The 57,671-nt window shown below is 70.7% G+C and carries 47 protein-coding genes and 1 tRNA gene (2 of these 48 only partly in view); 24 read left to right on the top strand and 24 right to left on the bottom strand.

The features are described from left to right. From PBV52_RS19270 to PBV52_RS19255, 4 genes are all read right to left on the bottom strand, one after another. Positions 1–155, bottom strand: partial view of an S-methyl-5'-thioadenosine phosphorylase gene (locus PBV52_RS19270; protein WP_274239727.1) — the 5' end (the start) only. Its footprint begins 688 nt before the window's first position; the window shows 155 of its 843 coding nt (coding positions 1–155); it begins with the start codon at positions 153–155; its stop codon lies beyond the left edge, outside the window. A 77-nt stretch (positions 156–232) separates the two neighbouring features. Continuing rightward, positions 233–565: an FmdB family zinc ribbon protein gene (locus tag PBV52_RS19265; RefSeq protein ID WP_274239725.1), complete on the bottom strand. Its 333-nt coding sequence runs from the start codon at positions 563–565 to the stop codon at positions 233–235. Positions 566–632: 67 nt separating this feature from the next. After that, positions 633–1,925, bottom strand: a complete 1,293-nt coding sequence (locus PBV52_RS19260) for an MFS transporter (protein ID WP_274239724.1) — start codon at positions 1,923–1,925, stop codon at positions 633–635. A 237-nt stretch (positions 1,926–2,162) separates the two neighbouring features. Beyond that, entirely contained in the window at positions 2,163–3,713 is a 1,551-nt protein-coding gene (locus tag PBV52_RS19255) for a potassium/proton antiporter (RefSeq protein ID WP_274239723.1), read from the bottom strand. Positions 3,714–3,941: 228 nt separating this feature from the next. On the opposite strand from PBV52_RS19255, the gene PBV52_RS19250 reads away from it, so the two are divergent. Beyond that, on the top strand, positions 3,942–6,707 hold the full coding sequence (locus PBV52_RS19250) for a penicillin acylase family protein (protein ID WP_274239722.1): 2,766 nt from the start codon (positions 3,942–3,944) through the stop codon (positions 6,705–6,707). 73 nt (positions 6,708–6,780) lie between these two features. Here PBV52_RS19250 and PBV52_RS19245 read toward each other — a convergent pair whose 3' ends face one another. Beyond that, complete coding sequence (locus tag PBV52_RS19245; RefSeq protein WP_274239721.1) at positions 6,781–7,362, bottom strand: 5-formyltetrahydrofolate cyclo-ligase; 582 nt, start codon at positions 7,360–7,362, stop codon at positions 6,781–6,783. Positions 7,363–7,495: 133 nt separating this feature from the next. On the opposite strand from PBV52_RS19245, the gene galU reads away from it, so the two are divergent. From galU to PBV52_RS19205, 8 genes are all read left to right on the top strand, one after another. Next, complete coding sequence (galU, locus tag PBV52_RS19240; protein ID WP_274239720.1) at positions 7,496–8,398, top strand: UTP--glucose-1-phosphate uridylyltransferase GalU; 903 nt, start codon at positions 7,496–7,498, stop codon at positions 8,396–8,398. Positions 8,399–8,402: 4 nt separating this feature from the next. Next, the gene (gene glp, locus PBV52_RS19235; RefSeq protein ID WP_274239719.1) at positions 8,403–9,725 is read left to right on the top strand and encodes a gephyrin-like molybdotransferase Glp; all 1,323 of its coding nucleotides are present in this window, start codon (positions 8,403–8,405) and stop codon (positions 9,723–9,725) included. Between the two features lie 86 nt (positions 9,726–9,811). After that, positions 9,812–10,306 carry a cyclic pyranopterin monophosphate synthase MoaC gene (gene moaC, locus PBV52_RS19230; RefSeq protein WP_274239717.1) on the top strand — a complete coding sequence of 165 codons (495 nt, stop codon included), beginning with the start codon at positions 9,812–9,814 and terminating at the stop codon, positions 10,304–10,306. Then, positions 10,303–10,803 carry a molybdenum cofactor biosynthesis protein B gene (locus PBV52_RS19225; RefSeq protein WP_274239716.1) on the top strand — a complete coding sequence of 167 codons (501 nt, stop codon included), beginning with the start codon at positions 10,303–10,305 and terminating at the stop codon, positions 10,801–10,803. The genes moaC and PBV52_RS19225 overlap by 4 nt, the downstream gene beginning before the upstream one ends. 20 nt (positions 10,804–10,823) lie before the next feature. Further along, the gene (locus PBV52_RS19220; protein WP_274239715.1) at positions 10,824–11,459 is read left to right on the top strand and encodes a GNAT family N-acetyltransferase; all 636 of its coding nucleotides are present in this window, start codon (positions 10,824–10,826) and stop codon (positions 11,457–11,459) included. A gap of 196 nt (positions 11,460–11,655) precedes the next feature. Next, on the top strand, positions 11,656–12,978 hold the full coding sequence (glpR, locus tag PBV52_RS19215; RefSeq protein WP_274239714.1) for a gephyrin-like molybdotransferase receptor GlpR: 1,323 nt from the start codon (positions 11,656–11,658) through the stop codon (positions 12,976–12,978). Between the two features lie 69 nt (positions 12,979–13,047). Beyond that, positions 13,048–13,121 (top strand) — tRNA-Ala (locus PBV52_RS19210). A gap of 129 nt (positions 13,122–13,250) precedes the next feature. Beyond that, entirely contained in the window at positions 13,251–14,486 is a 1,236-nt protein-coding gene (locus tag PBV52_RS19205) for an MFS transporter (protein WP_274239713.1), read from the top strand. Positions 14,487–14,497: 11 nt separating this feature from the next. Here PBV52_RS19205 and PBV52_RS19200 read toward each other — a convergent pair whose 3' ends face one another. Beyond that, complete coding sequence (locus PBV52_RS19200; RefSeq protein WP_274239712.1) at positions 14,498–14,974, bottom strand: GNAT family N-acetyltransferase; 477 nt, start codon at positions 14,972–14,974, stop codon at positions 14,498–14,500. A 77-nt stretch (positions 14,975–15,051) separates the two neighbouring features. Here PBV52_RS19200 and PBV52_RS19195 point away from each other — a divergent pair, with 77 nt between their 5' ends. Continuing rightward, positions 15,052–15,855, top strand: coding sequence for an exodeoxyribonuclease III (locus tag PBV52_RS19195; RefSeq protein ID WP_274239711.1), 804 nt, complete (start codon positions 15,052–15,054; stop codon positions 15,853–15,855). Here PBV52_RS19195 and PBV52_RS19190 read toward each other — a convergent pair. After that, entirely contained in the window at positions 15,852–16,481 is a 630-nt protein-coding gene (locus PBV52_RS19190) for a MerR family transcriptional regulator (RefSeq protein WP_373922016.1), read from the bottom strand. The genes PBV52_RS19195 and PBV52_RS19190 overlap by 4 nt on opposite strands. 188 nt (positions 16,482–16,669) lie before the next feature. Here PBV52_RS19190 and PBV52_RS19185 point away from each other — a divergent pair, with 188 nt between their 5' ends. The 4 genes from PBV52_RS19185 (at position 16,670) to PBV52_RS19170 (ending at position 20,309) form a co-directional block, all read left to right on the top strand. After that, positions 16,670–18,187 (top strand): NAD(P)/FAD-dependent oxidoreductase, encoded by a 1,518-nt coding sequence (locus PBV52_RS19185; protein WP_274239709.1) that lies wholly within the window; start codon positions 16,670–16,672, stop codon positions 18,185–18,187. Next, positions 18,184–19,146: an alpha/beta fold hydrolase gene (locus tag PBV52_RS19180; RefSeq protein ID WP_274239708.1), complete on the top strand. Its 963-nt coding sequence runs from the start codon at positions 18,184–18,186 to the stop codon at positions 19,144–19,146. Before PBV52_RS19185 ends, PBV52_RS19180 begins: the two co-directional genes overlap by 4 nt. Then, positions 19,143–20,027 carry an SDR family oxidoreductase gene (locus tag PBV52_RS19175; protein WP_274239707.1) on the top strand — a complete coding sequence of 295 codons (885 nt, stop codon included), beginning with the start codon at positions 19,143–19,145 and terminating at the stop codon, positions 20,025–20,027. The genes PBV52_RS19180 and PBV52_RS19175 overlap by 4 nt, the downstream gene beginning before the upstream one ends. A 90-nt stretch (positions 20,028–20,117) precedes the next feature. Further along, positions 20,118–20,309, top strand: a complete 192-nt coding sequence (locus PBV52_RS19170; RefSeq protein WP_274239706.1) for a hypothetical protein — start codon at positions 20,118–20,120, stop codon at positions 20,307–20,309. 130 nt (positions 20,310–20,439) lie between these two features. Here the strand turns inward: PBV52_RS19170 and PBV52_RS19165 are convergent, their stop codons facing one another. After that, positions 20,440–23,715, bottom strand: a complete 3,276-nt coding sequence (locus tag PBV52_RS19165) for a S41 family peptidase (protein ID WP_274239705.1) — start codon at positions 23,713–23,715, stop codon at positions 20,440–20,442. Positions 23,716–23,870: 155 nt separating this feature from the next. Between PBV52_RS19165 and PBV52_RS19160 the strand changes: the two genes are divergently transcribed. Together PBV52_RS19160 and PBV52_RS19155 are read left to right on the top strand one after the other, a co-directional pair. Next, the gene (locus PBV52_RS19160; protein ID WP_274239704.1) at positions 23,871–24,470 is read left to right on the top strand and encodes a TetR/AcrR family transcriptional regulator; all 600 of its coding nucleotides are present in this window, start codon (positions 23,871–23,873) and stop codon (positions 24,468–24,470) included. Between the two features lie 138 nt (positions 24,471–24,608). Further along, on the top strand, positions 24,609–26,861 hold the full coding sequence (locus tag PBV52_RS19155; protein WP_274239703.1) for an MMPL family transporter: 2,253 nt from the start codon (positions 24,609–24,611) through the stop codon (positions 26,859–26,861). A gap of 101 nt (positions 26,862–26,962) precedes the next feature. On the opposite strand, the gene PBV52_RS19150 is transcribed toward PBV52_RS19155, so the two are convergent. Beyond that, positions 26,963–30,499: a DNRLRE domain-containing protein gene (locus tag PBV52_RS19150; RefSeq protein ID WP_274239702.1), complete on the bottom strand. Its 3,537-nt coding sequence runs from the start codon at positions 30,497–30,499 to the stop codon at positions 26,963–26,965. 525 nt (positions 30,500–31,024) lie between these two features. Here PBV52_RS19150 and PBV52_RS19145 point away from each other — a divergent pair. Beyond that, complete coding sequence (locus tag PBV52_RS19145; protein WP_274239700.1) at positions 31,025–38,311, top strand: ricin-type beta-trefoil lectin domain protein; 7,287 nt, start codon at positions 31,025–31,027, stop codon at positions 38,309–38,311. Between the two features lie 38 nt (positions 38,312–38,349). Further along, positions 38,350–38,988, top strand: a complete 639-nt coding sequence (locus PBV52_RS19140) for a hypothetical protein (RefSeq protein WP_274239699.1) — start codon at positions 38,350–38,352, stop codon at positions 38,986–38,988. 39 nt (positions 38,989–39,027) lie between these two features. Here PBV52_RS19140 and PBV52_RS19135 read toward each other — a convergent pair whose 3' ends face one another. Further along, positions 39,028–39,825 (bottom strand): class I SAM-dependent methyltransferase, encoded by a 798-nt coding sequence (locus PBV52_RS19135; protein ID WP_274239697.1) that lies wholly within the window; start codon positions 39,823–39,825, stop codon positions 39,028–39,030. Positions 39,826–39,947: 122 nt separating this feature from the next. Between PBV52_RS19135 and PBV52_RS19130 the strand changes: the two genes are divergently transcribed. Beyond that, positions 39,948–40,442 carry a YbaK/EbsC family protein gene (locus PBV52_RS19130; RefSeq protein WP_274239696.1) on the top strand — a complete coding sequence of 165 codons (495 nt, stop codon included), beginning with the start codon at positions 39,948–39,950 and terminating at the stop codon, positions 40,440–40,442. After that, positions 40,439–41,284, top strand: a complete 846-nt coding sequence (locus PBV52_RS19125) for a DMT family transporter (RefSeq protein ID WP_274239694.1) — start codon at positions 40,439–40,441, stop codon at positions 41,282–41,284. Before PBV52_RS19130 ends, PBV52_RS19125 begins: the two co-directional genes overlap by 4 nt. A 60-nt stretch (positions 41,285–41,344) precedes the next feature. Here PBV52_RS19125 and PBV52_RS19120 read toward each other — a convergent pair whose 3' ends face one another. The 3 genes from PBV52_RS19120 to PBV52_RS19110 form a co-directional block, all read right to left on the bottom strand. Next, the gene (locus tag PBV52_RS19120) at positions 41,345–41,626 is read right to left on the bottom strand and encodes a hypothetical protein (RefSeq protein ID WP_274239693.1); all 282 of its coding nucleotides are present in this window, start codon (positions 41,624–41,626) and stop codon (positions 41,345–41,347) included. Between the two features lie 168 nt (positions 41,627–41,794). Further along, positions 41,795–42,508, bottom strand: a complete 714-nt coding sequence (locus tag PBV52_RS19115; RefSeq protein ID WP_274239692.1) for a class I SAM-dependent methyltransferase — start codon at positions 42,506–42,508, stop codon at positions 41,795–41,797. Between the two features lie 25 nt (positions 42,509–42,533). Next, complete coding sequence (locus tag PBV52_RS19110; RefSeq protein WP_274239690.1) at positions 42,534–44,030, bottom strand: metallophosphoesterase family protein; 1,497 nt, start codon at positions 44,028–44,030, stop codon at positions 42,534–42,536. Between the two features lie 217 nt (positions 44,031–44,247). Between PBV52_RS19110 and PBV52_RS19105 the strand changes: the two genes are divergently transcribed. Next, positions 44,248–44,697, top strand: a complete 450-nt coding sequence (locus PBV52_RS19105) for a hypothetical protein (RefSeq protein ID WP_274239689.1) — start codon at positions 44,248–44,250, stop codon at positions 44,695–44,697. A 2-nt stretch (positions 44,698–44,699) separates the two neighbouring features. Here PBV52_RS19105 and PBV52_RS19100 read toward each other — a convergent pair whose 3' ends face one another. Next, the gene (locus PBV52_RS19100; protein WP_274239688.1) at positions 44,700–45,164 is read right to left on the bottom strand and encodes an HIT family protein; all 465 of its coding nucleotides are present in this window, start codon (positions 45,162–45,164) and stop codon (positions 44,700–44,702) included. A 31-nt stretch (positions 45,165–45,195) separates the two neighbouring features. On the opposite strand from PBV52_RS19100, the gene PBV52_RS19095 reads away from it, so the two are divergent. Further along, complete coding sequence (locus PBV52_RS19095; RefSeq protein ID WP_274239686.1) at positions 45,196–46,665, top strand: toll/interleukin-1 receptor domain-containing protein; 1,470 nt, start codon at positions 45,196–45,198, stop codon at positions 46,663–46,665. A gap of 89 nt (positions 46,666–46,754) precedes the next feature. Next, positions 46,755–47,030, top strand: coding sequence for a DUF1876 domain-containing protein (locus PBV52_RS19090; protein ID WP_274239685.1), 276 nt, complete (start codon positions 46,755–46,757; stop codon positions 47,028–47,030). A gap of 8 nt (positions 47,031–47,038) precedes the next feature. Here PBV52_RS19090 and PBV52_RS19085 read toward each other — a convergent pair whose 3' ends face one another. The 6 genes from PBV52_RS19085 to PBV52_RS19060 form a co-directional block, all read right to left on the bottom strand. Further along, positions 47,039–48,196 carry a serine hydrolase domain-containing protein gene (locus tag PBV52_RS19085; RefSeq protein WP_274239683.1) on the bottom strand — a complete coding sequence of 386 codons (1,158 nt, stop codon included), beginning with the start codon at positions 48,194–48,196 and terminating at the stop codon, positions 47,039–47,041. A gap of 36 nt (positions 48,197–48,232) precedes the next feature. Next, positions 48,233–48,682 (bottom strand): organic hydroperoxide resistance protein, encoded by a 450-nt coding sequence (locus PBV52_RS19080; protein ID WP_274239681.1) that lies wholly within the window; start codon positions 48,680–48,682, stop codon positions 48,233–48,235. Between the two features lie 130 nt (positions 48,683–48,812). Beyond that, positions 48,813–49,274 carry a MarR family winged helix-turn-helix transcriptional regulator gene (locus PBV52_RS19075; protein ID WP_274239680.1) on the bottom strand — a complete coding sequence of 154 codons (462 nt, stop codon included), beginning with the start codon at positions 49,272–49,274 and terminating at the stop codon, positions 48,813–48,815. Next, positions 49,271–50,032, bottom strand: a complete 762-nt coding sequence (locus PBV52_RS19070) for an energy-coupling factor ABC transporter ATP-binding protein (RefSeq protein WP_274239678.1) — start codon at positions 50,030–50,032, stop codon at positions 49,271–49,273. The genes PBV52_RS19075 and PBV52_RS19070 overlap by 4 nt, the downstream gene beginning before the upstream one ends. Continuing rightward, positions 50,020–50,781 carry a cobalt ECF transporter T component CbiQ gene (cbiQ, locus tag PBV52_RS19065; protein WP_274239676.1) on the bottom strand — a complete coding sequence of 254 codons (762 nt, stop codon included), beginning with the start codon at positions 50,779–50,781 and terminating at the stop codon, positions 50,020–50,022. Before cbiQ ends, PBV52_RS19070 begins: the two co-directional genes overlap by 13 nt. Position 50,782: 1 nt before the next feature. Next, complete coding sequence (locus tag PBV52_RS19060; RefSeq protein WP_274239675.1) at positions 50,783–51,841, bottom strand: energy-coupling factor ABC transporter permease; 1,059 nt, start codon at positions 51,839–51,841, stop codon at positions 50,783–50,785. A gap of 182 nt (positions 51,842–52,023) precedes the next feature. Here PBV52_RS19060 and PBV52_RS19055 point away from each other — a divergent pair, with 182 nt between their 5' ends. Continuing rightward, the gene (locus PBV52_RS19055; protein ID WP_274239674.1) at positions 52,024–52,383 is read left to right on the top strand and encodes an SsgA family sporulation/cell division regulator; all 360 of its coding nucleotides are present in this window, start codon (positions 52,024–52,026) and stop codon (positions 52,381–52,383) included. 31 nt (positions 52,384–52,414) lie between these two features. Here the strand turns inward: PBV52_RS19055 and PBV52_RS19050 are convergent, their stop codons facing one another. The 4 genes from PBV52_RS19050 to PBV52_RS19035 form a co-directional block, all read right to left on the bottom strand. Next, entirely contained in the window at positions 52,415–54,097 is a 1,683-nt protein-coding gene (locus tag PBV52_RS19050) for a penicillin-binding transpeptidase domain-containing protein (RefSeq protein WP_274239673.1), read from the bottom strand. A gap of 104 nt (positions 54,098–54,201) precedes the next feature. After that, entirely contained in the window at positions 54,202–55,848 is a 1,647-nt protein-coding gene (locus PBV52_RS19045; RefSeq protein ID WP_274239672.1) for a penicillin-binding transpeptidase domain-containing protein, read from the bottom strand. Between the two features lie 185 nt (positions 55,849–56,033). Further along, positions 56,034–56,252 carry a hypothetical protein gene (locus PBV52_RS19040; RefSeq protein WP_274239670.1) on the bottom strand — a complete coding sequence of 73 codons (219 nt, stop codon included), beginning with the start codon at positions 56,250–56,252 and terminating at the stop codon, positions 56,034–56,036. Between the two features lie 38 nt (positions 56,253–56,290). Next, positions 56,291–57,671: the 3' portion of a dolichyl-phosphate-mannose--protein mannosyltransferase gene (locus PBV52_RS19035; protein WP_274239669.1), read on the bottom strand. It continues 362 nt past the right edge of the window; only the last 1,381 of its 1,743 coding nucleotides appear in the window; its start codon lies off the right edge, out of view; it ends in the stop codon at positions 56,291–56,293.

Here is a 57,671-nt window from a genome sequence, read left to right as displayed (position 1 = left end):
AAGGCGACCCGTCGGCCGGCGATCTCGCCGAGGAAGAGGGAGTCACTGGGCGGCCCGTACGGGGTGTCCACCTGTATCTCGGTCACGTCGTCGAGGAACGAGTAGAAGCCGGAGCCGCCGATCACGCCGAGTTCTGCGTTCGCCTTGTTCGCCATGCTCGCACCCTAACCGCCTCCTCGAACGCCGAGGACCCCGTCGCCGCAAGACGACGGGGTCCCGTAAGAAGCAGGTGTTACGCGGCGGAGCTGCTGGAGGAGCTGCCGGCGCTCGACGACTTCGAGTCCGAGGACGACGAAGAGGACGTCGAGGAGGACGAAGAAGAAGAGGACGAGTCCGACGAGGAGGACGTCGACGGCTTCGACGACGCCGGCGAGCTGCTCGACGAGGAGCCGCGGCTGTCGTTGCGGTAGAAGCCGGAGCCCTTGAAGACGATGCCGACCGCGGAGAACACCTTCTTGAGGCGGCCCTGGCAGCTGGGGCACTCGGTCAGGGCGTCGTCGGTGAACTTCTGCACCGCCTCGAGGCCCTCGCCGCACTCGGTGCACTGGTACTGGTAGGTCGGCACTGTCTTCCTCCTGGCACTCTCACTCGATGAGTGCTAACGACGGTCCATAGTGACGTATTCCCGCCGCTCAGTCCACTGCTACCGGGACTCGGTGACCGACGCCACGTGCGACGGTACGGCCGCGGGGCCGCGCCGCCAGCCGCGAGCGCAGCGCCACCAGGGTCGCCAGGGCGAGCAGTGTCCCGCCCATCGGCACCAGGAACCCGGCGCCGCCCCAGAAGCGGTCCTCCAGCTGTCCGGCGACCGTGACGGCGGCGGCCTGGCCGAGCGCCACCGCGCCCGTGAGCCAGGTGAACGCCTCGGTGCGGGCACCGGCCGGAACCAGGTCCTCGACCAGCGTGTACCCGGTGATCAGCGCGGGCGCGATGCACATGCCGACCAGCAGACCGAGGCCGGCCAGGACGAGCACCGAGTGAGCGGCCCACAGGCCGGACGCGGCCAGCGCGAGGGCGGCGTATCCGACGAGCAGCCGGCGCTGCGGGGCCACCTTCCACGCGATGGCGCCGCAGGCGATACCGGAGAGCATGTTGCCCGCGGCGAAGGTGCCGTACAGGACGCCGTTCAGGCCGGGCTCGCCGATCGACTCGCTGAAGGCGGCCAGGGAGACCTGCATGCCGCCGAAGACGGAACCGATGCCGAGGAAGGTCACGATCAGCACGCGCACACCGGGGACGCGCAGCGCGGAAGCGTGCTCCACGCGTGCGTGCCCGTCGACGGTGACCGAGGGCTGGGTGCTCTTCTGGGCGGCGAACAGCAGACCGCCGAGCAGCGTGAGTGCGGCCTCCGTGACCAGGCCCGCGGCCGGGTCGACGGCGGTGCACAGGGCGGTGGCCAGCAGCGGGCCGACGACGAAGGTCAGCTCGTCCGTGACCGACTCGAAGGCCGCCGCGGTCGTCATCAGGGGCGAGCCCTGGAGCTTGACGCCCCAGCGGGCCCGCACCATGGGCCCGACCTGCGGCACCGAGGCACCGGTCGGCACGGCGGCCACGAACAGCGCCCACAAGGGGGCGTGGTTCAGGGCGAGCGCCGTCAGGGTCAGGCCCGACAGCGTGTGCACCAGCACGCCGGGGATCAGCACGGTGCGCTGCCCGTAGCGGTCGGCGAGACGGCCGCTGTAGGGCGCGAACACCGCCATGGAGACGCCGGTGACGGCCGCGGCGGCGCCCGCCGCACCGTAGGAGCCGGTGGTGTGCTGCACGAGCAGCACGATGGAGATGGTCAGCATGGCGAACGGCTGGCGCGCCGCGAAGCCGGGCAGCAGGAACGTCCAGGCGCCGCGGGTGCGCAGCAGCTGTCCGTATCCCGGGCGGGAGGAGGCCGACGAGTCCTTCGACGGCTCGATGGTGACCGTGGATGCCACGGCCCGTGCCTTTCTGCCGCCTGGTAGCGCGGCCCCGTCGGGTGGGGGGCGGCGCCGAGAGCTGTCCTGTCGCGCGGAACTGCGGTAGATGCCGGTGCCCACTGAGGAAGGGCGTCCCGGCCGCCATACGGTCGCGCCAGCTCTGCGTCAGGCAGAGGTGGTTTGATCTGGGTGACGCCTGCATAGTACAGGGAACAGCGGCTGTCGCACCTGTGAAAATGAGCACTGCCCGGTGCTTCACCTGCGATTGGGGCGCCCGGTCTCGGTCGTCCCGTTCGTCCCCAGCCACCCGGCCAGCTTGCCCCCGGCCCCCACGGCGCGCAGTCGGCGCTCCGCGGCGTCCCGTACCGGATCCGTGGCGACCACGAGCAGCTCGTCCCCGAGCCGGAGCACCGTCGTCGGCAGCGGAACGAACGATTTTCCGTCGCGGACGACGAGGGTGACGGCGGCCCCGGCGGGCAGCCGCAGCTCGTTGACCTCGACGCCGTGCATCTTCGAGCCGTCGGGGATCGCGACGGACAGCAGGTGTCCGCGCAGCCGCTCCAGCGGCGCCGACTCGATGCCGAGGTCGGCGGCCTCGGGGCCCTGGCCGAGGTGCAGCATGCGGGCGAGCCAGGGCAGCGTCGGCCCCTGGATCAGGGTGTAGACGACGACCAGGACGAAGACGATGTTGAAGATGCGGCGGCTGTCCTCGACGCCGCCCACCATGGGGATCGTCGCCAGGATGATGGGTACGGCGCCGCGCAGCCCGGCCCAGGACATCAGCGCCTGCTCCCGCCAGGGCACCCGGAACGGCGTCAGGCACGCGACGACGCTCAGCGGGCGCGCCACCATCGTCAGCACCAGCCCGATGAGCAGTGCGGGCAGGATGTCGTCGCCCAGCTCGTGCGGGGTGACCAGCAGGCCGAGCAGGACGAACATGCCGATCTGGGCGATCCAGCCGAGCCCGTCGGCGAACCCGCGCGTGGCGGGCCAGTGCGGCAGCCGCGCGTTGCCCATCACCATCGAGGCCAGGTACACGGCCAGGAAGCCGCTGCCGTGCGCCGAGGCGCCCGCCGCGTACGCGGTGACCGCGATGGCCATGACGGCGATCGGGTAGAGGCCGGAGGCGGGCAGCGCCACGTGCCGCAGGCCCCAGGCGCCGAGCCAGCCGACCGCGATGCCGATGGCGGCGCCGATGGCCAGCTCCAGCATTATCTCGCCCAGCAGCGCGTACCAGTGCTCGATCGGACCGGACTGGGAGAAGGCGACGACCAGGATCACCACGGGGGCGTCGTTGAAGCCGGACTCGGCCTCCAAAGTGCCCGTCACGCGCGAGGGGAGGGGGATCTTCCGCAGGACGGAGAAGACCGCGGCCGCGTCGGTCGAGGAGACGACCGCCCCGATGATCAGCGACTGCCGCCATTCCAGCCCGACCAGGTAGTGCGCGGCCGTCGCCGTGACCCCGACGCTCACCGAGACCCCGGCCAGCGCCAGCGCGGAGGCGGCCGGAAGGGCCGGCTTGATCTCCTTCCACTTCGTGCCGAGACCACCTTCGGCCAGGATCACGACCAGCGCCGCGTACCCGATGACCTGGGTCAGTTCGGCGTCGTCGAAGCGGATGCCGCCGATGCCGTCCTGGCCCATGAGCACGCCGATGCCCAGGTACACGAGCAGGCTGGGGAGCCCGCTGCGCGAGGAGATCCGGACCGCTGCGACGGCGACGAGCAGGACGAGCGAGCAGACGAGCAGGAGCTGGTTGAGGTCGTGGACAGTCAGCGGCCGTTCCCTTCCCTGGCCCGCGCGCACACGCGCGTGGGCTCACGTACATAGGACACGAAGTGGCGGTTCTCCGCACCCAAGTACTTCGTTACCTTACCTAACTCTTGACGATTTCTTGACACTCGGCGGTGCATGATCGAACGTCCGTCCGTGCTGGTTCCCTACTCCGCGTCAAGTTGGACTGGGCCCTGCGCCTATGGTTGCTCCAGCACTCCAGGACCGCCTGCCGCTCGCGTTAGGACAGCAAGGACAGCGATGCCCCCCAACACCACCGCCTCCACGGGTCAGCAGCCCGGCAAGTCCGGCAGGAAGAAGGGGCGCAGAGCCCGTCTGATGCTCCTAGTGCTGGTGCTGGCCCTCATCGGAGGCGTCACCGGCGGGGCGTACTGGTCCATCAGCACCGTCCGGGCATCCTTCCCGCAGACCACGGGCTCCCTCACGCTCGCAGGCCTGTCCGGGCCCGTCGACGTGAAGCGCGACGACTACGGCATCCCGCAGATCTACGCCTCCTCCGACGAGGACCTGTTCATGGCGCAGGGCTACGTCCAGGCGCAGGACCGGTTCTACGAGATGGACGTGCGCCGCCACATGACGTCCGGGCGCCTGTCGGAGATGTTCGGCAAGAGCCAGGTCGACAACGACGAGTTCCTGCGCACCCTCGGCTGGGACCGGATCGCGCAGCAGGAGTACGACAAGACGCTGTCGGCCTCCACCAAGAAGTACCTCCAGGCCTACGCCAAGGGTGTCAACGCCTACCTGGACGGCAAGGACAACAAGGACATCTCGCTGGAGTACGCGGCCCTCGGGTTCACCAACGACTACAAGCCGCAGAAATGGACCCCGGTCGACTCGATCTCCTGGCTGAAGGCGATGGCCTGGGACCTGCGCGGCAACATGCAGGACGAGATCGACCGCGCCCTGATGACCAGCCGCCTCGGCCCCAAGGAGATCGCGGACCTGTACCCGGACTACCCGTACGGCCGGAACAAGACGATCGTCCAGACGGGCCGGTACGACGAGGTCACCAAGACGTTCCAGCAGAACGGCGGCACGTCCTCCGCGGGTTCGTCGACCGGCGGCTCCACGAGCGGCACGTCCTCCGCCTCGGGCACCGCCGGCCTGCAGAGCCAGCTGTCGGGCCTGCAGAACGTCCTGGACGACCTCCCGACGGCCGTCGGCGTGAACGGCAACGGCATCGGCTCCAACTCCTGGGTGGTCCGCGGGAAGTACACCATCACCGGCAAGCCGCTGCTGGCGAACGACCCGCACCTGTCGGCGTCGCTGCCGTCCGTCTGGTACCAGATGGGCCTGCACTGCCGCTCGGTCTCCAGCGCGTGCCGGTACGACGTCACCGGCTACACCTTCGCGGGCATGCCCGGCGTGGTCATCGGCCACAACCAGAACATCGCCTGGGGCATGACCAACTCCGGCGTCGACGTCACCGACCTCTACCTGGAGAAGCTCTCCGGCGACGGCTACCTGTACGACGGCAAGACGGTGCCCTTCATCGCGCGCGAGGAGACCATCAAGGTCGCCGGCGGCTCGCCCAAGAAGATCGTCGTCCGGGAGACCAAGGACGGGATGCCGCTGCTGTCCGACCGCAGCAGCGAACTCGTGAAGGTCGGCAGGAAGGCAGCCGTCGACACCGCCGCCCCCGACCGCGGCGACGGCTACGGCATAGCGCTGCGCTGGACCGCGCTGGACCCGGGCACCTCCATGGACGCCGTCTTCGCCATGGGCAGGGCGGCGAACTGGAGCGACTTCCGAGCCGCGGCCACCCTGTTCGACGTGCCCTCGCAGAACCTGATCTACGCCGACACCAAGGACAACATCGGCTACACGCTGCCCGGAAAGATCCCCACGCGCGCGCAGGGCTACGACGGCTCCGTCCCGGCGCCGGGCTGGGACGCCAAGTCCCGCTGGACCGGCTACATCGACCAGGACGAGCTGCCGTACGAGTACAACCCGGCGCGCGGCTACATCGTCACCGCCAACCAGGCCGTGGTCGACCAGGCCAAGTACCCCTACACGCTCACCACGGACTGGGGTTACGGCGCCCGCAGCCAGCGCATCACCGACCTGATCCAGTCGAAGATCGACGACGGCGGCAAGATCTCCACCGACGACATGCGTCAGATGCAGCTGGACAACAGCAGCGAGATCGCCAAGCTGCTGGTGCCCAAGCTGCTGAAGATCGACATCGACGACAAGGACGTCCGCCAGGCGCAGGAGCTCCTGGAGGGCTGGGACTACACCCAGGACGCCGACTCGGCGGCGGCCGCCTACTTCAACTCGGTCTGGCGCAACATCCTCAAGCTCGCCTTCGGCAACAAGCTGCCCAAGGAGCTGCGGGTCGAGGGCCAGTGCCTGTGGGTCGATCCCGTGAACACCACCGGCCCCGCGGACGAGACGCAGAAGGTGCGCGAGTGCGGTGAGCGCGAGGCCGACCAGGCGCAGCCGGACGGCGGCGACCGCTGGTTCGAGGTCGTGCGCACCCTCATGGAGGACCCGAAGAGCGACTGGTGGACCACACCCAAGTCGCTCACCCGGCCGCGCGCGGTGCACAACCGTGACGACCTGTTCAAGCGCGCCATGATCGACGCCCGCTGGGAGCTGACCGCCAAGCTCGGCAAGGACATCGACACCTGGAGCTGGGGCCGGCTGCACCGCCTGTTCCTGAAGAACCAGACCCTCGGCACCGACGGCCCCGGCTTCCTGCAGTACGTCCTCAACCGCGGCCCCTGGAAGCTCAGCGGCGGCGAGGCCACGGTCAACGCCTCGGGCTGGAACGCCGCCGGCGGCTACGGCGTCGTCTGGGTGCCGTCGATGCGGATGGTGGTCAACCTCGGCGACCTCGACAAGTCGAAGTGGATCAACCTCACCGGTGCCTCCGGGCACGCCTACAGCGCCCACTACACCGACCAGACGGACAAGTGGGCCGACGGCGAACTGCTCGACTGGTCCTTCTCGGACGGCGCGGTCGACGAGAGCACGAGCGACACCCTGGTGCTCAAGCCGTGACCCACTGACGGTCGAACGACCGAAGGGGCCCTCCACGCGCGCGCGGAGGGCCCCTTCGCATGCCGAGCGCGGCTCAGGGCTCCCGGAAACGGCGCGTGCCCGACGGCGTCACCACCGCGTGCACCGGCCGGTCGTGCGGCTCTTCCGGGACGCGTGCGACGACCTCGGAGTCGTACAGCAGCACCACGAGCGAGGGATGGGCGCCCGCGCCTTCCAGCCGGGCGAGGACACGGTCGTACGACCCTCCGCCGCGCCCCAGGCGCATCCCGCGCGCGTCGACCGCGAGGCCCGGCAGCAGTACGACGTCGGCCTCGGTCACGGCGTCCGGGCCGAGGCGCTCGCCGGTGGGCTCGAAGAGGGCCATCTTTCCGCCGTGTTGGACGCGGGCGAGGGAGTCCTCTCCGGTGTACGCGCCCCAGTCGAGGTCGTTGTCGGGCAGGAGGGCGGGCAGCAGGACGCGCACGCCCCGCGCGCGCAGTGCGTCCAGCAGCGCGAGCGTGCCGGGTTCACTGCCCACGGAGACGTACGCCGCCACCGTGCGCGCATGCGCCAGCTCGGGCAGCTCCAGTGCCCGCCCGGCCAGCGCGGTCGCCGATACCTGCACGTCAACCGCTGTCAACCTGCTTCTCACCGCGAGGAACTCTCGCCGCAACATTCGCTTGTCAGTCTCGGCCGGACGCCCGATGTGACTCACTGGTCGTTCCCGAACCCTTCCTAATGCGCTCATATGAGAGCCAAATAACCGGAGCCTCAGATTCCCTGCAAAGGCACCGGATATGGTGTCGGGCATGACTCAGTCGCACCCTCGGATCAGCAAGGCTGTCATCCCCGCAGCGGGCCTCGGTACCCGCTTCCTGCCGGCCACCAAAGCCACTCCCAAGGAGATGCTGCCGGTCGTCGACAAGCCGGCGATCCAGTACGTGGTCGAAGAGGCCGTCTCCGCGGGCCTCGACGACGTCCTCATGATCACGGGCCGCAACAAGCGCCCCCTGGAGGACCACTTCGACCGCAACTACGAGCTGGAATCCGCCCTGCAGAAGAAGGGCGACGCCGGCCGGCTCGCGAAGGTGCAGGAGTCCAGCGACCTCGCGACCATGCACTACGTCCGCCAGGGCGACCCCAGGGGCCTCGGCCACGCCGTCCTGTGCGCCGCCCCGCACGTCGGCCACGAGCCCTTCGCCGTCCTGCTCGGCGACGACCTGATCGACCCGCGCGACCCGCTGCTCAAGCGGATGGTCGAGGTGCAGGAGCAGCGCGGCGGCAGCGTCATCGCGCTCATGGAGGTCGCGCCCGAGCAGATCCATCTCTACGGTTGTGCGGCCGTGGACCCCACCGAGGACAGCGACGTGGTCAAGGTGCACGACCTCGTCGAGAAGCCCGCCGCGGCCGACGCCCCGTCGAACTACGCGATCATCGGCCGTTACGTCCTCGACCCGCACATCTTCGACATACTGCGCAAGACGGAGCCGGGCCGCGGCGGCGAGATCCAGCTCACCGACGCCCTCCAGCAGCTCTCGCAGGACGAGAAGGTCGGCGGCCCGGTGCACGGCGTCGTCTTCAAGGGCCGCCGCTATGACACCGGTGACCGGGGCGACTATCTGCGTGCCATTGTCAGACTCGCATGCGAACGTGAAGACCTGGGCCCGGACTTCCGGACCTGGCTTCGCAGTTACGTAGCCGAGGAGATGTAGCACTTTGAGCACCGCCGCGACCCGCCCCGCCGGCCAGGACCACCTCTGGTCGGTGGACGAGCACCTGGAGGACATCCTCGCGACCGTCCGCCCCCTCGAACCCATCGAGCTGCAACTCCTCGACGCCCAGGGCTGCGTCCTGGTCGAGGACGTCACGGTGCCGGTGTCCCTGCCGCCGTTCGACAACAGCTCCATGGACGGGTACGCGGTGCGGGTCGCGGATGTCGCGGGCGCGAGCGAGGAGTTCCCCGCCGTCCTGGAGGTCGTCGGGGACGTCGCGGCGGGCCAGGCCGAGCTGCTCCAGGTGGGCCCCGGCCAGGCCGCCCGCATCATGACCGGCGCCCCACTGCCGCCCGGCGCCGAAACCGTCGTGCCGGTGGAGTGGACCGACGGCGGCCTCGGCGAGGGCCCGGTGACCGGGATGCAGGCCCGCAGCCTCGCCCCCGAGGGCGCCCACGGCCAGGTGCACGTCTACCGGCCGGCCGAGGCACGCGCGCACGTACGCGCGAAGGGCAGCGACGTGAAGTCCGGCGACCGTGCCCTCGAAGCCGGCACCGTCCTCGGCCCGCCGCAGATCGCCCTGCTCGCCGCGATCGGCCGCGGCACGGTCCGCGTACGCCCCCGCCCGCGCGTGGTCGTCATGTCCACCGGCAGCGAACTCGTCCAGCCCGACGAGGACCTGGGCAGCGGCCAGATCTACGACTCCAACAGCTTCGCCCTCACCGCCGCGGCCCGTGACGCCGGCGCCATCGCCTACCGCGTGGGCGCCGTCGCCGACGACGCCGAGACCCTGCGCTCCACCATCGAGGACCAGCTCGTCCGCGCCGACCTCGTGGTCACCACCGGCGGCGTGAGCGTCGGGGCCTACGACGTCGTCAAGGAGGCGCTGTCCCACGTCGGCGACGAGGACGAGGCCGGCAGCGGCGTCGAGTTCCGCAAGCTCGCCATGCAGCCCGGCAAGCCCCAGGGCTTCGGCTCCATCGGCCCCGACCACACCCCGCTGCTCGCGCTCCCGGGCAACCCCGTGTCGTCGTACGTCTCCTTCGAACTGTTCGTGCGCCCCGCGATCCGCACCCTGATGGGCCTGGAGGACGTCCACCGGCCGCGGACGACCGCGACCCTGTCGGCGGATGAGGCCCTGAGCTCGCCCAAGGGGCGCCGACAGTTCCTGCGCGGGACGTACGCCGATGGCGCGGTGCGGCCGGTCGGCGGCGCCGGATCCCATCTGATCGCGGCCCTCGCGCACGCGGACGCGCTGATCGTGGTCCCCGAGGACGTGGTGAGCGTCGAGCCCGGCAGCGAGGTCGAGGTGGTCCTGCTCGGCTGAGAGGCCCTGGCCCGCGGTACCGTGTCGCGCACAGCAGGCCCGTGCGCCGCACCGCGGCGGGCCCGGACCGGGAGCGCCACACAAGCATGAGCATGCAGGACCGACCCACGCAGGACCGACTCACGCATATCGACGACGCGGGCGCGGCCCGCATGGTCGACGTCTCCGGCAAGGACGTGACCGCGCGCACCGCCCGCGCCAGCGGCCGGGTCCTCGTCTCACCCCGCGTGATCGAGCTGCTGCGCGGTGAAGGCGTCCCCAAGGGCGACGCCCTGGCCACCGCGCGCATCGCGGGCATCATGGGCGCCAAACGCACCCCGGACCTGATCCCGCTGTGCCACCCGTTGTCGGTGTCCGGTGTGAAACTGGATCTGTCGGTCGCGGACGACGCCGTGCAGATCGTTGCCACCGTGAAGACCACGGACCGCACGGGCGTCGAGATGGAGGCCCTCACCGCCGTCTCCGTCGCCGCGCTCACCGTGATCGACATGGTCAAGGCGGTCGACAAGGGAGCGGTCATCACGGACGTACGGGTCGAGGAGAAGACGGGCGGCAAGTCGGGCGACTGGAGCCGGGCATGACGTATCGCGCTCTTGTCGTCACCGCCTCCAACCGGGCTGCCGCCGGGATCTACGAGGACAAAGGCGGCCCGCTGATCGCCGAGGGCCTCAAGGGCTTCGGCTTCGACGTCGAGGGGCCGCAGGTCGTGCCCGACGGTGACCCGGTCGGCGCCGCCCTGCGCGCCGGTGTCGACGCCGGTTACGACGTCATCGTGACCACGGGCGGCACCGGCATCTCGCCCACCGACCGCACACCGGAGGCGACCCGCGAGGTGATCGACTACGAGGTGCCGGGCATCGCGGAGGCCATCCGGGCGTTCGGCCGAGCGAAGGTCCCGACCGCGGCGCTGTCACGGGGCCTGGCCGGAGTCGCGCGGCGGACGCTGATCGTCAATCTGCCCGGTTCCAGCGGCGGGGTGAAGGACGGCCTGGCCGTCCTGGAGCCCCTCCTGATCCACGCCGTCGACCAGATCCGCGGCGGCGACCACCCCAGACCCAGCAGTGGGGGTGCGAGCTGAACAGCCCATCCTGGCCCGTCGTGCTGGGGGACGGCGATGTCGTCCTCCGGCCGATAAAGATGCGCGACCAACGGGCCTGGCGCGAGGTCAACCGGCGCAACCGGGACTGGCTGCGCCCCTGGGAGGCGACCATTCCGCCGCCCACGCCCAGTGGGCCGATCGCCCACCGGCCGACCTACCGTCAGATGGTCCGGCATCTGCGCTCCGAGGCGAACTCGGGCCGGATACTGCCGTTCGTCATCGAGTACCAGGGGCGGCTGGTCGGGCAGTTGACGGTCGCCGGTATCACCTGGGGCTCGATGTGTTCGGGGCACGTCGGTTACTGGGTGGACGAGGCGGTGGCGGGCCGCGGGGTGATGCCGACCGCCGTGGCGCTCGTCGTGGACCACTGTTTCCGCACCGTCGGGCTGCACCGCATCGAGGTCTGTATTCGCCCCGAGAACCGCCCGAGCCGCCGGGTCGTGGAGAAACTCGGATTCCGCGAGGAGGGGCTGCGTCCGCGATATCTCCACATCGACGGAGCCTGGCGGGACCATCTCGTCTTCGCGCTCACGGCGGAGGAGGTGCCGGAAGGGTTGCTGAGCCGCTGGCACCGGGCACGCTCGCAGCAGACGCCGCACACCAACCCGCAGAACACCCAGGGGAATCCCGCGTAGCCGGGAAGGAGCCCCGGAAATTGAATAAGTGTTCGAAATTGATCGCCGGATGACCGGCTCGGGGCATTAAATTCCCGCCCTCGGTGGGCTGCTGATCGCATCGGTCACAAAAAAAGTTCGAAATATCAGCCAGATCGTGCGACACACCGGCTCAATTGGCAGATGGCCTCACGCAAACCCCTCTACCGTGTGAGGCGTGAGCAGCAGCGGCCTCATCTACGCAGTCATTGTCGGGGCCTGGGCCGCCTACTTGGTGCCGATGTGGCTCCGTAGGCAGGACGAGCTGAACGAGGCCCGTCCGACGGAACGCTTCAGCACAGCCATCCGGTTGCTGTCCGGACGGGCGGGGATGGAGCGCCGGTACGCCAAGGACCTGCGCGCGCGCTCCACCGACGAGGGGGAGCCCAGCGCCGATGACCCGGGCGACGTCACCGAGTCGGTGGACGTCCGGGCCTTCGCCATGCCTCCGACCCGTCCGCAGACCCAGGCGGCGGTTCAGGCCCCGGCACCGGAGCGCCCGGAGCCGGCGCGTGAATCCCCCCGCGTACCAGCGCCCAAGCAGGCACCGGAACGCGCCAACGCATCCGTGCCCGAACCGGGCTCCGGTCCGGCGGACAAGGCGCGCAAGCGCGTGCCCGCGGCCCGGCGTCCCCCTTCGGACGAGGCGGCCGCGGCACGGGCGCGGCGCTTGAAGGTGCTGGCGCGCCGTAGACGCACCACCGTCGTCCTCTTCCTCGCCTTCACGCTCGGCGCGATCGTCGCCGCGGTCGGCGGGCTCGCGTTCCTGTGGGCGCCCGGCGTTCCCGCCGTGATGCTCAGCGGGTACATCGCGTATCTGCGCTCCCAGGAGCGCCGCCGGTTCGCCTACCAGATGGACCGGCGCAGCGCCGAGGTCGCCGCGCAGCGGCTGCGCGAGCATGCGCGCCAGTCCCGCCGGCGCGGCACCGCCGACACCGGTGCCGGGATCGACGAGCCCGACGAGAGGCCCGAACCAGGTACGGACACCGGGATGTCCGCGCTCGCCGCGGACCGGCGCGCCCTCGTCGAGCAGACCGATCACGCCGAGTGGGTCGACCAGCAGCGCGAGCGGCAGCGGCGGCCCGGGCACGGGGACAGCTGGGAGCCGGTGCCGGTGCCGTTGCCGACGTATGTGACCGCGCCGGTCGCTCCGCGGGCCACCTCCGACGTGGATCTCGGCGCGCCGGACGCGTGGAGCTCGGCACGGTCGAGCTCCGTCGGGCGGGACCGGGACGCGGGGGCCGAGGCAGGCTCTGCTTCCGCCGGTGCGAGGCGGGACGGTGCGAGGCGGGACGGTGCGGCTCGCGAGGGTGCGCCTCGGGACGGTTCCGCGCGGGGCGCTGAGTCGGACGAGGCGGCTCGCGACGAGGACAAGGCCGAGGGGGGCGGTCGTAGCGACGCCCGCCGCGCCGCTTCCGCCCGCCGGGCGCGCGAGCGGGGCCGTACGCCGTTGTTCGACCAGTACGAGGACGGCGACCGCCCGCGCGCGGCGAACGAGTAGCCACCGGTCCGGGCGGGGAACGGATTTCCAAGCAGGCCGATCGGGGTGCTAAAGTTTCACTCGTTGCAAGGGCCTGTGGCGCAGTCCGGTAGCGCACCTCGTTCGCATCGAGGGGGCCAGGGGTTCAAATCCCCTCAGGTCCACCGCAACAACTTTCCAAGGGAACTTGGGAGTTGAAAGATCCCGTCCGATCGGTTGATCGGGCGGGATCTTTGTTGTTTCCTGGTCTGTTCCCAAGGTTGATTCCAAGAGCCAGCGTCTTGAGGGGGAGCGTGGAGAAGGCCGCCGCAGCGTTACCGGCCTCGCGTACGGCGCCGTTGCGGAGCGTGGCCTTCCGGCGGTTCCTGTGGGCCAATCTCGTCTCCGCCACCGGGTCCGCCATGGCGCCCCTCGCGCTCGCCTACTCCGTGATCGGGGAGGGCGGCGGAGCCGGGGACCTCGGGCTGGTGCTGGCCACGAACACCGTGCCGACCGTCGTGTTCCTTCTCGTGGGCGGAGTGCTCGCGGACCGGTTGTCCCGGAGCCGGATGCTCTTCCTCGGCAATCTGCTGGCGGCCGCCGCCCAGGGGGCGCTCGCTGTGATCGTCGCCACGGGGCACGCGTCGACGAGCTCCATCGCGGTCTGCGGCTTCGTATCCGGCACGGCGATGGCCTTCACGGTGCCCGCCGCTCAGGGCGCCGTGGGCCAGATCGTCCCCGTGGAGCAGTTGCAGCAGGCCAACGCCCTGCTCAGGCTGCCGGGCAACGCCGTCAAGGTGCTCGGACCGGCCGTCGGCGGAGTCGTCGTCGCGGTCAGCGGCCCGGCCTGGGCACTGGCCTGGGACGCGCTCACCTTCGCCGTCGCCGCCGTACTGCTGCTCGGGCTGCGCCTGGACGCGCCGGTCACCGTAACCGGCGCCCTGAGCGATCTGCGGCAGGGATGGACCGGCTTCTGGTCGCGGACCTGGCTGTGGACCTACACGGCGTCCGGGACCGTCGTCGTGGCCGCATGGCTGGCGGGGTTCCAGCTGCTCGGGCCCGTCGTGGCGGCACAGCGGTACGCGGGGGCGCGCGACTGGGGTCTGGTGCAGGGCGCGTTCGCGGCGGGGCTGCTGGCCGGGACGGTGGTGTGTCTGCGCTGGCGGCCGTACCGGTTGCTCGCGGTGGCCGTCGCGGGCGGCATGCCGCTCGCCGCGCCGCTGTTCGTCATGGGCTGGGGACTGCCGTTGCCCTGGGTGCTGTTGGCCGCGCTGCTCGCGGGGGTCGGGCTGGACGTGGCGATCGTCGCGTGGTCGACCGCCTTCCAACAGCACGTGCCGCAGGGCGAGTTGGGGCGCTTGAGTGCGTTCAACAGTGTCGGTGAACGGCTGGCGATTCCCCTCGGCTACCTTCTGACCGCCCTCGCTGTCGGCACCTGGGACAACCGGACGGTGCTGGTGGCGTGCGCCGGTCTGGTCGTCGCCGCCGCCGTCCTCAACCTCTGTGTGCGGGACGTGTACCGCATCAACCGCCGCTCAGCGGGCGGTTGACCCTCCCGAGCTCACAGCGCCTTGGCGAAACACAGGCTCAGCTCATGGAAGCGGTAGTAGCCGAACTTCTCGCACGGCTCGTACCCGCTGGACGTGTACAGCGCCACCGCCTCGGGCTGCTTGGAGCCGGTCTCCAGCACCATGCGCGTGCGGCCGGCCGCACGCGCGTCCTCCTCCAGCGCGGCCAGGATGCGTCTCGCCAGGCCCCGCCCGCGCATCCGCTCGACGACGTACATCCGCTTGAGCTCGGCGTCTCCGTCCGCGTTGCCCTCGCCGTTCTCGTCCTGGGCGCGCCAGCCGCCGGAGGCGACGGGGGTGCCGAGCTCGTCGTAGGCGATCAGGTAGAGGCCGTTCGGCGGCTCGAAGTCCGCCGGGGCGAGGGGCGTGGCGTCGCCGTCGTCGCCGTAGCGGGCGCCGTACTCGGCCTGCACCTGGTCGCTGAGCTTGAGGGCGTCGGGGTGGTCGAAGGAGACGTGACGTATATGCATGCAGGTTACCGTATATCAATTCAAGATCAAGAGGTTCCAGAATCGGACAACGTCCAGTGTGCCGGTATGGTGCCGGGGTGCTCACTGTGACCTCTGTGAATGTAAACGGGCTGCGCGCCGCCGCGAAGAAGGGCTTCGTGGAGTGGCTCGCCGGCACCGAAGCCGATGTGCTGTGCCTGCAGGAGGTGCGCGCGGAGCCGCAGCAGCTGCCCGAGCACGTCCGCACGCCCGACGGCTGGCACGTCGTGCACGCGCCCGCGGCCGCCAAGGGGCGCGCCGGCGTCTCCCTCTACACCCGCCGTGAGCCCGACCGCATCCAGGTCGGCTTCGGGTCGAGTGTGTTCGACGCCAGCGGGCGTTACGTCGAGGCCGACCTGCCCGGTGTGACGGTCGCCTCCCTCTACCTTCCCTCCGGCGAGGTGGGCACCGAGCGGCAGGACGAGAAGGTTCGCTTCATGGGCGAGTTCCTCGCCTATCTGAAGGACCTGCGCGAGCGCGCCGCCGCCGACGGCCGCGAGGTCCTCGTCTGCGGCGACTGGAACATCGCCCACCAGCAGGCCGACCTGAAGAACTGGCGCGGCAACACCAAGAACTCCGGTTTCCTGCCGGAGGAGCGCGAGTGGTTCGGCGAGGTGTTCGCCCCCACCGCCGGCGGCTACGTCGACGTCGTACGGTCGCTGCACCCGGACACCGAGGGGCCGTACTCCTGGTGGTCGTACCGCGGGCGCGCCTTCGACAACGACACCGGCTGGCGCATCGACTACCACGTGGCGACGCCGGGGCTCGCCGCCAAGGCGCTCAAGGGGTACGTCGAGCGGGCGGCGACGCATGGGGAGCGGTGGTCGGATCATGCGCCGGTGACGGTGGTCTACGACCGTTAGGCCTGCTTGTTCTGCTGCCGCAGCCGCCGGTCCAGTGCCAGGGACAGCTCCGCCTCCACCACGCTGCGGGCGAGGGGGCGCAGGCGTTGGAGGTCGTTGTCGTGGGCGTAGCGGAGTACCAGGTCGGCGAACATCTCCGCGAGGTCGTCGACGTGTTCGCGGACGCGCTTGCCCGCTGCCAGGACCTCCGCGAGGGGGATGCCCTCGCGGACCAGGGCCGAGGAGACGTCCAGCAGGCTGCGGCTGATGTGGACGATCTCGTCGCCGTCGGTGCCGAGGTAGCCGAGGTCCAGGGCGAGGGCGAGGTTCTCCGGGGTGACCTGGCCCTCGAAGCGGGAGGCGAGTTCCTCGGGGGTGAGGTGGACCGGCTCCTCCTCGGTGGGGGCGGCGACGCCGAGCAGGTCGGCGACGTCGCGGCCGTGGTCGAGGGCCTCCGCCAGTTCCGCGATGCCGGTGAGGGTGTGGCCGCGCTCCAGGAGGGCGGCGATCGTGCGCAGGCGGGCCAGGTGGTGGTCGTCGTACCAGGCGAGGCGGCCCTCGCGGCGGGGCGGCGGGATCAGTTTGCGTTCGCGGTAGAAGCGCAGGGTGCGCACCGTGATGCCGGCCATGCGGGCCAGCTCCTCCATGCGGTATTCACGCTTCTCGGTCACCTGGGAACCTTAAGTCGTACCGGCGGTAACTTTCCTCGGTGACTTTCCTCGACCGACCCCTACCGGTCGGTACAGACCTCCTCTACTCTCCCCATTGCGCCAGTGTTCACTGGCATGGTTCCGGTTCCGGGGTGACGTTCCCGGTGAGGCATGGAGGCACAGGCATGGCCGAACGCGAACATGTGCGGGTCGCGGTGGTCGGGTCCGGGTTCGGCGGGCTGGGGGCCGCCGTACGGCTGCGGCGCGAGGGCGTCACCGACTTCGTCGTCCTGGAGCGGGCCGACGGCGTCGGCGGCACCTGGCGGGACAACACCTATCCGGGGTGCGCGTGCGACGTGCCGTCCCATCTGTACTCGTTCTCCTTCGCGCCCCATCCCGACTGGCCGCGCACCTTCTCCGGGCAGGAGCACATCCGCGCCTACCTGGAGCACGTCACGGACGTCTTCCGGCTGCGCCCCCACATCCGCTTCAACTCGGAGGTGAAGCGGATGACCTGGAACGGCGAGCGGCTGTGCTGGGACATCGAGACCAGCAGCGGGAGTCTGTCGGCCGACTTCGTCGTCTCGGCCACCGGACCGCTGTCCGACCCCAAGATCCCCGACATCCCGGGGCTGGACTCCTTCCCCGGGAAGGTCTTCCACTCCGCCCGCTGGGACCACGACTACGACCTGCGCGGCAAGCGCGTCGCCATGGTCGGCACCGGCGCCTCCGCCATCCAGATCGTGCCGGCCGTCCAGCCCGAGGTCGAGCGGCTCACGCTCTTCCAGCGCACCCCGCCCTGGGTCATGCCCCGCGTCGACCGCGCCATCAGCGGCGCCGAGCGCTCCCTGCACCGGGCCCTGCCCTTCACCGCGCAGCTGCGGCGCGGGCTGCTGTGGGGCATCCGGGAGTTGCAGGTGCAGGCCTTCACCAAGCACCCCGACCAGCTGGGCCTGATCGAGCAGTTGGCCAAGCGGAACATGGGCCGATCCATCAAGGACCCGGTCCTGCGCGCCAAGCTGACCCCGGACTACCGCATCGGCTGCAAGCGGATCCTGCTGAGCAGCGAGTACTACCCGGCGCTGGCCCAGCCCAACGTGGACGTCGTCGCCGGCGGACTGAGCGAGATCCGCGGCTCCACCGTCGTGGCGGCCGACGGGAGTGCGGCCGAGGTCGACGCGATCGTCTTCGGGACGGGGTTCCATGTCACCGACATGCCCATCGCCGAGCGGGTGGTGGGGGCGGACGGCAAGACCCTCGCCGAGGCGTGGAAGGGCGGGATGGAGGCGCTGCGCGGCGCGTCCGTCGCCGGGTTCCCGAACTGGATGACCATCATCGGGCCCAACACGGGGCTCGGGAACTCCTCCATGATCCTGATCATCGAGTCCCAGCTGAACTACATGGCCGACTTCGTACGCCAGTTGAACGTCCTGGGCGGCCGTGCGGCTCTCGACGCCCGGCCGAGCGCCGTGGCCGCCTGGAACCGGCGGGTGCAGGAGCGGATGAAGCGGACGGTGTGGAACACCGGCGGCTGCACCAGCTGGTACCTGGACGCGAACGGCCGTAACACCACCATCTGGCCCGGTACGCCAACGGAGTTCCGGCGGGCTACGCGGCGGGTGGATCTGGCGGAGTACGAACTCGTCCGGGTGCCGGTCGAGAAGGGCGCCGAGAAGGGCGCCAAGTCGGAGGTGACCGCGTGAGCCGGCTGATGAACGTCGCCTCCGGGCCCTACGCCCCGCCCGCCCCCGCCCGTGAGCTGACGGCCCTGTCCGCCGACGGCGCCCGGCTGCACGTCGAGATACACGGCCCCGTGGACAACACCGCCGCGCCCGCCGTCGTCCTCGCGCACGGCTGGACCTGCTCGACCGCCTTCTGGGCGGCGCAGATCCGGGAGCTGGCCGCCGACCACCGGGTCATCGCCTACGACCAGCGCGGCCACGGACGCAGCCCGGCGAGCCCGGCCTGCAGCGCCGACGCCCTCGCCGACGACCTCGAAGCCGTACTGAAGGCGACGCTCGCACCCGGCGAGAAGGCGGTGATAGCCGGGCACTCCATGGGCGGCATGACGGTGATGGCCGCTGCCGCGCGCCCGGGGTTCCGGGAGCATGCCGGTGCCGTCCTGCTGTGCAGCACCGGCGCCTCGCGGCTGGTCGCCGAGTCCACGGTCGTACCCCTACGGCCGGGGCGGCTGCGGACCTGGCTGACCAAGCGCGTCCTCGGGTCGCGGGCGCCGCTCGGGCCGGTCACGCCGATCGCCAGGGCGGTCCTCCGGTACGCGACGATGGGCCCCGGTTCGGCCCCGCACATGGTCGAGGCGTGTGCGCGGATAGTCCACGCCTGCCCGCGCAAGGTGCGCTACGCCTGGTCGCAGGTGCTCGACCTGCTCGATCTCGACCACGGCGTACGGGAGTTGGCGGTGCCGACCGCGGTGGTCGTCGGGACAGCCGACCGCCTGACACCGCCGGTGCACGCGCGCTCGCTGGCCGCCGCGTTGCCGCACTGTCTCGGCGTCACCGAGCTGCCCGGCCTCGGGCACATGACGCCGGTCGAGGCACCCGAGCTGGTGACCGGGAAGATACGGGAACTCGTCACGACGTACACGCGGAGTACGACCCAGACGCGGAGTACGACCCACACGCAGGTGAAGGAGGGCGCATGAGCAGGGTGAGCCTCGAAGGTCAGGTCGCCGTCGTCACGGGGGCGGCGCGGGGCGTCGGTGAACTGCTCGCCCGCAAGCTCTCCGCGCGCGGTGCCAAGGTGGCGCTCGTCGGGCTGGAGCCGGATGCCCTCAAGCAGGTCTCCGAACGGCTGCACAGCGACAGCGACCACTGGTACGCCGATGTCACCGACCACGAGGCGATGGCCCGGGTGGCGCGGGAGGTCAAGGAGCGGTTCGGGAAGGTCGACATCGTCGTCGCCAACGCCGGGGTCGCGACCGGCGGGCCGTTCGTCGACTCCGATCCCGAGGCGTGGCGGCGGGTCATCGAGGTCAACCTCATCGGGTCGGCGGTGACCGCCCGGGCGTTTCTGCCGGTGCTGACGGAGAGCCGGGGGTATCTGCTGCAGATCGCCTCGCTCGCGGCGATCACTCCGGCGCCGATGATGACCGCGTACTGCGCGTCCAAGTCGGGTGTGGAGGCGTACGCGCACAGCCTGCGGGCCGAAGTCGGTTACCAGGGTGTACGGGTGGGGGTCGGGTATCTGTCCTGGACCGACACCGACATGGTGCGCGGGGCCGATCAGGACGACGTCATGCGGGAGTTGAGGAAGCGGCTGCCCTGGCCGTCCAACAAGACCTATCCGCTGGGGCCGGCGGTCGACCGGATCGTGGCGGGGATCGAGCGGCGGTCGAGCCATGTGTACGGGCAGTGGTGGCTGCGCGGGATGCAGGGCGTGCGCGGGTATCTGCCGGGGATCATCGGGACCGTGGGGCAGCGGGAGATGCGGCGGTTCGCCGGGCGGCTGGAGGGGATGCGGACGGGGCTGGTCGGGGCGGGCGGCGCCGCCGATGAGCAGGAGAGAACTACGCGGCGTAACTGATCGAGATGCGTGGGGTTATCGCCCGTGTGAATCTGGTCGAGGCCCCACCGAGGGGCCAATCCCCCCCACTCACTACGGGAGTGAACCCACATGGGTATGAAGGACCAGTTCCAGGAGAAGTCCGAACAGATGCAGCAGCAGGCCCGTCAGAAGGCCCAGCAGGCCAAGGAGCAGGCGCAGCAGCGTGGGCGCCAGCGGCCGCAGCGGGACGAGGAGTCGGAGCGGACGGAGCGGTTGAGGCGTGAGGAAGAGGACCGTCTCAACCAGGACTACGACGCGTAGCCGCTGCGCTCGGCTTTAGCCGCGTTGCGTGGGGCGCCCTGTGTTTTGGGGCGCCCCACGTTTGCGTTGCTGGTGGGGGGCGTTGTCGGGTGCGGGCCGGTGGGGGCTGGTCGCGCAGTTCCCCGCGCCCCTAAGGGCGAGAGCGTGGCGGGAGTTTCGGCCGCGAGCGGTCTGGGACGTGGGTGTAGTCCGGGGGCGTTGCCGGGGGGTTCGTCTCCAGGAGTTCCAGGGCCAGTTCCACCGCGTCGGTCAGTTGGGCGTGGCGGCCCTCTGCCCAGTCCAGGGGGGTGCGGAGGACCTCCACGTCCGGGCTCACTCCCTTGTTCTCGATCGTCCAGCCGTAGGCGTCGAACCAAGCCGCGTTCATCGGGACCGTGATCACCGTGCCGTCGCCCAGGCGGTGGCGGCCGGTCATGCCGACGACTCCGCCCCAGGTGCGTTGGCCGACGACCGGGCCCAGCTTGAGGAGTTTGAAGGCGGCCGTGATCATGTCGCCGTCCGAGGACGTCGCCTCGTCGGCCAGGGCGACCACCGGGCCCCTCGGGGCGTTGGACGCGTACGACACCGGCTGGGCGTTGCGGGTGAGGTCCCAGCCGAGGATCGTGCGGGTCAGTTTCTCCACGACCAGTTCGCTGATGTGGCCGCCCGCGTTGCCGCGTACGTCGACGATCAGGGCGGGGCGTGACATCTCCATCCGCAGGTCCCGGTTGAACTGGGCCCAGCCCGAGCCGCCCATGTCCGGGATGTGCAGGTAGCCGCAGCGGCCACCGCTCAACTCCCGTACGACGTCACGGCGTTTGGCGACCCAGTCCTGGTAGCGGAGCGGGCGCTCGTCGATCAGGGGGACCACCGCCACCCGCCGTGCCCGGCCCGCCTCGCCCTGCGCCGGGGTGAACGTCAGCTCCACCGTCGTGCCGCCGGAGCCGGCCAGGAGGGGGTACGGGCCCGCGGTCGGGTCCACCGGGCGGCCGTCGACGTGGGTGAGCACCGCGCCTTCCCGGATGCCGGTGCCCGCCAGCGGGGAGCGGGCCTTGGAGTCGGACGATTCGCCGGGGAGGATGCGCTTGACCACCCAACCCTCGTCCCTGCGGACGAAGTTGGCGCCCAGCAGGCCCTGCCAGCGCTGGTAGTGGGCCGGCCCCTCGTTGCGGCGGGCAGGGGCGACGTACGCGTGTGAGGTGCCCAGTTCGCCCAGTACCTCGCGGAGCAGGTCCGCGAACTCGTCGGGGGAGGCGACGCGTTCGACCAGGGGGCGGTACTGGTCGAGGACCGCGTCCCAGTCGATGCCGCACATCTCCGGCTCCCAGAAGTACGCCCTGATCAGCCGGCCCGCCTCCGCGTACGACTGCCTCCACTCCGCCGTCGGGTCCACCTCGTGCAGGATGCGGCGCAGGTCGATCCACACCGTCGTGTCGCTGTCGCCGGACTCGGAGGCGGGCACCCCGCGCAGCTCGCCCTCGTCGACCAGGACCAGGCGGGACCCGTCGCCGCTGACCGCGAACCAGTCCAGGTGGTCGACGAGTTCGGACTTCTTCGCCTTGCTGATGTTGAAGTGTTCGAGGGTCGGCCGCCCGGTCATGTCGTCCGGGTTGGCGAAGGTCTCGCCCAGCGCGCCCGAGATCGGCCAGCGCAGCCAGACCAGTCCGCCGCCCGCGACCGGGTGCAGCGCGGAGTACTTGGAGGCGGTGACCGGGAAGGGGGTGACCCTGCTCTCCAGGCCCTCCACCTCGACGGTCGTCGTACCGGCGTCCCCGCCCTCCTCGTCCTCCACCGGGTCCAGGCCACCGGCGGCCGGCCGGCCCTCGGGGTTCAGCGCGAAGGGGGAGGGGGTCGCGGAGGACAGAGGGACCAGGTAGGGGCGGCAGCCCAGCGGGAAGGACAGGTCGCCGGTGTGGACGTCGTACACCGGGTCGAAGCCCCGCCAGGAGAGGAAGGCCAGGTAGCGGCCGTCCCGGGTGAACACCGGGTTCTCGTCCTCGAAGCGGCCGTTGGTGACGTCGACGATCAGGCTGTCCTTGATGCGGGCCAGTTTGATCTGGCGCAGGGAGCGGCCGATCCCGGGGTGCGACCACGTCAGCCATGTCCCGTCCGGGGAGAAGGCGAGGTCGCGCACCGGCCCGTTGATCGACCGGATCAGCTCGGTCACCTCGCCTCCCCCGGACTCCGTCCGGGAGGTGTCCCCGGAGTCCTCGGTCGCGTCGATGAGGAGCAGCCGGCCGTCGTGCGAGGCGATCGCGAGGCGCTCGCCCTTCGGGTCGGCGACCATCTCCAGGACCCGGCCCAGCTCGCCCGAGGCGAGTCGGCGCGGCTCGCGGTCGCCCGTCGCGCGCGGCAGGTACGCGATCTCGATGGCGTCCTCGCCCTCCGCGTCCGTCACATACGCGACCTGGCCGACCGAGCCGAGCATCTCCGGGAGCCGGACCCGTACGCCGGGGGTGTCGGTCATCGTGCGGGCCGGGCCGTCCCGGTGGGTCAGCCAGTAGAGGCTGCCGCGGACGACCACGGCACTCGCGCGGCCCGTCTCGTCCACGGAGATGCCGTCGACGTGCTGGGCGGCGGGCACCTGGTACCTGCGGCGTCCCGCGCCCGGGCCACTCAGCCGTACGTCGAGGCGGCGGGGCTGACTGGAATCCGCGTCCGCGGCGAGGTCGTCCACGATCCACAGGTCGCCCGCGCACTGGTACACCACCCGGGTGCCGTCACTGGCGGCGTGCCGGGCGTAGAAGGCGTCGTGGTCGGTATGGCGGCGCAGGTCGGAGCCGTCGTGGGCGCAGGAGTAGAGGTTGCCGACGCCCTCGTGGTCGGAGAGGAAGGCGATACGGCCGCCGACGAACATGGGGGAGTGGAGGTGGCCGCCGATGTCCGGGAGCAGGCGTTCGCCGTGCAGCCACAGGCGGCCCGTGGCCCCGCCCCGGTAGCGCTTCCAGGCGGCCGGTTCGTGGGGTGGGGTGCCGGTCAGGAGCAGGGTCTTGCGCTCGCCGTCGATATCGGCGACCTGGATGTCGGAGCACGGTCCCCAGGGGAGTTTGCGGCCGGGGTCGCCGCCGAGGCTGAGCTTGTAGGCCCAGGTGAAGTGGGAGAAGGGCTCACCGTGGGAGGCGACGGCGAGGATGATGCCGTCGGGTGTCCAGCCGCACACCTGGGTGTCCGCCGAGCCCCAGTGGGTGAGCTGGCGGCCCGGGCCGCCGTCCACCGGGACCAGGTGGATCTCGGGGACCAGACTGCGCCAGCTCGTGTACGCGATGTGCCGGCCGTCGGGGGAGAAGCGGGGGTGGCCGATCTTCGTGCGGTCCACGGTGAGTCGCCAGGCGCGGCCAGGGCCGTCCAGGGGGGCCAGCCACAGGTCGTCCTCGGCCACGAAGCACAGCAGATCGCCGCTCAGATGCGGTAGGCGCAGGTAGCTCACCTCCCCATGCTTTTCCTGTGGACGTACCTGGGCAACTCGTGACACAGGGATCGGCGTGACCCAGAACACGAACGAAACCGTTTCGTTTCGATGGGGGGTGCGGTACCTTTCTTGGTGTACGAAACCGTGTCGTTCGGAGTGGGAAGGTGAGTACGGTGACCGAGGCCGCAACCGCGCGTCGCAGTCGCATCACCCCGGAGCGCGAGGCCGAGTTGTACGAGGCCGTGCTCGACCTGCTCCGGGAGGTCGGCTACGACGCCCTCACCATGGACGCCGTGGCGGCCCGCACCCGGTCCAGCAAGGCGACGCTCTACCGCCAGTGGGGTGGCAAGCCGGAGCTGGTGGCGAAGGCGGTCCGGCACAACAAGCCGGGCAACATCGCCGACGTCGACACCGGGTCCCTGCGGGGCGACCTCCACGCCCTCACGTCACGTGAGGACGACTGCACCATGCAGCAGAACGCCGCGCTGATGCGGGGTCTGTTCATGGCGGTGCACGGAAACCCGGACCTCCTCCAGGCCTTCAAGGAACTGCTCATCGAGCCGGAGATGGAGGAGTTCCACCGGGTGGTGCGGCGGGCCGTCGACCGCGGCGAGGTCCGCGCCGACTGCCCCGCGCTGGACTACGTGGTGCACATGCTGGTCGGCGCCTTCGCCACCCGCACCCTGATCGACGACCAACCGCCCACGCGGGCATTCCTCACCTCGTACATCGACGCCGTGGTCCTCCCCGCCCTCGGCGCGCCCGTCAACTGACGAGTCCCCTCGACTGACAAGTCCCCTCAACTGACGGGTCCCCCGAGCAAGCCCTCCACCTGACGTAACCGCTCACGTCGTCGGGCTGATCACCCCTGCCCAAGTACCGACCCCACGACCTGACCGGGAGACGCCTCCATGGCCACGTTCCTGTACAAACTCGGCCGACTCGCCTTCAGGCGACGGCACTTCGTCGTCCTCATATGGGTCGCGCTGCTCACCCTCGCGGGTGTCGGCGCGGCCAGCGCCCCCAGTGCCGGATCCAGCTCCTTCTCCATCCCGGGCACCGAGGCGCAGAAGGCCTTCGACCTGCTGGAACAGCGCTTCCCGGGCGGTAGCGCGGACGGCGGCACCGCCCGTGTCGTCTTCAAGGCGCCCGACGGCGAGAAGATGACGGACGCCGCCAACAAGGCGACCGTCGAGAAGGCCGTCGCGGAGCTGTCCGACGGCTCCGAGGTCGTCTCCGTCGCCGACCCCTACAAGGCGCACGCCGTCAGCAAGGACGGCACGATCGCGTACGCCTCGGTGCGCTACGAGGTGCCCGGCATGGAGTTGAAGGACGCCAGCAGGGACGCCCTGGAGGACGCCGGGCAGCAGGCGCGGGACGCCGGGCTGACCGTGGAGATCGGCGGTGACGCGCTCCAGACGACGCCCGAGGCCGCCTCCTCCGAGATCATCGGCCTCGCGGTCGCCGCGGTCGTCCTCGTCATCACCTTCGGCTCGCTGATCGCGGCCGGTCTGCCGCTGCTCACCGCGCTGATCGGCGTCGGCATCGGCGTCTCGGCGATCACCGCACTGGCCAACGCCCTGGACCTCGGCTCCACCACCTCCACCCTGGCCATGATGATCGGCCTCGCGGTCGGCATCGACTACGCCCTGTTCATCGTCTCCCGCTACCGCGCCGAACTCGCCGAGGGCCGCGACCGCGAGGATGCGGCGGGCCGGGCCAGCGGCACCGCGGGCTCCGCGGTCGTCTTCGCCGGCCTCACGGTGGTGATCGCGCTCGTCGGCCTCGCGGTGGTCAACGTCCCGATGCTGACGAAGATGGGTGTCGCCGCGGCGGGCACGGTCGTGCTCGCGGTGCTGATCGCGCTGACCATGGTCCCCGCACTGCTCGGCTACGCGGGCCGGAAGGTGAAGCCGGCCGGAGACAAGGGCAAGCTCCTCGGACGCGGCAGGAAGAAGGCCGCCGCGAACGAGCCGGGCAAGCGGGCGGCCGCCGCGGACAAGCCGAACATGGGCACGCGCTGGGCAAGCTTCGTCGTACGCCGTCCCGTGGCCGTCCTCCTGCTGGGCGTCCTCGGCCTCGGCGCCGCGGCCCTCCCGGCGACCTCGCTCGAACTGGGCCTTCCGGACGACGGCTCGCAGCCGACGTCGACGACCCAGCGCCGCGCCTACGACCTGCTCTCCGAGGGCTTCGGCCCCGGCTTCAACGGCCCCCTCATGGTCGTCGTCGACGCCGAGACGAGCGACGCCCCGAAGAACGCGGTCACCGAGGTCTCCGACGAGATCAAGGGCCTCAAGGACGTCGTCACGGTGACCCCGCCGACGTACAACAAGGCAGGCGACACCGCGACGATCACCGTGATCCCCGACTCCAAGCCGTCCTCGGTCTCCACCGAGGACCTGGTGCACTCCATCCGCGACGCGGGCACGGAGATCAAGGCCGACACGGACGCGAAGGTGCTGGTCACCGGCACGACGGCGATGAACATCGACTTTTCGCAGAAGCTGAACGACGCGCTGGTGCCGTATCTGATCCTGGTGGTCGGCCTGGCCTTCCTCCTGCTGATCCTGGTGTTCCGCTCGATCCTCGTCCCGCTGAAGGCGGCCCTCGGCTTCCTCCTGTCGGTCCTCGCGGCCCTCGGCGCGGTCGTGGCGGTCTTCCAGTGGGGCTGGCTCGCCGACCTCTTCGGCGTCCAGGAGACCGGCCCGGTCATGTCGATGATGCCGATCTTCATGGTCGGCGTGGTCTTCGGTCTGGCCATGGACTACGAGGTGTTCCTCGTGACGCGGATGCGCGAGGCGTACGTCCACGGCGAGCGGCCCAGTCAGGCCGTGGTGACCGGCTTCCGGCACAGCGCACGGGTCGTCACGGCCGCGGCGATCATCATGATCGCGGTGTTCTCCGGCTTCATCGGAGCCAGCGAGTCGATGGTCAAGATGATCGGCTTCGGCCTCGCGATTGCGGTCCTCTTCGACGCGTTCGTCGTCCGCATGGCCATCGTCCCGGCGGTCCTCGCACTGCTCGGCGAGAAGGCCTGGTGGCTCCCGAAGTGGCTGGACCGCGCCCTGCCGAACGTGGACGTGGAGGGCGAGGGGCTGCGCACGGAGGCCGAATCCAAGAAGGACGGGGATCCGGACGGGGACCGCGCGCTGGTGGGCGTCTGAACGGCCCGCCGCTGAAGGACGACCATTGAGGTAGGCCAGCCGGTGAGGGCTCCGTGGGGACGGGGTGCCCTCACCGGCTTTCTTCGCTTCGGACGCCCGGGTCAGCCGATGGCCATCTTGTACTTCCAGCCGCCCGAGCTGTTGCCGACGATCTCGACGCCCGCGTGCGTCATCTCGCCGCGCGTGCCCGCGTAGAAGCGCACCGCGCCGTCGGCCCGGACCGTCCAGATGTCCGGGACGGCGTCGCCGTTGGCGTCGGGCGTGCCCATCAGCAGCCGGATGTTGGTGCTGGCCCAGGCGGTGGCGCCGTACACCTCGTCGGTGCCCTTGGCGGAGTCCACGCCCGAGCTCAGCGAGTTCAGGTCGACGCCGCCGCCCGATGCCGCCGGCTTGCCGGTGCGCAGCATGAGCCGGCCCGACACGTCGGTGCGGTAGATGAGGTCGGTGACCCCGTCGCCGCTGACGTCCTGGGCGGTGACGAGGTCGCGCTCCGTCCAGGCCGAGCCCGCCAGGCGGACCGCCTGCTCCATCGAGGCGCCGTTGTAGCCGACCAGCACCCAGAAGGTGTCGCCGACGGTGAGGAACAGGTCCGTCTTGCCGTCACCGGTGGCGTCCCCGGCGGCGACGATCTGGCTGATCGTGGCCGGGTCCGGCGCGCCGGGCGGCAGCAGGATCCGTCGCCGCTTGTCGATGTTCACACCGCCGTACCCGTCACCCGGGTAGACCCACAGCTCGCCCTCGCGGACCGCCACCAGGTCCTGCAAGCCGTCACCGCCGTAGATGTCCCCGAGGTGGGTGATCAGCGTGTTCTTCCAGTAGCCGGACGGGGGTGCCTCGTAGACCGGCTCGGTGTCGTCCCCGTTCGGGTCCCGCTCGGGGTTGCCGCGGTAGGCGCCGGACATGGAGTAGTCCAGGTCGCCGGTGCCCTTCGTCACCTCGGTGTTCGACTCCGACGGGTACAGCCGCAGATTGCCGTTGCCGTCCACGACCATCAGGTCCGGCAGCCCGTCACCGGTGAAGTCGCCGGGCTTGTCGGCCTGGTCCCGTGGGGTGACGTAGAAGAGGTACTTCAGCGGCAGGGAGGCGTTGCCCGCGTCGTCCACCGCCCGCACGAACAGCACGTTCGGACCGGCCAGCGGAGGCTTGGCGTTGGACACCGTGGTCGTCGTCGACAGCGACGCACCGTTCGTGCGGGACACCGAGAAGGGGTACGCGGCCTGGTTGAAGCCGTACTCGTAGCGCACCACGTCGGTCTGCCGGGCGCGGAAGGTGAAGGAGCCCGCCGTGCCGAAGCGGACGGTGCTCCACTTGGCGTCCTCGGGTTCGTTGTTGAACCCGTCGTCACCGGCGTCCGCGTCGGGGAACTGCGTCGACGAGGCGATCGGCGGGGACGGCTTGGAGGTGTCGTAGACGAACCGGCACGGTGTCTTGGCCGGGGAGTACTTCGACGTCGCCCCGAACTTGTCGACGGCCTTCGCACGCCACGAGTACGTCGTGCCGTTGACCAGCTTCAGCGGGTTCGTGCCGTCACTCGTGGAGAACGGGTCGGTGTGCACCCGGGCCGAGCCGTTCTGGCTGCCGACCGACACCTTGCCCTTGGAGCCGAGCTTGTTCGCGGTGCTGCCGCTGCTGGGCCACAGCTCGAACTGGAGGTGGGAGAGGTTGCCGTCCTTGTCGCTGCTGTTGGCCCAGAAGGTGAGCGACGAGGCGCCGACGTTGATGTACGGATAGGTGGTGTCGCAGCTCAGGTCGGGGTCCAGGTCGAGGCTGGACGGCGCGGCCGGGGGCCGGTTGTACGACAGCTCGATGTACGGGTCGTGACCGCCGTTGGCCTGGAACTTCTTCCACGCGTACTGGGCGTTCTCGTCGGCGGCCCTGAAGCCGATCGTCATGGTCTTCCAGCCGCCCGCGACGGCCTTCTTGGCGCTGTCCTTGACGTCGAAGACGACGTATTCGTCCGGGCAGGAACTCGCCTTCCAGCCGTGCGCGAAGCTGGCCCCGCCGATCTTGTTCCCGCTGTTCATGGCGGGCGCGCTCTTCCAGTTCGTCTTGGAGGTCACCGGCCCGGTCAGGTGCACGGTCATGGTGCGCGCGCTGCACGACCAGGAGTACGTCTCCAGGGCGCGCAGCTTGGCGCTGTGCACCGTGGAGCCCTTCAGGTCGGGGTCCCAGTCGATGCTGAAGTAGGAGCGGGAGGTGCCCCAGGTGTCGGACTCGAAGCCGACGCGGGCCTCGTCGGTGCCGCCCTTGTTGAAGTTCTTGCCGTTGTAGAAGGACGCGTTCGGGTGGCGGCTGTACGCGGTCGTCCAGTCGTTGGTGTGCTTCTTGACCGACGGGTCGATGAAGACGGGGTACACCGTCGAGGGGTCGTCGAGGAACTCCTGGTCGGGCAGCAGGATCCAGTTGCCGCCGTCGAGGTCGGTCTCGACGAGCGCGCCGTGCGAGTCGGGCTGCGGGCCGTTGACGCCGGGCAGCGACAAGGTGGCCGCGGTGCCCGTCTGCGAGGGCTCGGGTGTCGGCTCCGGCGGGACCGGCTGGGCCGAGCCCTCCATCTCGGCGATCGCGGACGGGTCGGCCGCCTCGTCGGTGGCCTCCGGAAGCAGTTCGTCGAACGCGTCCTCGTTGTCGCCGTCGTTCATCGAGTCGGTCGGCTCCGGCTCGGCCGAGGGCGACTCCTCCGGGTCGTCGACCGGGTCGACGGGCGATTCGGAGGGCAGCACCTCGGGGTCGGTCGGCGCGGTGCTCGACCCGGCCTGCCCGTCCGTTACGGCCGGCGTGCCCGCGCTGTCCCACATCAGCGGGGTCGGCGACTCGGCGACGTCCTGGCCGGAGGCGTCGGTGCCGGAGACGATCCCCGTGACGGGGTCCAGTCGGAAGCCGAGGGTCGGCGAGGACAGCCCGTAGGACAGACTCGCCACCCGCGGGTCGGCCGCGGCCTGACGGTTCTTCACCACCAGCAGCTGCGCGAAGCCGCCGTCGGAGGCGGTGAGCACCAGGTCGGCGCCCGGCAGGATCTCCGGGTACAGGGCGCGCGGACCGTCGACGATCGGCGTGGGCACCACGCCGGGCCAGGTGAGCACCGTGTCATGGCCGTTCACGGTGAGCGTGACCAGCGCGGTCGCCGTCGTGGTCTCGGCCTGCGGCAGCAGCGAGACCCGCCGCGCGGCGGCCCGGGAGGCGCGGTCGCCGGAGGCCTCACCCGATCGGGAGCCACGGCTTGTGGCGCCCCCCGCGCGTGACCCCGCCGAGAACACCATGCGCACGTTGGTGGCCTTCGGTGCCCAGCCCTCGTCCACCCGGGTGAGGTCGGTGTCGATGGCCCGCCACGCGCCGTCGACCTTGGCGCGGATCGGGCTGGCATGGATGCGGCGCTGGAGCAGCCCGTCGGGCCGGGCCCAGGTCGTGGAGTAGGCCGTGCGCAGCGCCGTCGCCTCCACCGCCTTGCCCGACTTCCGGGCCCGCGCCGCCGCGTCCGCCTCGCTCAGCGGCGCCGAGCGCCGGGCGGCCGGCCGGTCCTCGGGCGCGGTCCGGCTGTCGGCCTGGAGGCCGACGTAGGTGAGGCCGGAGGCCACGACGAAGGCGGCCGCGACGGCCGCGAGCGACCGGCGTCCGGGCGCACGGCGCCATCTGCTCGGCATGAGCGAGGTTCCCTTCCCCCATGGAGAACCGGCCCCACCGGGTCGCGGGCCGCGTTCTGCTGGCTGGTCACGCGGGCGACACGGACACACGGTGGCGGGCCCGGACGTGACGAATGCGAGCGAATCATGTCCCACGGCTGAACGGCCGTCACACCTTCTACACGGAACCGCCGGACAAGCCCGCACGTTGGACCACCGGGGGTGCTGTCGCGGCCTGGTCCGCCGGGTCCGGGCACGAGTCATGCTGAAGCACCGTCAAGCGGGGCAAAAGCGCGGGCTGTTTGGTGCTGTCCGCACCGACAGTGGCCGCGGTGTCTGAATGGCAGCGCTTGAGCCTGCTGGTGACTGCTCGCCACATCTGCGGATTAGGTTCTGACCTGCGGTGATGTCGACCGGTATTGCATTGTGACGATGATCACGTGGTCTGGTTTTCTTCACAAATGGCCCACAGAATCGCCCCGTTCACTGGCCTCACCTGTGCCCTGCCCAGGTGCCGCCGTCTGCCGTCCGGGGGGACCCCACTTCGTGTCTGCCTTCCTGTCCGCTGCGCGCAGCAGAGTGCTGCGTACGGCCGTGGTGCCGGCGCTCGGCGCCGCGCTCCTCGTCTCGCTGCTGCCCGCGCAGGCGAGCGCCCTCCCGCCGGATCCGGCCAAGGACGAGGTGCCGCGCGAGGAACTGACCCTGGAGAAGCTCCCCGAGGAGGAGCTGATCGAGGGCACCACCGCCAACGCGGGCCTGGACCGGATCGAGGCGGCCCCGCCCACCGAGCAGGTGCAGGCCCCGGCGGGCACCACCACGCCACCCGCCGGCGGTGACGCCGTCGTCTCGTTCAGCGCCACCACGGCACAGAGCGCCTCCTACCAGAGGGCGGCGAGCACGGCGAAGACCGCGAACGCGGCAAGCACGGCGAGCACCACCGACCCGCAGAGCCAGACCCGGCCCGCCGCCTTCGAACCCGCCGGTGCCCTGCCCGTGAAGCTGGGCCAGGCGCCCGGCGCCGCGATGCCGGCCGGCGACTGGGGCGTCAAGGTCTACGACCGTACGGAGACCCCCGCGCAGGGTGTCGACGGCGCCGTCGTCACCGTCACCGCCCCGGCCGGCGGGTCCGTGCCCGTCTCCGTGCAGCTCGACTACAAGGCGTACCAGAACCTCTACGGCGCCGACTGGGCCTCCCGGCTGACGTTCGTCCAGTTCCCCGAGTGCTACCTGACCAGCCCCGACCTCGACGAATGCCGTACGTACGAGGAACTGGAGACCGTCAACGACACCCGCGGCAAGACGATCACGGCGACCGTCGACACGGCCGCCGACGGCACCGTCACCCCGGCCTCCGCGCCCTCCGCGCCCTCCGCGCCGGCCCGTTCCGGCGTGATGCAGGCCGCCTACCGGCCGGGCGCCGCCCGGCAGGCCGACGTCCGGCAGATCGCCGACGGCGGCGACAAGGCGGTCGTCGGCGCCGTCGACTCCGGCGCCGGCGAGGGCGGTTCGTTCAAGGCGACCCCGCTGGAGACCAACGGCAAGTGGTCCGCGGGCGGTTCCTCGGGCGCCTTCACCTGGTCGTACCCCGTGAAGGTCCCGCCGACGCCGGCCGGCCCCGCCCCGCAGATCTCGTTCGCCTACAACTCGCAGGCCGTGGACGCCAAGACGGCCACCTCGTCCCCGCAGGCGTCCTGGATCGGCGAGGGCTGGGAGTACAACCCCGGCTACATCGAGCGCCGCTACCGCACCTGCAAGGACGACCGCGAGACGACCGCCGCCGGCACCCCCAACAACACGGCGAAGAAGGACAAGACGTCCGACCTGTGCTGGGTGTCGTACAACGCGGTGATGTCCTTCGGCGGCTCCACCACCGAACTGGTCCGCGTCGGCACCAGCAACGTCTACCGGCCGCAGTCCGACGACGGCACCCGGATCGAGCTGAAGACCGGCGGCAGCAACGGCGACAACAACGGCGAGTACTGGGTCGTCACCAAGCGGGACGGCACCGTTTACTACTACGGCCTCAACAAGGTCGGTGCCGACCACGCCGACACCAACTCCGTCTTCACGGTCCCGGTCTTCGGCAACCACCCGGGCGAGCCCTGCCACGCCGACACCTTCGCCGCATCCCGCTGCAACAGTGACACCGACAAGCGCCAGGCCTGGCACTGGGGCCTGGACAAGGTCGTCGACGTCCACGGCAACGTCATGATCGTCAACTGGCACCGGTCGACGAACTACTACGCCGTCAACAAGAAGTTCAAGAGCCCCGAGCTGTACCACCGGGGCGGCCTGCCCGACTCCATCGAGTACGGCCTGCGCGAGGGCGCCCTCGGCGTCACCCCCGCCGCCAAGGTCGACTTCCTGCTGTGGCAGCGGTGCCTGCAGGACTCCACCGTCTGCGACTCCGCCAAGTTCGACGACACCGACAACCCGGCCTCCTACCGGCCCTGGTGGGACAGCCCCGGCAACCTCAACTGCAAGTCCACCTCGAAGCTGTGCCCGGCCTTCCCGTCGTTCTGGAACCGGATGCGCCTCGGCGGCATCACCACCTACGCCCAGCGTCCCGGCGTCGCAGGCCTGTCCAAGGTCGACACCTATCTGCTCAACGCGTCCTTCCCGCGCGACTGGTACGACACCGCGCCCGGCCTGTGGCTGAACTCCATCACCCGCTACGGCTTCCGCCCCGGTGACACCAGCGGCACCCTGCTGACCAAGTCGGGCGTCAGCTTCAAGCCGTACGTCGTCGGCGCGGACAGCGCCCACCCGCTGTACGGCTACCTCAAGGACAAGATGCTGCCCAACCTCGTCCCGAGGAGCAGCACCGACCCGCGCCCCGGCTTCACGCGTCCGCGCATCGGCGCGGTCGCCACCGAGCACGGCGCCGACATCGAGGTCACCTACAAGGGCGGCTGTCGCGTCCAGCCCTCCGTCGCCCCCGAGGACAACCACGGCACCTGCTTCCCGGTCCGCTGGTCCCCGGACGCCGAGGTGGACAAGCCCGCGCTCGCCTGGTTCAACAAGTACGTCGTGCACACGGTCACCGAGACCGACCGCATCACCGGCGTCTCCCAGCGCATGGCCACCAAGTACACCTACTCCGGCGCCGCCTGGGCCAAGAGCGACGACGAGTTCAGCAAGCCCGCCCTGCGCACCTACAGCGACTGGCGCGGCTACCGGCAGGTCACCACGGTCCGCGGCGACAAGGGCGACGGCAAGAACGGCCTGCCGCAGAGCCAGTCGTACTCCGTGACCCGCTACTTCCTGGGGACCGGCGGCCCGGTCAAGGACTCCGCCGGCACCGTCACCCTCGTCGACGACGACATCGACCCGTACGCCGGGATGACCGCCGAGACGATCACGTACGCGGGCACCGGCGGCAAGATGACCAGCCGCACCCTCAACCGGCCCTGGTCCAAGGACACCGCCTCCCGCACCCGCGACGGCGGACTGCCCGCACTGACCGCGTACCGCAGCGGCTACCAGCGCAGCGACGCCATCCAGCTGATGGGCACCAGCAGCTGGCAGGCCGTCCGCAGCACCACCGAGGTCGACCCCGACCACGGTCTGCCGGTCCGCGTCGAGTCCGCCGTCGTCAAGCCCAACAGCACCGGCGGCGAGACCCTCAGCGACCACACCTGCGTCACCACGCAATACGTCACCAACGAGGCCGCCAACCTGGTCCTGCCCAAGGAGGTCAGGACGACGGCCACCCCGTGCGCCTCCGCCGCGACCGCCAACCCGGCCACCCAGGTCATGCAGGCCGTCCGCACCTCCTACGACAACGGAGCCTGGGGCGCCGCCCCCACCAAGGGCATGGCGACCAGCAACGCCACCCTCAACGACGACGGCACCGCCTACTCCGTCGTCACCACGCAGACGTTCGACCCGCTCGGCCGCGTGCGCCTCGTCACCGACCCGGCCAAGGGCAAGAGCGAGACGGTGTACACGCCGGGCGACACCGGCGGCCCCGTCACCGCCGTCAAGAAGATCAACCCCAAGGGCCACGCCACCACCACGACCTACGAACCGGGCCGCGGCACCGCCCTCACCATCACCGACGCCAACCAGCACGTCACCCGCATGGAGTACGACGCCTTCGGCCGGCTGACCAAGGGCTGGTCGGCGTCCCGCTCCTCCGGCGGTCAGGCGCCCGACGTGACCATCGGCTACCAGATGGCCACCGCGTCGCCCACCAAGACCCGGCCGACCGCCGTCACCGTGAGCACGCTGGACGACGACGGCGCGTACGCCAAGCAGGTCACCATCTACGACGGCCTGATGCGGCCCGTGCAGACCCAGGGCGAGGCGCACGGCCCCGGCCGGATCATCACCGACACCCGCTACGACGACCAGGGCCGGGTGTACGAGTCCACCGGCAACTACCTGGCCAAGGGCGACCCGCAGACCGGCCAGTTCAAGCGGGTCAGCGACACGGTCGTGCCCAGCATGGTGCGCAGCTTCTACGACGGCCTCGGCCGGCCCGTGAAGCGCACGACCTTCCACAGCGGCACCGCCGTCTACTCCGACACCCTCGAGTACGGCGACAACTGGACGATCTCCCGCCCCACCGGCGGCGCCGCCCCCGCCGTGCGCACCTACACCGACGCGCGCGGCCGGGTCTCCCGGATCGACCACTCCACCAACAAGAGCCAGGACGAGTGGCGCACCACCAGCTACACCTACGACGCGCGCGGCAACCGCACGCAGGTCAAGGACCACGGCGGCAACATCTGGTCGTACACCTACAACTCCCGCGGTCTGCTGTCCTCCGCCACCGACCCGGACATCGGCAGCGCGTCGTTCACCTATGACGCGGCCGGCCGCCAGCGCAGCGCCACCAACTCCCGCCAGCAGACCACGTACACCGACTACGACGAGATCGGCCGCGTCGTCGCGGTCCGCCTCGGCTCCGAGGCGGCCGACCCGTTCAAGACGTTCGAGTACGACATGCCGGGCGCGCTCGGCAAGCCGGTCAGCTCCACCCGGCACGACGCGAGCGGCGACTACGTCGACCGCGTCACCGCCTACGACATCGAGTACCGTCCCACGGCCCGGGAGATCGTCATCCCCGCGTCCGCCGGACCCAAGCTGGGCGGCACGTACAAGTACGCCTACACGTACACCCGCAGCGGCAAGCAGCTCAGCGTCCAGGTCCCGGCCGTCGGCGGACTCAGCGGGGAGAAGGTCGTCACCCGCTACAACGAGGACGGCCTGCCCGAGTCCACCTCCGGCCTGGACTGGTACACCTCGGACGTCACCTACTCCCCGTACGGCGAACCGCTGCGCACCGTCAGCGGCCCGCAGCCGTACCGGGTGTGGACGACCAACTTCATCGACCAGGACACCGGCCGCCTCCAGCGCACCGTCTGGGACCGCGAGACCGCCGGATCCCACCGCGTCGCCGACTCCTACTACTCCTACGACCGGGCCGGCAACGTCACCTCGTCGGCGGTCAAGCAGACCGACGGCACCACGTCCACGTGGGACAACCAGTGCTTCACCTACGACTACCTCGGTGAGCTGGTCCACGCCTGGACCTCGTCGCTCGCCGTGTCCGGCGCCACCGGCTGCAAGTCCGCCTCGGGTGCGGCCTGGGGCTACCGCTCCGACGGCCAGAGCTCCACGGGGCCGATCGCCGAGGCCCCCGACGCGGCCGGTGACGCCACCGCCCCCGACACGGAGATGCAGGCCTCGCTGGACGCGGCGGCGCCGGCCGCCGGCACGGTCGGCAGCGCCACGGGCCTGCCGTTCTGGAAGTCGTACACCTTCGACGCGGTCGGCAACCGTGCCTCGTTCACCGAGCACCATCCGACGAGCCCCGCACTCGACGCCACGTCGAAGTACACCTACGGCAAGACCATCACCGCGGGCGGCGTCCCGACGCTGACCCAGCCGCACATCCTCACCGGGATCGACCGCCCCACCGGCACCGATCCCACGTACGTCAGCGACGCCACCGGCAACACCACCGAGCGGCATCTCGCCGGTGGCGACCAGAGCCTCGACTGGAACGGCGAGAACAAGGTCACCTCGGTCACCGGCTTCGCCGACGGCGCGGGCCCGGTGGTCGGCCTCGGCGGCAAGTGCCTGGACCTGGGCGGCGGGCTGACCGCCGACGGCAGCGCGATCCAGCTGTACCGCTGCAACACCACCCAGGCCCAGGCGTGGTCCCTCACCGGCGACACCCTGCGCATCAAGGGCAAGTGCGCCACCGTCAACATCACACTCGTCCAGCTCGACACCTGCGACGGCACGACCAACCAGAAGTTCACCTTCCGTGCCTCCGACAAGGCCCTCGTCCACGCGGCGACCGGCAAGTGCGTGACCGTGCCCGGCGGCACCGACGCGAACGGCACCGACCTCGAGGTCGCCACGTGCGCGGGCACCGCCGCCCAGAAGTGGGCTCCCGCCGACCGCACCACCTACGTGTACGACGCCGGCGGCAACCGCATCCTGCAGAAGTCGGCCGCGGGCACCACCCTGTACCTGGGTGAGACCGAGGTCTCGACGGACGCCAACGGCGACCTGGTCAAGGCCGTCCGCTCCTACCAGCACCCCGGCGCCCCCACGGTCGTCCGGGTCAGCAACTACGGCAGCGCCAGCCACAAGATCAGCGTCCTGCTGTCCGACCGGCTCGGCTCGGCCACCGCCGCGATCGAGCAGACCACCGGCCAGCCGATCAGCCGACGCTCCTTCGCGCCGTACGGCGAGGTACGCGGCCTGCGCCCCACCAGCTGGCCGAGCAGCCGCGGCTACCTGGGCACCGGCGTCGACGACTACACCTCCGGCCTGACCCACCTGGGCGCCCGCGAGTACGACCAGTCCGCCGGTCGGTTCATTTCCGCGGACCCGGTCGTCGACATCACCGACCCGCTCCAGATCAACGGCTACGCGTACGCCAACAACAACCCGGTCACCAAGGGCGACCCCGACGGCCTGCAGCCCATCGAGTGCTGGGAGGGCACGGCGATCTGCCGAGGTGGGCGGATCATCGGAGTCAGGGAGGACAGGGTCAAGCCGGACAACGCGCTGACCGAGAAGAGCGTCACCCAGAAGACCAAGGACGGCTCGAAGACCTACCGCGTCTTCTACGACGACAAGGGGGTCCCGCACACGGTCGCCTCCCAGGGCGTCAAGCCGACCGAGAAGGTCGCGCTCGAGTACATGAACGACGACCTGCGCAACGGACTCCAGCTCTACGACCCGAAGACCGGCAACGGCGCACAGTTCTTCTATCAGGACGACAACGGGGTCCTGCCCAAGAAGGGCCTCGTCCACGACGCCAACGGCAACCACCGGGTCGCCGGTACGACCGCCGACTTCATCAAGGTCACCTGGAAGAACGGCAAGATCGTCTCCGTGAACACCTGGGACGCCACGGATTCGGACCGGGGTGCCACCGCGGATGCCGTCAGCTCGGCGGAGAAGACCATCAACAGGAAGATGGACCCCCTGGGTACCAAGCCCCAGACCCAGAACGTGGTCTTCGTCGCCTCCAGCATCGAGCAGGCCCATGCGGTCGCGGAGAAGTTCGTCGGCAACGCCAACGTCCGGGTCATCTACCCGGGCACCGGAAAGGTCGGCGAGACGCTCTTCGACACCCATCTGACCGGCGGTGTCAAGGGCGTCGGCGGCGGCACGCCGACCACCGGGCGCGGCTCCAGCGAGGATTCGTCGTCCGGCAAGAGCGGCAAGGGCAGCCTCGGCGGCAAGCTGATGAACGGGGCCGGCGTCCTAGGTGACCTCCTCTTCATCTGGGAGGGCATGAAGACGCTGGAGCGGGGCTGCGACGATGTCATCGTCTCCTGCGGGCCCCCGCCCACCGCCTGAGCCCGCGGGACCGGTAAGAGAGCAGAGATGAAGGAGCCATGGCCAAGGGACGCGTCACCGTCTGTGTACCCCCCTGCGACCCGGAGGACCCCGAGTCGCTGCACCGGGCGATCGGACGGGCCATGGCTCCGTACGACTACAACCGCGAGGACATCCCCCATCCGGACTGGGTGGGGGAGTGGGACTACTGGGCCATCTCCGGCGCCAGCTGGGCGTTCGCCGTCCTTCCCGGGCACGAGGACGACCCCCGACTCGTACGGCACGACGAGTGGAAGCCGGCCGAGGAACTGCCCCGGTCGCGGTGCCACGGGGGACCGCGCGGGCTACTTGATCTTGACACCGACCGGGCGGAGGTGGCCCGGGAGGCCGCACGCCGGTGGGACGACTGGCGGCGGTTCGAGGCCTGCCACACCGGTCCGGAGGCGGTGCTGCGGGCCATCGCCAGGGACGAGGAGTTGGAGGAGCGGTTCACCCACGACCCGTACAACTCGTTCGGCCGGGACCGGGAGGCGTACATCGCAGAACGCGTCGCCAACGTGCTTCCCACCACGGCGCTGCTCACCCTGGACGGCCGCTGGGTCGAGTACGGCGGACCCGGCTACCGGGAGTGGTTCAACACCTACCTGGACGCACTGCCGGCGGACACGATGGTCGTGCGAGTGCTGTACCACTCCTGACCTCGGCCCACACCGCATCCCGCTACGCAGTCGCCGACTTCATCCGCTCCGTCGGCGCCGACCCCGCGCGCTGATCAGCGGAGGGGAGTTGACCACGAACGCCGGGTCTTTCAGCAGCGCGTAGAAACGCCGCAGCTCGGCCGCCGTCACGCCGTCCGCCCGTAGCCCCGCCTCCGCCTGCTGCATGTTCACGCGGTGCAGGGCGATGCCCGGGCTGCCGCCCTGCCAGGACTCGGCGTACGTCGTCGCCGTGACGTCCTCCAGGTCCGCCCGCCGCATGGCGCCCAGCACGCGCCGGCCCCAGAGGGTGTCCGCGCCCGCCTTCTCCAGTTGCGTGAGCAGGGCCGCCTGGACGTGGTCCCAGAGGGCTGTGGACGACTCGTCCGGGGCCGCGAGCACCGGAGTCCAGTGGCAGTCGAACTCCTCCAGGACCAGGACGCCCCCCGGGCGCAGGGCCGTGACCAGCCGGTTGAGGACCTGGATCCGTTCCGGCAGGTGGATGAGGACCAGCCGGGCGTGGATGAGGTCGTAGCCGTCGCCTGGGAGCGGGTCGTTGACGATGTCGTGCTGGAGGAGGCGGAGTTGGGGCGGGTGTGGGCGGGACTCGGCCCAGCGCGGGTCGATGTCGGTGACGGTGACCTCGCCGTCGGGGCCGGTTCTCTCGGCCATCCAGTCGCCCAACGAGCCGCCTCCACCGCCGATTTCGAGACAGCACCAGCCGGGCGAGAGGCCGGTCAGTTCGAGCTGGCGGCGGGAGACGTGGTCGTAGCAGGACTCCAGGACGGAGAACCGGTCTGGTGTGCGGGCGTCCGTATTGTCGAAGAGGTATCGGGACATATCGCCATCTTCGGGGAGTGCTGGGGCGGATGAACGGGGAGAGCCGGAGGACACGCCGCGCGTGCACCGCACGTGACTAACTCGGTCGCATGGGCCGTACACGCACCGCTACCGTGCCCTTCATGACGACAGCCGCCCACCCCCGTTTCACCGCCGCCCTCGAAGAGCTGGGGCTCGGTGAGGTGCACGAGCAGATCCGCCGCTTCCCGGACGCGACCCGTACCGCCGCCGAGGCCGCCGCGGCCATCGGGTGTGAGCTCAGTCAGATCTGCAAGTCGCTGATCTTCGCGGCCGACGGGGTGCCCGTGCTGGTGCTCATGGACGGGGCGTCCCGGGTGGATGTGGAGCTGGTCCGGAAGGAACTCGGCGTCGAGCGGGTCACGCGGGCCAAGGCCGATGTCGTACGGGAGACCACCGGGTACGCCATCGGGGGCGTACCGCCCTTCGGGCACCGTACGAAGACGCGGGTGCTCGCCGATCGGTCGCTGCTCGACCACGACGTCGTGTGGGCCGCCGCCGGGAACCCGCATGCCGTCTTCCCCATGGCGCCCAAGGACCTTGTCACCCACGCCGGCGCCACCCTGGTGGACGTGCGCGAGCAGACGCAGACTTCGTGACGCCACTGGTCACCGCCGCCGTCCTGTTGGCGGCCGTCACGCACGCCAGTTGGAACGCCATCGCCCACAAAGTCACTGACAAGCTGGTCGCGTTCACGCTCATAACGGGCGGCGGGGTGCTGATCGGGCTGGTGCTCATGCCCTTCGGGGCGTTCCCGGCGGCGGGGGCGTGGCCGTATCTCATCGCGTCCGTCCTCGTCCACGTCGTCTACTTCGCGCTGCTCATGACGTCCTTCCGGCTCGGCGACTTCGGGCAGGCCTACCCCATCGCGCGCGGCACCGCACCGCTCGTCGTCGCCGTGCTCGCCGCCCTCGTCGCGCACGAGGTGCCGGACGGGTGGGCGGCGGCCGGGATCGCCTGCTCCTGCGCGGGACTTACCGGGGTCGCCCTGTGGGGGCTGCGCGGGCGCCGGCCCGACTGGGCGGCGATCGGCGCGGCGTTGGCGACCGGGCTGAGCATCGCGGCGTACACCGTCCTCGACGGGCTGGGTGTGCGGGCCTCCGGCTCGTCCCTCGGCTATGTCGCCTGGTTGATGGCGGTCGAGGGCCTCGCCGTCCCGGCGTACGCCGTCTGGCGCTGGCGCGGGGAGACGGTCGCCGTGCTGCGGCCGTTCGCCGGGCTGGGGCTGCTCGGTGCCGCGCTGTCCGTCGCCGCGTACGGGCTGGTCCTGTGGGCGCAGACGAAGGCGGAGCTGGCGCCGATCGCGGCCCTGCGGGAGTCCTCGATCATCGTGGGGGCGGCCATCGGGGCCGTCTTCTTCAAGGAGCGGTTCGGAGCTCCGCGGATCGCGGCGGCGGCTCTGCTGGTGGTGGGCATCGGGATGATGCTGCACGCCAGTTAGGCCAGGCGGTCAGCTGTTCGCTGACCGCCTGTGATCTCTGGTACCGCCAGAAGGGCTGGGCTAGAACGCGCTGTTGCTGCAGCCCATCGTCGAGCCGAGGCGGGTGGCCTGGCTGCCCTCGTTGCCCTCGCCGTTGAGCGCGCCGCCCAGTGCGCCGTTGAGCACCCCGACCACACCGAGAATGTCGATGTTCAGGTCGTGGGACTTGCACTGGGTGCTCTGCTGGACTTTGTACTCGTTGCCCTTTTGGCCCCGGCCGTCGGCGTGGGCGGTTCCGGCGGCCGCGAGGCCGACGGTGCTGAGGGCGGCGACCAGGACGGCGGCCTTGCGAAGCTTGTGCATGTCATCTCCGGTGGAGTGGGGTGGGGTGCGCTGCGTGAAGGATCGACTCCTTACGGAAAAAAGGAGCGACTCCTTACGATTAAGGGAGATTAAGTAGGAAAGACCCCAAATCATCCTGAGGCACGCCGAGTTTCACGATCTTGCACTAGAAGTGCCGTGCGACCGGGTCTAGACGAGTGCCGGCTTGCCCACCCGGAACGCGAACTGGCCGCAGTACGTCAGCTTGCGCAGGTTCACCAGCGCCGTCCTGCGCCGGCCGTGCTCCGCCCACTGGTCGATCTCGGTGTTGAGCGGGGACTGCTCGTTCCAGTAACGGCTGTACTGCGGTGGCCGGCCGAGGTAGCTGCGCATGATCAGCGCCACTCCGTCGAGCGAGGGCCGGATCTCCTGCAGCGCGAGCCCCGCCTCCTCGACCAGGACCCGGAAGCCGTACGGGGTGTAGTTCCACAGGCTGAAGGAGTGGTACGGCTCGAATTGGGATGTTGATCCGATGAAAAGCCCGCCGGGCTCCAGCACTCGGGCGATCTCCGCCAGCAGTTCGCGCGGGCGGGCGACGTGTTCGAAGACCTGGTGCGAGTAGATCAGCGGGAGAGAATCCGAGCCGAGGGGGAGGTGGACGCCGTCGTAGTGCACCACCGGGTCACCGCCGGGGGTGCGCTGGCCGGCCTCCGGCGAGTCCCGGATGTCGACCCCGACCCACCGCACCCGCGGGGCGTGCTTGCGGAAGAGCGCGGCCGACGTGCCGCGGCCGCACCCCAGATCGACGACCAGCCCGGGTGCGCCGGGGGCGCCCATCACCTCGTCGACGTAGTAGCGCGAGGTGACCTGGCGGGCGTGGTCGTCGGGGATGCAGTCCCGCATGAGGTCCCAGAGGGTCGCCATGCTTCGATGCTACGGACACTCGCTGTTACATGCGATTCACGCCCCGTGAAACCGTGACCCCCGACAGGTCGTGCGAGGTCACGCTGTTGCGGTCGGTGACCGACCGGCCCAGGGCATGGTGGGGCCAAAGACCCGCGGCCACCCGGCGGCTGCGCTCGCTCCACTGCCGGGCCGCCAGGTCGCCGGACTTGTAGTGGTTGAGGGCGTAGCCGCCGGAGTGGATGCGCAGGAGGGTGAAGCCGCCGGGGTACTCCTTGGCGGCGGCGACCTCCTGCTGGGTGACGTGCGGGGCCCGCGTCAGCACGGTGCGCTTGTTGCGGTGCGTGTGGCCCGCGTGGTGGAGGAAGACGCCGGGTGCGGACGCGTAGGCGTCCACGACGGCACGGGCCTGGCGGCGGTCCAGGCAATGGCCGCGGGTCACCGGGAAGACCGAGTCCCGCACGGTCAGCGGATGGTGGCCGAACACCAGCGTCGGCTGGTCCGGCGCTTCCCTCAACCTCGCCCGGAACCAAGCCAGTTGCTCGGCCCCGAGCCCGCCCGCGTCGGCGCCGTTGCCGGTCTTGACGTACGTGTCGAGGCCGATGATCCGCAGTCCGCCGAGGTCACGGGCGAAGTACTCCAGCCCGTCGTCGCGACCGACGCCACCCGCGAACGCGGTACGGAAGGTGCTGGTGTCCTGGGAACGGTCGTGATTGCCGCGTACGACGAAGTAGTCTCGCCCGTGCGTGCCGAAGCCGTCCAGGATCCGCCGGGCCTCGCGCAGGTCGTGAGCGGCTCCGCCGGCCGAGATGTCGCCCCCGGCCAGCAGCAGGTCGGCCCCGCGCCGGCGGGCCTCCTCGACCAGGGCCCGGCTCATGAGCTCCGGATACGGCGCACGCCCCGGCTGCTGCGACACCCCGCGCGGCAGGGGCAGGCCGCCGACCAGGCCCGCGGTGGTCTCGCCGAGGTGCAGGTCGTTGCAGAGAGCGACCGACAGCAGGAGCCGGCCGGGCGGGGGCTGCGGGGTGGTGAAGGAGTACGGCCCGCCGCCCGAACCGAACCCGAACGTCGAGGTGCCCACCGCGTTGCCGCGCACCAGGTGCAGCGGGGTGGGTGTGGCGGCCACGCCTCGTGAGCGGGCCTGGTAGTAGTACGTCTGCCCCGGCTCCAGGCCGGTCAGCTCGACCTGGTGGTGGGCGGTCGGCCGGCCCTCGGACGCGGTGCGGTTGAGCCGGGAGGGATGGGTGCCGTAGGCGACCTCACCCTCGGTGATCGCGGGCAGGGGGTGCCCCAGGCCGTCGTCGGTGCCGGGGATGCCGGTGTACCAGGTGATGACGGCGGTGTCCTCGGTGAGGGTGACCAGTTCCAGATTGACGGCGGTCAGGTCGTCGGGGTGGTGGGAGCGCGCCCGCTGCATGGCGGTCGAGGCCGTGCGCAGGAGGGCAGGGGCGAGGCGCGCGCCGGAGCGCAGCACCTCGCAGGGGCCGGGGAAGGCCGACAGTGCTGCGAGAGCGGGGAGGTGGGCGGAGAAGCAGCAGCGCATGTCCTCGATGTGGCCCGGAGCGGTGAACGGGGGAGGTGGCGTTGGCGGCGGGGCCAGGTCCGGCGCGCGACATCTCCGTGGAACGGGACATCTCCATGGAAGCAGGGCGGAGCCGGTCACCGAAGAGAGTGTGCCGAGTCTCACTGATCCCGAGTTGCGGTCTTTGCTCCGCCACTACGATCGGGCGTGCGAAAACTTCACCTAGGGGGGCGGGGCTGTGACTGCGCTGAGTGAGGGGTCGGGCGCGGGCGTCGACGGCAGGGCGCCGCTGGACGCCGACCGGATCAAGCATCTTGAGTTCATCCAGGCGACGATCACCCGCTTGGGCACCAACTCGTTTCTCGTCAAGGGCTGGGCGCTGACCCTGGCCGCGGGTCTGCTGGCGCTCTCCGCCAGCCGCCTCAGCTGGCAGCTCGCGGCCGTCGGCGTGGTGCCGCTGCTCTGCTTCTGGTACCTGGACTGCTTCTTCCTGCGCCAGGAGAGGGCCTTTCGCCGCCTCTACGACGCCGCCCGGGTCCCCGACAGCACGGTCGAGGTGCTGTCCATGAACGTGGCGCCGTATCTGTCGCGGATGCCCTGGCCGGAGGTCTGGCTCACGCCGACGTTACTGCTGTTCTACTCGCCCTTGCTGCTCGCCGACCTCGCGCTCGTCGTCATCGCCCTGTGAACTCAGCGCGCCGGACCCGCGATCGCCTCGCAGATGCGGGCGGCGAGCGCGTCCGCGACTGCCTCGGCCCCGTCGGCGTCCTCGTCCCGGAACCCCGCCCCCTTCGGCGGCCAGATGGGCCCCATCGCGTCCCCCGGCCGGCGCGGCACGAGGTGCACATGGGTGTGGAACACGGACTGCGAGGCCACCGCGCCCGCGGAGTTGATGACGTTCATGCCGTCGGGTTCGAGGACCGCGCGCAGCGCCCTGCCCACCACCGTCACGGCGTGGAACAGGCGTTGGGCGTCCGCCTCGTCCATCGCCCACAGGTCCGCCGAATGCGCCCTGGGCACGACCAGCGTGTGCCCGCGCGTCGCGGGCGCCAGCGGGAAGAAGGCGAGGGTGTGCGCGTCCTCGTACACCACCCGTGCCCTGCCGGTGCCGGCGACGATCTCGCAGAAGGCGCAAGCCTGTTCACGGGCGTCCATGGACCGTTCCTGTCGCTCTAGGGTGTGCGGCGTGGGCGGCATCTTCATCAACTACCGCAGAGGCGATCACGAAGACGTCGTGCGGGAACTGTACGACCGGCTCGAACAGCACTTCGGCGAGGACCAGGTCTTCCGCGACGTCGCGTCCATCGTGCCGGGGCAGCGGTACCCGGACACGCTGCGGGAGCGGGTGGCGGACTGCGAGGTGCTGCTCGTGGTCGTGCACCGGGGCTGGCTGCAGGCGCGGGGCCCGTCCGGCGGGCTGCGGCTGGACGACGAGGCGGACTGGGTCCGCCGGGAGATCGACCAGGCCCTGCACACCGGCAAGACCGTCGTCCCCCTGCTGCTGGACGGCGCCGCCCCGCCGAGGCCGGACCAACTGCCGTGGCCCGTCCGGGAACTGGCCCACCGCAACGCCCAGTCGCTGCGCGCGGCCCGCTTCGAGGACGACCTCGCGGAACTGATCGCCGTACTGGAGACCGACGTCTCCCGGACCTGGCGGCCCGTCCCGCCGCCACCGCCGGGACACCGGCCGGGACGGTGGCTCGGCGTCCTCACCGCGCTGCTGGCCGGCGCGGCGCTGCTCGGGGTCCCCGCACTGCCCCAGGACGACGGCTGGGCGCGCGGGGACGGCCTTCCGTGGACCCTGTACGCCACCCTGGGAGGCTGCCTGCTGCTGTGCGCGCCGCTCGTCGCGGTCGCCGTCGGCCGCTTCCTGCTCCGCCGCCCCATCGACAGCTGGGAACGCGACCTGCACGCCGTCAAGCATCAGACGTACGTCCGGCAGACCTGGCCGATGGGCGCGGGGCTCGTGCTGATCGGGCTGTTCCCGGCGCTTCAGATGTGGGGCGACAAGGGCATGTGGGGGTCTTTGGCCCTGCTGCTGGTCATGGGCCTCGCCGTCGCGCACACGGCCGCCACCCACATCCGCCTCAAGCGGCGCGACGCCGACCTGTGGGCCCGCTGGCCGCAGGGCCTGCCGGACCGGGTGACCCGGCCCGTGCTGCGCCGGGCGATCGCGCGGCTGGAGCTCCGCCTGGCCGAGTCGCGGCCGCCGCTCTCCCGCGAGCAGCGCGAGAAGGCCGACTGGGAGCTGACGGACATGCGCAGGGCGCTCGGGCGGCTGGCGGACGAGGCGCGGCGCTCCCGCGTGCGGTGGCTGTGCCAGGACCACCCCTGGATCCTCGGCGGCTACTGCGTGGGGCTGGCCCTGGTCACGGCCCTGGCCGTGGCGTCCGGGCTCGCCTTCGACGCGGCGGGGGAGGGCAGGCCGCGTGTCCACGTCACGCTGGCGGTCGTGGTCCTGGTCGGCGCGGCTCTGGCCCTGTCCACCATGGAACTCGCGCTGCGCCACCAGCGCCGGCTGCGCACCGACCTGGCGACCGAGGCCGCCGAGCGGATCGCCCTGCTCGCCGACCGGGTGACCGCCCTCAGCGCCCCCGCCCGCACCAGGCGCCCGACCCCGGCCCCGCGGCCCGAGGAGCTCGCCGAGCCCGACTAGGGGCCGAGCCCGACTGGGCACCGAGCCCGACTAGTCGGCGGGCCCTTCCGAGGCGCACCCTGGAAGCAGAACTTCCGGAGGTGATCGTCATGATGCACACCGCAGTGGGATGGCATGTCGAGCTGGAGTTCCAGGAGGACGACACGCACACCAGGGCAGTCGCGATGGTGCGGCTCCCCGACGGCACCGAGGTACGGGCCCACGGGCACGCCTCACGGCACCACACGGACGCGAATCAGCCACGCGTCGGTGAGGAGATCGCCGGTGCCCGCGCGCTGAACGAGCTGGCGATGCAGATGCTCACCAAGGCGCACGGGGAGATCGACCAGGCGTCGGGGCGCACGTCGCACCCCATCCACGCCTGAACCGACCGCTACCCGAGCGCCGCCCGCACCGCCCGTATCAACCCCTGCGCCCTCGGATCCGCCGTCACCGTCTTGCGGAAGCCGTTCGTCACATAGCCGAACGCGATCCCCGCCTCCGGGTCGGCGAAGCCGAGGGCGCCGCCGCGGCCGGGGTGGCCGAAGGAACCCGGTCCCAGCAGGGGCGACGCGGTGCCGTGCAGCATGTAGCCGAGCCCGAAGCGGGTGCCCACGACCAGGACGCGGTCCGGGCCCGCCGACTCCTGCGCCCGAGCGAGCTCCACCGTCGCCGGGTCGAAGAGCCGTACACCGTCGACCTCGCCGATCAGCGTGGCGTAGAAGCGGGCCAGACCGTCGGCCGTCGCGATGCCGTTCGTCGCGGGGAGGGCGGCGGCGCGGTAGGCAGGGTCGTTCTGGTCGGGGAACGGGGTGATCGCGGCGAACGCGCGGCGGGTGAGGGAGTTCGGGTCGTCGTAGGCCTCGGTGACCGAGCGCTTCGGGCGTGAGCGCAGTCCGCCCACCGGCTCGGGGCCCTCGACCCGGCCGGTACGGCCCACCCGTCCCGCCTCCGACTCCGGCAGCCCCAGCCACAGGTCCAGGCCCAGCGGCCCGGCGACCTCCGCTGCGAGCCACTCGCCGGCCCACCGCCCCGTCACCCGCCGGACCAGTTCGTCCAGCAGCCAGCCGTACGTCAGCGCGTGATAGCCGTGGTCGGTGCCCGGCTCCCACGCGGGCGCCTGCGCGGCCACCGCCGCCGGGCCGCGATGCGGGTCCAGCGCCTCCTCGGGCGTGAGCGGGCGGTCGAGCACCGGGAGCCCGGCGCGGTGGTTCAGCACATGCCGGACCAGCAGCCGCTCCTTGCCGTGCGCCTTGAACTCCGGCCAGTAATCGCCCACGGGGGCGTCCAGGTCCAGATCTCCGCGCTGGTGCAGGAGGAGAAGTACGGCGGCGGCGACGCCCTTGGTCGCCGAGCGCACGACCTGCGCGGTGCCGTGCTGCCACGCCTGCGTACCGTCGACGTCCTTCGTGCCGGCCCACAGGTCGACGACCTTGCGCCCGTCCCGGTACACGGCGACGGCGGCGCCCCGCTCGCCGAGCGCGGCGAAGTTCCGTGCGAACGTCTCCCTGACCGGCTCGAAGCCCTCGGCCACTGTGCCGTTCACGCTCACGTCCGTCTCCTCGTCCTGCTTTGTGCGGGTGCCCTTCTACCCAAGCAGGATGGTGACGTCGATGTTCCCCCGGGTCGCGTTGGAGTACGGGCAGACCTCGTGCGCCGCGTCCACCAGCTTGGCCGCGATGTCCGCGTCCAGCACCGGCAGGGAGACGCTGAGGGCGACCGCGAGGCCGTAGCCGCGGTGCTTGTTGGGGCCGATGCCGACCTTGGCGGCGACGGTGGATCCGGTGAGGTCGTAGCCCTCGCGGTTGCCGACCAGGATCAGCGCGTTGTGGAAGCAGGAGCTGTAGCCGGCGGCGAACAGCTGCTCGGGGTTGGTGCCGTTGCCGTCGCCGCCGAGCTCCGGCGGCATCGCGACCTTGAGCTGGATCTGGCCGTCCTGGCTGGTGACATAGCCGTCCCGGCCGCCGTGCGCGGTGGCCTCGGCGACGTACATGATCTTCGTCGGACGGGTGTCGACGGCAGTGTCCTCGGCGGTCATGATTGGCCCTCCCCCAGAAGCTGTGTCAATGTGCGGCGCGCCGCTGGGCGCACAAGTACATCGTGCACAAGGTACTTGCCGGTAGGAGGTTTGCTGTTACCAGGGGGTAGTAACCATGGGTAAGGCGAGATCAGCGGTTGCGGTCGGCGACCGCCGTCGCCTTCGCCGCCAGCTGCCACAGCTCCTTGCGCAGCCGCTCCACCTCCGGGCCGCCGAGCCCGGTCTCCGCGAGCAGCGCGCCCGGTACGCACTCCGCGCGCTCCCGCAGCGCTTCGCCCTGGCTGGTGACCGTGACGAGCACCGACCGCTCGTCCCGCGCCGACCGCTCCCGCCGAACCAGCCCCGCCGCCTCCAGCCGCTTCAGCAGCGGGGAGACGGTCCCGTAGTCGAGCCGAAGGGCAGCCGCCAGTTCCTTCACCGTCATCTCGCCGCGCTCCCAGAGGACCAGCAGGACGAGGTACTGCGGGTAGGTGAGGCCGAGCTCGTCGAGGAGCGGGCGATAGGCGGCCGTCACGGCGCGCTGAGCGGCGTACAGCGCGAAGCACAGTTGCTCGTCGAGCAACAGCGAGCCCTTGGTCTCCTCGTTCGTCACGCGCCCATTGTCACGGACCGCGGATCGAAGCCGAACGGCAGCTCCAGGCGATGGGCGCGCATCAGCTCGTCGTCGGACAGCAGCTCCGCCGTCTTGCCGTCCGCCGCGATCACGCCCTCGCTGAGGATGAGGGAGCGCGGGCACAGCTCCAGGGCGTACGGCAGGTCGTGCGTGACCATGAGCACGGTGACGTCCAACGAGCGCAGGATGTCGGCCAGTTCGCGGCGGGAGGCGGGGTCGAGGTTGGAGGACGGCTCGTCCAGGACGAGGATCTCCGGCTCCATCGCGAGCACGGTCGCCACCGCGACCCGGCGCCGCTGGCCGAAGGAGAGATGGTGCGGCGGACGGTCCTTGAACTCCGCCATGCCGACCCGCTCCAGCGCCCGGTCGACCCGCTCCTCCAGCTCCGGGCCCTTGAGCCCGGCCGCCGCCGGACCGAAGGCGACGTCCTCGCGGACCGTCGGCATGAACAGCTGGTCGTCCGGGTCCTGGAAGACGATCCCGACCCGGCGCCTGATCTCGGCCATGTGCTGCTTGCCGACGGGCAGCCCGGCGACGTGCACGGTGCCCGTGCCGCCGGTCAGGATGCCGTTGAGGTGGAGGACGAGGGTCGTCTTGCCGGCGCCGTTCGGCCCGAGCAGCGCGACCCGCTCGCCGCGCGCGATCGAGAAGTCCACGCCGAACAGGGCCTGGTGGCCGTCGGGGTAGGCGAAGGCGAGGCCGGAGACCTCCAGGGAAGCAGTACTCACAGGGTCCATCCCAGCAGACAGACGACGAGGGCGGCGAAGGGGAGGGCGAGGGCGTACGACCACTGCGCCCGGGACGCGGTCACCTCGTCGATCACCGGCATCGAACCGGCGTACCCGCGGCTGACCATGGCCAGATGCACGCGCTCGCCACGCTCGTAGGACCGGATGAACAGCGCGCCCGCCGACTTCGCGAGGACGCCCCAGTGGCGCACGCCCTTCGCCTCGAAGCCGCGCGACTCACGGGCGATGCGCATCCGCCGCATCTCGTCCGTGATGACATCGCCGTACCGGATCATGAAGGACGCGATCTGCACGAGCAGCGGCGGAAGCTTCAACCGCTGGAGGCCGAGGAGCAGTTCACGCAGCTCGGTCGTGGAGGCGAGGAGTACGGAGGCGGCGACGCCCAAGGTCCCCTTGGCGAGCACGTTCCAGGCGCCCCACAGTCCGCCGACGCTCAGCGACATGCCCAGCACCTCGACCCGCTCGCCCTCCGCCACGAACGGCATCAGCACCGCGAACGCGACGAACGGCACCTCGATCAGCAGCCGCTTCAGCAGAAACCCGGCGGGCACGCGCGCGGCGTACGCGACGAGCGCGAGCAGTACGGCGTACAGGCCGAACGCCCACATCACCTCCCGCGGCGTCGACACCACGACCACCACGAACGCGAACGTGGCGGCGAGCTTGGTGTGCGGCGGCAGGCCGTGCACGGGCGAGTGCCCGTGCCGGTAGAGCCGGTGCGCGTGCCCTGCGCCCACGTCAGACCCCGGCGCTCGTGGGCGACACGTCGGCCGCCTCGTCCGTACGACGCCGGCGCACCGCCCAGAAGATGCCGGTGCCCGCGACGACCGTGGCGCCGACGCCGATCACACCGGCGAGGCCGCCGGACAGACGGGCGTTGTCGATGGCCTTGACGCCGTAGTCGGCGAGGGGAGAGTCGGCGCCCGCGTGCTTCTCGGCGGACTGGGCGAACCCCTTGTCCTCGGCGACCTTCTCCAGACCGTCGGGGCTGGCGGAGGCGTAGAAGCTGACGAACCCGGCGAGGACGAGGGAGGTGACCAGGCCGCTGATCCACAGCGTGCGGCGCGAGGTGCGGGCCGCGACCGGCTGCGCGGCCCCGGCCGCGGGAGCGTCGACGAGCTCGCCGCCGACCCGCAGCTTCAACGGCTGCCGCAGGTCACGGGCGCCGTACACGAGGTCCGGGCGTACGGCGATGACGGCGCCGATGGTCAGCGCGGTGATCGCGGCCTCGCCGATGCCGATCAGCAGGTGGACGCCGACCATCGCGGTGGCGACCTTGCCGATCGGGACGTCGGTGGTGCCGCCGATCCAGAACAGGAGCGTGAACGCGAGGGCCGCGGCCGGCACCGAGACCACCGAGGCGACGAAGGAGGCGGCGGTGATCGACCGCCGCGTCTTCGGCAGGACCTTCACCAGGCCACGGAAGACGACGTAGGCGACGACGACGCCGACGATCGCCATGTTGGTGATGTTCACGCCGAGCGCGGTCAGGCCGCCGTCCGCGAAGAGGATGCCCTGCATCAGCAGGACGACGGAGATGCACAGCGCGCCGGTATAGGGGCCGACGAGTATCGCGGCCAGGGCGCCACCGAGCAGATGACCGCTGGTCCCGGCCGCGACCGGGAAGTTCAGCATCTGCACCGCAAAGATGAACGCCGCCACCAGACCGGCCAGCGGCGCCGTCCGCTCGTCGAGCTCGCGGCGCGCACCGCGCAGGCTCACGGCGACCGCGGCCGCGGCGACCGCTGCGGTCACGGCGGAGGTGGGGGCGTCGATGAATCCGTCAGGTACGTGCACCGTTCGATGATAGTGGCTTAATGCGAATGGGTTGCAAGAGCGAGGAGCTTGTCTGTCGCACTTGTGTATCGCGCATGTGAGATACGTCGGCTCCAGGGAGCGCTTTCCGCAAGATATGCGACATTGGAGGGGGAGCGGAGGCACAGCTTTCGCACAGGTCACGCAGCGTAAGGGGCCGTCCGATGTCGGTAGTCGAACAGTACGCCCGAGCCCATATCGTCACCGACGCCGACCTCTTGCAGGAGGAGCAGGAGGCCGTCCCGGTCGTCCTGCGCTATGACCCCGAGACCGATCCGCGCTCGGTGCGCGTGCGGTTGCCCGGCCGCGAGGAACACGAGTGGACGTTCTCGCGCTCCCTGCTGGAACAGGGGCTGCGTGCCCCCGCGGGGAGCGGCGAGATACGGGTGTGGCCGTGCGGCCGGGTGCAGGCCGTGGTGGAGTTCCACTCCGCGCAGGGGGTGTCGGTGGTGCAGTTCGAGTCGAAGGCGCTGATGAGGTTCCTGCGGCGGACGTATCTGGCCGCCGCACCGGTGGCGCGCTGAGCTTCAGCCGCCCAGCCTCAGTCGCCCGGCTTCAGCCGCCCATCTTCAGCAGCGCCGCCACGATCGGGCCCGCCGTGTCGCCGCCGTGGCCGCCCGACTGGACCACGCCCGCTGCCGCGAGGTCGCCCCGGTACGCGGTGAACCAGCCGTTCGGCTTCTTCTGACCGTCGACCTCCGCCGAGCCGGTCTTCGCGCCGACGTCACCGGTGACCCCGGACATCGCCTCGGCCGCCGTGCCGTAGGCCGCCGTGTAGGCCATCAGCTCGCGCAGTTGCGACACCGTGGACTGCGACATGGTGCGGGAGGCGGTGGCGAGGGTGCGGTTGTCGACCGTCGGGGCCACCAGGTAGGGCTGCTTGAAGGTGCCCGTCTTGATCGTCGCCGAGACCGACGCCATGTTCAGCGGGTTCATCCGCACCCCGCCCTGGCCGATCAGCGAGGCCGCCATCTGGGCCTGCGACTGGACCGGGACGCCGCCGTCGAAGGTCGGCACGCCGACGGACCAGTTGTTCATGGAGAGGCCGAAGACCTGCTGGGCCTGCTTGGTCAGGCTGTCGTTGTCCAGCTCGGGGGCCTGGCTGATGAAGGCCGTGTTGCAGGAGCGGGCGAAGCTCGCCTTGAAGGTGCCGCCCTTGATCTCGAACTTGTCGTCGTTCTGGAACTTCCAGTGGCCGTACGTGAAGTACTTCGGGCAGGGGTGCTGCTTGTCCGCCGACGCGAGGCCCTTCTCGATCAGCAGCGACGAGGTGATGACCTTCATCGTGGAGCCCGGCGCGAGGGAGCCCTGGAAGGCGGTGTTGAAGCCGTGCGAGGAGTTCGCGACCGCCAGGATCTCGCCGGTCGAGGGGCGCAGGACGACCACCGACGCCTTGTCCTTGGCGGCCACCTGCTTCTCCGCGGCGGCCTGCATCGTCGGGCTCAGCGTCGTCTTCACGGTGCCCGGCGTGCCCTTGCTCAGCTCCAGCAGGGACTTGTCGGACAGCTCGGCTTCCTTGGACTCCTTGCCGCGGATCACCTGGAGCTCGACGCCCGCCTTGCCGCCGGCCTTCTCGCCGTACTTCTCGCGCAGCCCGTCCAGGACCGAGCCCAGCGACGGGTACTCGGCCTCCGTCAGCTCGCCGCCGTCCCGGTCGAGCGCCTTGACCGGCGGGGTGCCGGACTCGCCGGTGACCAGCGTGTCGCCGTCCTTCAGGTCGGGGTGGACGATCGCGGAGTGCCACGCGACGAGCGGCTTGCCGTCCTCGGCGCGGCGGACGACGGTGAGCGAACTGTCGTACGTCAGCGGCTTCTCGGTGCCCTTGTACGACACCGTGCCCTTCACGGAGAAGGGAACCTTGTCGCCGGTGCGGGGGCCGGCGGTGAGGGTGACGTCCTTGATGTGGGCGTCCTTGGTGTAGCCGGTCAGCAGGGCCGTGGCGGCCGCGGTGTCGTCCGTGGCGGCGGCCGCCTCGGTCACCTTGCCCTGCTGCCAGGCGGTGAGGAACTCCCGGGCCGCGGACGTGACCTCGGTCGCGGACAGTGGGCCGGTCTTGACGTCCTTCGCCTTGTCGTCGGCGCTCGCCGACGTCGACTGCGTACGGCTGTCGGCGACGGCCCCGCCGCCGAACAGGGCGTAGGCTCCGAACCCGGCGCCGCCGATGACCACGGCGATCATCCCGCCGAGCACCGCGGGGTTGGTCTTCCGTCGCTCGGCGACGAGCCTTCTGTTACCCACTTCTTTCCGTTCCCTCGCGTATCCAGGGGCCCCCGCCGCCCCGCCGACCTCACGCATACCAACGACGACGACCACCCTAGAGTCCCGTGCTGCGGGGGATAAGTTCAGCCGGAAGCTCGTAGCACGTCTGCGACAATCGGCCCGGCCGCGTCGCCGCCGTGGCCGCCCTGCTGGGACAGGGCCGCGGCCGCCACATCATTGCGGAAGCCGGTGAACCAGCTGTCGGAGGTGGCCTTTCCGTCGATCTCGGCGGAACCGGTCTTGGCACCGATGTCGCCGCCGAGCCCGGCCATGACCCGCACGGCGGTGCCCTGGGGCGAGGTCGCGGTCAGCCGCATCATCTGCTTCAGCTGGGCGGCGGTGCTCGCCCGCAGCCCGTCGGCGGTGGCGAACTGCCGGTCGTCGAGGTCGCGCGAGACCAGATACGGCTGCCGGAACGTGCCCGTGATCGCGGTGGCCGTCACCGACGCCATGTTCAGCGGGTTCATCTGGACCTGGCCCTGGCCGATGGCGTTGGCCGCGCGGTCCGGGCCGGAGGAGGCGGGGACGCTGCCGTCGACGGACGTGATGCCGGTCTTCCAGTCGCCCCGGCCGAGCCCGAATCGCTCCTCGGCCTCCTGCGTCAGCGAGGCGTCCGTGAGCGGGTCCTCGTCGATGAGCTTGATGAAGGCCGTGTTGCACGAGCGCGCGAAACCGCCTGCGAGCGTGGCGTTCGCGGTCTCGTCGGCCTTCAGCCCTTTGAGGTTCTTGAAGTTCTGGCTCTGCCACATCGCCGTGTCAGGGCAAGGCGCCGGGCCGTTCATCGAGGTCACGCCGTTGTCGATGAGCATCGCCGCGGTGATGATCTTCATCGTGGAGCCCGGGGCGACCTTGCCCTCGAAGGCCGCGTTGAAGGCGTCGTCACGGTGGTTGGCCACCGCCAGCACCTCGCCGGTGCTCGGCTTGAGGGCCACCACCGAGGACTGGTCGTACTGCTTCACCGCCTTCTCCGCCGCCGCCTGCGCGCTCGCGCTGAGCGTCGTCTCCAGCTTGCCGGGCTTGCCCTTCGCGAGGGTCAGCAGCGAGGTGTCCGGCGACTCGTCGGCGTGCCGTATCGCCAGCTCGATGCCGGGCGAGCCGCCGGCCTTGCTGCCGTACCGCTCGCGCAGCGTGTCCAGGATCGGGCCGAGCGAGGGGTACTTGTCCTTCGTCAGCACGGTGCCGTTGCGGTCGACAGCCTCGATGGGCGGGCTGGCCGCCTCGCCGGTGACGAGGGTGTCGTCCTTCCTCAACTCCGGGTGGATCACGGTCGGTTGCCAGTCGACGAGGGCCCGCCCGGTGGTGAGCCCGCGCACGACGGTGAGCTGACTTTTGTAGCTGAGCGGCTCGGACTTCCCGCTGTAGGACACCTTGGCCTTCACCGTGTACGGCACGGTGGCGCCCTTCGCTGCACCCGGCGTGATCTTCACGCCGGTGATGTGCGCGGCCTTGCCGTAGGACGTGAGTACGGTCTCCGCGGCCGCGTCGTTGTTCGTGTACGACGCCGCCCGCGCCGCCTGCCCCTTCTCCCAGGCCGCGAAGAACTTCGCCGTGGTCTCCTTGACCTCGTCCCCGCTGGGCGGCCCGGACCGCACCGGCGCCGGCCCACCGCCCTGTCCTGTCGCCCCGCCGCCGTTCAACGCGGACATCACGTTGTACGCGCCGTACCCGGCTCCACCCACCATCACGGCGAACACTCCGCCTATGACGGCAGCCTTGACCCCCTTGGACATGGTCCCCTCCCCGTTTTCGTCCTCCGCACTGTAAGTGGCGTGAGGGAACACTGTGGGAGGAGTTTTCTTTTGTTGGCCGCTTTATGGGCGGTGGAGTGACCGAAGAGCGTCGTAACGCCGTAGACGCGACTGAGCGCTGCGGTCGGCCTGGTCGGCCGGCCGCAGCGCTCAGCGGGAGACGATCTTCAGAGGACGCCGAAGAGAATGGCGGCCGCGGGAGCAGCCGCCAAGGGGAGGATGCCCGGCGGGTAGGCGGCCGAGTACGGGTACACCAGGTTGGTGGACGTCTGCGCGGGCTGCGTGTCGCGCGCATCGCGCGTGTCGGCGTTGGCGACGGTGGTGGCCGACAGGACAGCTGCGCCGGCGAGGGCGATGACAGCGAGTGTTCGTTTGGTTACGTTCATGTTCAGTGAACGATCATCGACTGCTCCTGTTACGCAAACTACACCCACGTATCCAGCCACATCCGCGACCGCCAGTCGTCGACCGGGATCGCCGTGCCCGTGTAGATCGGCCAGAAGTAGATGAAGTTCCAGGCGATCAGCAGCACCAGTACGCCCGCCCCCGTCGCCCCCGCCACCCGGCGGGTCTCGCCGGCGCGTGGTGGGCCGATGATCGCGCCGAGGAGCATGGCTACGGCCAGGCAGAGGAAGGGGAGGAAGACGACGGCGTAGAAGAAGAAGATCGTGCGTTCCTGGTAGAGGAACCAGGGGAGGTAGCCGGCCACGACGCCGCAGGCGATGGCGCCCGCCCGCCAGTCGCGGCGCAAGAGCCAGCGCCACAGGATGTACAGGACCGCGAAGGCGGCCACCCACCACAGCAGTGGCGTGCCGATCGCCAGTACCTCGCGCGCGCACTTCTCGCCCGCGTCGGCGGGGCAGCCGTCCTTGCCGGGCAGGGGGGACTCGTAGAAGAACGACACCGGGCGGCCGTCGACGATCCAGCTCCACGGGTTGGACTGGTAGGTGTGCGGGGACGACAGGCCGACGTGGAACTCGTACACCTGGTGCTCGTAGTGCCACAGGCTCAGCCACCAGTCGGGGAACAGCCACGACCAACTGCTGCTGCGGCCGTCGGCGGACGCCCAGTCGCGGTAGTAGCCGCCGGTGCCGTCCGTGGGCGAGAGGATCCAACCCGTCCACGACACGAAATACGTGACGATCGCCACCGGCACGGTCGCCAGGAAGGCGAAGCCCAGGTCGCGCTTGAGGACCGCGGTGTACGGGTAGCGGGCGCCGGCGACCTTGCGGGCGCCGACGTCCCAGAGGACCGTCATCAGGCCGAACGCGACCAGGAAGTACAGGCCGTTCCACTTGGTGCCGATGGCCAGGCCCAGCATCAGACCGGCCATCCAGCGCCAGGGGCGCCCGCCGAGGCGCAGGGTCTCGGCGGTGTGCGCGTCGGGGCGGACCCGGCCGTCGGCGTCGGCGGGCAGCGCGGCCGCGAGTTTCGCGCGGGCCCGGTCCCGGTCGATGACGAGGCAGCCGAACGCCGCCAGCACGAAGAACATCAGCACCCCGTCGAGCAGCGAGGTGCGGGCCATCACGAAGGCCAGCCCGTCCACCGCCATCAGCCCGCCCGCGAGGCAGCCGAGGAAGGTGGAGCGGAAGATACGGCGGCCGATGCGGCACAGCATCAGGACGGCGAGCGTGCCGAGCAGCGCCGTCATGAACCGCCAGCCGAACGGGTTGAACCCGAACATCAGCTCGCCGAGCCCGATGACGTACTTGCCGACCGGCGGATGCACGACATACGCCGCGTCCGTGGGGATCGGGACGTGACCGTTCGTCGACAGGATCAGGTCGTTGGCGTTCTTGTCCCAG

The sequence above is a fragment of the Streptomyces sp. T12 genome (genome assembly GCF_028736035.1).
Classification (GTDB): domain Bacteria; phylum Actinomycetota; class Actinomycetes; order Streptomycetales; family Streptomycetaceae; genus Streptomyces.
Note: the sequence above shows the minus strand (reverse complement) of the source record. Positions and strands in the feature narration are given on the sequence as shown.

What these genes read in the sequence shown, in the direction of transcription:
- PBV52_RS19250 (WP_274239722.1), top strand. Translation starts at nt 3,942, where the DNA reads ATGCCCCCCAACACCACCGCCTCCACGGGTCAGCAGCCCGGCAAGTCC.
- PBV52_RS19245 (WP_274239721.1), bottom strand. Translation starts at nt 7,362, where the DNA reads ATGTTGCGGCGAGAGTTCCTCGCGGTGAGAAGCAGGTTGACAGCGGTT.
- galU (WP_274239720.1), top strand. Translation starts at nt 7,496, where the DNA reads ATGACTCAGTCGCACCCTCGGATCAGCAAGGCTGTCATCCCCGCAGCG.
- moaC (WP_274239717.1), top strand. Translation starts at nt 9,812, where the DNA reads ATGAGCATGCAGGACCGACCCACGCAGGACCGACTCACGCATATCGAC.
- PBV52_RS19225 (WP_274239716.1), top strand. Translation starts at nt 10,303, where the DNA reads ATGACGTATCGCGCTCTTGTCGTCACCGCCTCCAACCGGGCTGCCGCC.
- PBV52_RS19200 (WP_274239712.1), bottom strand. Translation starts at nt 14,974, where the DNA reads ATGCATATACGTCACGTCTCCTTCGACCACCCCGACGCCCTCAAGCTC.
- PBV52_RS19190 (WP_373922016.1), bottom strand. Translation starts at nt 16,481, where the DNA reads ATGGAGGAGCTGGCCCGCATGGCCGGCATCACGGTGCGCACCCTGCGC.
- PBV52_RS19185 (WP_274239709.1), top strand. Translation starts at nt 16,670, where the DNA reads ATGGCCGAACGCGAACATGTGCGGGTCGCGGTGGTCGGGTCCGGGTTC.
- PBV52_RS19175 (WP_274239707.1), top strand. Translation starts at nt 19,143, where the DNA reads ATGAGCAGGGTGAGCCTCGAAGGTCAGGTCGCCGTCGTCACGGGGGCG.
- PBV52_RS19170 (WP_274239706.1), top strand. Translation starts at nt 20,118, where the DNA reads ATGGGTATGAAGGACCAGTTCCAGGAGAAGTCCGAACAGATGCAGCAG.
- PBV52_RS19155 (WP_274239703.1), top strand. Translation starts at nt 24,609, where the DNA reads ATGGCCACGTTCCTGTACAAACTCGGCCGACTCGCCTTCAGGCGACGG.
- PBV52_RS19150 (WP_274239702.1), bottom strand. Translation starts at nt 30,499, where the DNA reads ATGCCGAGCAGATGGCGCCGTGCGCCCGGACGCCGGTCGCTCGCGGCC.
- PBV52_RS19140 (WP_274239699.1), top strand. Translation starts at nt 38,350, where the DNA reads ATGGCCAAGGGACGCGTCACCGTCTGTGTACCCCCCTGCGACCCGGAG.
- PBV52_RS19135 (WP_274239697.1), bottom strand. Translation starts at nt 39,825, where the DNA reads ATGTCCCGATACCTCTTCGACAATACGGACGCCCGCACACCAGACCGG.
- PBV52_RS19130 (WP_274239696.1), top strand. Translation starts at nt 39,948, where the DNA reads ATGACGACAGCCGCCCACCCCCGTTTCACCGCCGCCCTCGAAGAGCTG.
- PBV52_RS19120 (WP_274239693.1), bottom strand. Translation starts at nt 41,626, where the DNA reads ATGCACAAGCTTCGCAAGGCCGCCGTCCTGGTCGCCGCCCTCAGCACC.
- PBV52_RS19115 (WP_274239692.1), bottom strand. Translation starts at nt 42,508, where the DNA reads ATGGCGACCCTCTGGGACCTCATGCGGGACTGCATCCCCGACGACCAC.
- PBV52_RS19110 (WP_274239690.1), bottom strand. Translation starts at nt 44,030, where the DNA reads ATGCGCTGCTGCTTCTCCGCCCACCTCCCCGCTCTCGCAGCACTGTCG.
- PBV52_RS19100 (WP_274239688.1), bottom strand. Translation starts at nt 45,164, where the DNA reads ATGGACGCCCGTGAACAGGCTTGCGCCTTCTGCGAGATCGTCGCCGGC.
- PBV52_RS19090 (WP_274239685.1), top strand. Translation starts at nt 46,755, where the DNA reads ATGATGCACACCGCAGTGGGATGGCATGTCGAGCTGGAGTTCCAGGAG.
- PBV52_RS19080 (WP_274239681.1), bottom strand. Translation starts at nt 48,682, where the DNA reads ATGACCGCCGAGGACACTGCCGTCGACACCCGTCCGACGAAGATCATG.
- PBV52_RS19070 (WP_274239678.1), bottom strand. Translation starts at nt 50,032, where the DNA reads ATGGACCCTGTGAGTACTGCTTCCCTGGAGGTCTCCGGCCTCGCCTTC.
- PBV52_RS19055 (WP_274239674.1), top strand. Translation starts at nt 52,024, where the DNA reads ATGTCGGTAGTCGAACAGTACGCCCGAGCCCATATCGTCACCGACGCC.
- PBV52_RS19045 (WP_274239672.1), bottom strand. Translation starts at nt 55,848, where the DNA reads ATGTCCAAGGGGGTCAAGGCTGCCGTCATAGGCGGAGTGTTCGCCGTG.
- PBV52_RS19040 (WP_274239670.1), bottom strand. Translation starts at nt 56,252, where the DNA reads ATGAACGTAACCAAACGAACACTCGCTGTCATCGCCCTCGCCGGCGCA.